Origin of the sequence: Gallibacterium genomosp. 3 (genome assembly GCF_001678475.1) — a bacterium.
Classification (GTDB): Bacteria; Pseudomonadota; Gammaproteobacteria; order Enterobacterales; family Pasteurellaceae; genus Gallibacterium; species Gallibacterium faecale.
In genome coordinates, this window is record NZ_JTJR01000035.1 from 1 (window position 1) to 57,671 (window position 57,671).

Annotated in this window: 54 protein-coding genes (1 of these 54 running past the window's edge); 27 read left to right on the plus strand and 27 right to left on the minus strand. The window is 37.1% G+C overall.

From position 1 onward, the window contains the following. Positions 1-623 precede the first annotated feature (623 nt). The 3 genes from glmS to QV06_RS08370 all read right to left on the minus strand — a co-directional run bounded on the left by glmS (position 624) and on the right by QV06_RS08370 (position 4,398). Positions 624-2,456 (minus strand): glutamine--fructose-6-phosphate transaminase (isomerizing), encoded by a 1,833-nt coding sequence (gene glmS / locus QV06_RS08360; protein ID WP_065237749.1) that lies wholly within the window; start codon positions 2,454-2,456, stop codon positions 624-626. Between the two features lie 18 nt (positions 2,457-2,474). Then, the gene (locus QV06_RS08365) at positions 2,475-3,563 is read right to left on the minus strand and encodes a BspA family leucine-rich repeat surface protein (protein ID WP_065237750.1); all 1,089 of its coding nucleotides are present in this window, start codon (positions 3,561-3,563) and stop codon (positions 2,475-2,477) included. 64 nt (positions 3,564-3,627) lie between these two features. Further along, complete coding sequence (locus tag QV06_RS08370; protein WP_065237751.1) at positions 3,628-4,398, minus strand: DeoR/GlpR family DNA-binding transcription regulator; 771 nt, start codon at positions 4,396-4,398, stop codon at positions 3,628-3,630. Positions 4,399-4,828: 430 nt separating this feature from the next. On the opposite strand from QV06_RS08370, the gene gshAB reads away from it, so the two are divergent. The 3 genes from gshAB (at position 4,829) to QV06_RS08385 (ending at position 7,857) form a co-directional block, all read left to right on the plus strand. Further along, positions 4,829-7,102: a bifunctional glutamate--cysteine ligase GshA/glutathione synthetase GshB gene (gene gshAB, locus QV06_RS08375; protein ID WP_065237752.1), complete on the plus strand. Its 2,274-nt coding sequence runs from the start codon at positions 4,829-4,831 to the stop codon at positions 7,100-7,102. Positions 7,103-7,460: 358 nt separating this feature from the next. Beyond that, positions 7,461-7,676, plus strand: coding sequence for a type II toxin-antitoxin system RelE/ParE family toxin (locus QV06_RS08380; RefSeq protein WP_245174271.1), 216 nt, complete (start codon positions 7,461-7,463; stop codon positions 7,674-7,676). Next, on the plus strand, positions 7,657-7,857 hold the full coding sequence (locus QV06_RS08385; RefSeq protein WP_245174272.1) for a helix-turn-helix domain-containing protein: 201 nt from the start codon (positions 7,657-7,659) through the stop codon (positions 7,855-7,857). Before QV06_RS08380 ends, QV06_RS08385 begins: the two co-directional genes overlap by 20 nt. 278 nt (positions 7,858-8,135) lie before the next feature. Here the strand turns inward: QV06_RS08385 and QV06_RS08390 are convergent, their stop codons facing one another. Next, positions 8,136-8,735, minus strand: a complete 600-nt coding sequence (locus QV06_RS08390) for a protein-methionine-sulfoxide reductase heme-binding subunit MsrQ (protein ID WP_065237753.1) — start codon at positions 8,733-8,735, stop codon at positions 8,136-8,138. A gap of 1 nt (position 8,736) precedes the next feature. Further along, positions 8,737-9,690 carry a protein-methionine-sulfoxide reductase catalytic subunit MsrP gene (msrP, locus tag QV06_RS08395; RefSeq protein WP_065237754.1) on the minus strand — a complete coding sequence of 318 codons (954 nt, stop codon included), beginning with the start codon at positions 9,688-9,690 and terminating at the stop codon, positions 8,737-8,739. 186 nt (positions 9,691-9,876) lie between these two features. Here msrP and QV06_RS08400 point away from each other — a divergent pair, with 186 nt between their 5' ends. From QV06_RS08400 to leuD, 7 genes are all read left to right on the plus strand, one after another. Next, positions 9,877-10,965, plus strand: a complete 1,089-nt coding sequence (locus QV06_RS08400; protein ID WP_065237755.1) for a PhoH family protein — start codon at positions 9,877-9,879, stop codon at positions 10,963-10,965. Next, complete coding sequence (gene ybeY, locus QV06_RS08405; RefSeq protein WP_065237756.1) at positions 10,955-11,431, plus strand: rRNA maturation RNase YbeY; 477 nt, start codon at positions 10,955-10,957, stop codon at positions 11,429-11,431. The genes QV06_RS08400 and ybeY overlap by 11 nt, the downstream gene beginning before the upstream one ends. Before the next feature lie 15 nt (positions 11,432-11,446). Further along, positions 11,447-13,420: a GNAT family N-acetyltransferase gene (locus tag QV06_RS08410; protein ID WP_065237757.1), complete on the plus strand. Its 1,974-nt coding sequence runs from the start codon at positions 11,447-11,449 to the stop codon at positions 13,418-13,420. 390 nt (positions 13,421-13,810) lie between these two features. Beyond that, entirely contained in the window at positions 13,811-15,361 is a 1,551-nt protein-coding gene (gene leuA, locus QV06_RS08415) for a 2-isopropylmalate synthase (RefSeq protein WP_065237758.1), read from the plus strand. Continuing rightward, a complete protein-coding gene (gene leuB, locus QV06_RS08420) occupies positions 15,361-16,437 on the plus strand; it encodes a 3-isopropylmalate dehydrogenase (RefSeq protein ID WP_065235031.1) in 1,077 nt (358 codons plus the stop codon). Before leuA ends, leuB begins: the two co-directional genes overlap by 1 nt. 48 nt (positions 16,438-16,485) lie before the next feature. After that, a complete protein-coding gene (gene leuC / locus QV06_RS08425) occupies positions 16,486-17,898 on the plus strand; it encodes a 3-isopropylmalate dehydratase large subunit (protein ID WP_065237759.1) in 1,413 nt (470 codons plus the stop codon). Between the two features lies 1 nt (position 17,899). Further along, positions 17,900-18,502, plus strand: a complete 603-nt coding sequence (gene leuD / locus QV06_RS08430) for a 3-isopropylmalate dehydratase small subunit (RefSeq protein ID WP_065237760.1) — start codon at positions 17,900-17,902, stop codon at positions 18,500-18,502. A 361-nt stretch (positions 18,503-18,863) separates the two neighbouring features. On the opposite strand, the gene tpiA is transcribed toward leuD, so the two are convergent. Beyond that, complete coding sequence (gene tpiA, locus QV06_RS08435; protein ID WP_065237761.1) at positions 18,864-19,631, minus strand: triose-phosphate isomerase; 768 nt, start codon at positions 19,629-19,631, stop codon at positions 18,864-18,866. 143 nt (positions 19,632-19,774) lie between these two features. On the opposite strand from tpiA, the gene rsmE reads away from it, so the two are divergent. The 3 genes from rsmE to ruvX are packed head-to-tail and all read left to right on the plus strand — an operon-like array spanning position 19,775 to position 21,505. Next, positions 19,775-20,506, plus strand: coding sequence for a 16S rRNA (uracil(1498)-N(3))-methyltransferase (gene rsmE, locus QV06_RS08440; protein ID WP_065237762.1), 732 nt, complete (start codon positions 19,775-19,777; stop codon positions 20,504-20,506). 19 nt (positions 20,507-20,525) lie between these two features. Next, positions 20,526-21,086, plus strand: a complete 561-nt coding sequence (locus QV06_RS08445) for a YqgE/AlgH family protein (RefSeq protein ID WP_065237763.1) — start codon at positions 20,526-20,528, stop codon at positions 21,084-21,086. After that, entirely contained in the window at positions 21,086-21,505 is a 420-nt protein-coding gene (gene ruvX / locus QV06_RS08450; RefSeq protein WP_065235210.1) for a Holliday junction resolvase RuvX, read from the plus strand. Before QV06_RS08445 ends, ruvX begins: the two co-directional genes overlap by 1 nt. A 27-nt stretch (positions 21,506-21,532) precedes the next feature. Here the strand turns inward: ruvX and artM are convergent, their stop codons facing one another. The 9 genes from artM to purH all read right to left on the minus strand — a co-directional run bounded on the left by artM (position 21,533) and on the right by purH (position 30,832). Next, the gene (gene artM / locus QV06_RS08455; RefSeq protein WP_065237764.1) at positions 21,533-22,213 is read right to left on the minus strand and encodes an arginine ABC transporter permease ArtM; all 681 of its coding nucleotides are present in this window, start codon (positions 22,211-22,213) and stop codon (positions 21,533-21,535) included. Next, positions 22,213-22,884, minus strand: coding sequence for an arginine ABC transporter permease ArtQ (artQ, locus tag QV06_RS08460; protein WP_065237765.1), 672 nt, complete (start codon positions 22,882-22,884; stop codon positions 22,213-22,215). Before artQ ends, artM begins: the two co-directional genes overlap by 1 nt. A gap of 5 nt (positions 22,885-22,889) precedes the next feature. Continuing rightward, the gene (locus QV06_RS08465) at positions 22,890-23,612 is read right to left on the minus strand and encodes an arginine ABC transporter substrate-binding protein (RefSeq protein WP_065235207.1); all 723 of its coding nucleotides are present in this window, start codon (positions 23,610-23,612) and stop codon (positions 22,890-22,892) included. A gap of 22 nt (positions 23,613-23,634) precedes the next feature. Next, the gene (gene artP, locus QV06_RS08470) at positions 23,635-24,363 is read right to left on the minus strand and encodes an arginine ABC transporter ATP-binding protein ArtP (RefSeq protein WP_065237766.1); all 729 of its coding nucleotides are present in this window, start codon (positions 24,361-24,363) and stop codon (positions 23,635-23,637) included. Positions 24,364-24,612: 249 nt separating this feature from the next. Then, a complete protein-coding gene (glyA, locus tag QV06_RS08475) occupies positions 24,613-25,866 on the minus strand; it encodes a serine hydroxymethyltransferase (protein ID WP_065237767.1) in 1,254 nt (417 codons plus the stop codon). Positions 25,867-25,999: 133 nt separating this feature from the next. Then, complete coding sequence (locus QV06_RS08480; RefSeq protein WP_065237768.1) at positions 26,000-27,214, minus strand: DUF711 family protein; 1,215 nt, start codon at positions 27,212-27,214, stop codon at positions 26,000-26,002. A 10-nt stretch (positions 27,215-27,224) separates the two neighbouring features. Further along, positions 27,225-28,517, minus strand: coding sequence for a phosphoribosylamine--glycine ligase (gene purD, locus QV06_RS08485; RefSeq protein WP_065237769.1), 1,293 nt, complete (start codon positions 28,515-28,517; stop codon positions 27,225-27,227). A gap of 11 nt (positions 28,518-28,528) precedes the next feature. Then, positions 28,529-29,209 (minus strand): hypothetical protein, encoded by a 681-nt coding sequence (locus QV06_RS08490; protein ID WP_065237770.1) that lies wholly within the window; start codon positions 29,207-29,209, stop codon positions 28,529-28,531. 21 nt (positions 29,210-29,230) lie between these two features. Then, a complete protein-coding gene (gene purH, locus QV06_RS08495; protein ID WP_065237771.1) occupies positions 29,231-30,832 on the minus strand; it encodes a bifunctional phosphoribosylaminoimidazolecarboxamide formyltransferase/IMP cyclohydrolase in 1,602 nt (533 codons plus the stop codon). A gap of 225 nt (positions 30,833-31,057) precedes the next feature. On the opposite strand from purH, the gene QV06_RS08500 reads away from it, so the two are divergent. Continuing rightward, positions 31,058-31,456 carry a YhcB family protein gene (locus QV06_RS08500; protein ID WP_065237772.1) on the plus strand — a complete coding sequence of 133 codons (399 nt, stop codon included), beginning with the start codon at positions 31,058-31,060 and terminating at the stop codon, positions 31,454-31,456. 73 nt (positions 31,457-31,529) lie between these two features. On the opposite strand, the gene ndk is transcribed toward QV06_RS08500, so the two are convergent. From ndk to QV06_RS08520, 4 genes are all read right to left on the minus strand, one after another. Beyond that, positions 31,530-31,949 carry a nucleoside-diphosphate kinase gene (ndk, locus tag QV06_RS08505; RefSeq protein WP_065237773.1) on the minus strand — a complete coding sequence of 140 codons (420 nt, stop codon included), beginning with the start codon at positions 31,947-31,949 and terminating at the stop codon, positions 31,530-31,532. 12 nt (positions 31,950-31,961) lie between these two features. Then, entirely contained in the window at positions 31,962-33,260 is a 1,299-nt protein-coding gene (gene pepB / locus QV06_RS08510; protein WP_065237774.1) for an aminopeptidase PepB, read from the minus strand. A 69-nt stretch (positions 33,261-33,329) separates the two neighbouring features. Next, complete coding sequence (locus QV06_RS08515; protein WP_065237775.1) at positions 33,330-33,800, minus strand: glycine zipper 2TM domain-containing protein; 471 nt, start codon at positions 33,798-33,800, stop codon at positions 33,330-33,332. Between the two features lie 20 nt (positions 33,801-33,820). Then, positions 33,821-34,396, minus strand: a complete 576-nt coding sequence (locus tag QV06_RS08520; RefSeq protein WP_065237776.1) for a VOC family protein — start codon at positions 34,394-34,396, stop codon at positions 33,821-33,823. Between the two features lie 98 nt (positions 34,397-34,494). Between QV06_RS08520 and argS the strand changes: the two genes are divergently transcribed. Continuing rightward, positions 34,495-36,222, plus strand: coding sequence for an arginine--tRNA ligase (gene argS / locus QV06_RS08525; protein WP_065237777.1), 1,728 nt, complete (start codon positions 34,495-34,497; stop codon positions 36,220-36,222). Positions 36,223-36,325: 103 nt separating this feature from the next. Continuing rightward, positions 36,326-36,910 carry a primosomal replication protein PriC gene (gene priC, locus QV06_RS08530; protein ID WP_065237778.1) on the plus strand — a complete coding sequence of 195 codons (585 nt, stop codon included), beginning with the start codon at positions 36,326-36,328 and terminating at the stop codon, positions 36,908-36,910. Between the two features lie 54 nt (positions 36,911-36,964). Here the strand turns inward: priC and QV06_RS08535 are convergent, their stop codons facing one another. The 5 genes from QV06_RS08535 to argG all read right to left on the minus strand — a co-directional run bounded on the left by QV06_RS08535 (position 36,965) and on the right by argG (position 44,191). After that, positions 36,965-38,287, minus strand: coding sequence for a Fic family protein (locus QV06_RS08535; protein ID WP_065237779.1), 1,323 nt, complete (start codon positions 38,285-38,287; stop codon positions 36,965-36,967). Between the two features lie 147 nt (positions 38,288-38,434). Continuing rightward, positions 38,435-40,081, minus strand: coding sequence for a glucose-6-phosphate isomerase (gene pgi, locus QV06_RS08540; protein WP_065237780.1), 1,647 nt, complete (start codon positions 40,079-40,081; stop codon positions 38,435-38,437). 24 nt (positions 40,082-40,105) lie between these two features. Then, positions 40,106-41,179 carry an alanine racemase gene (gene alr, locus QV06_RS08545; protein WP_065237781.1) on the minus strand — a complete coding sequence of 358 codons (1,074 nt, stop codon included), beginning with the start codon at positions 41,177-41,179 and terminating at the stop codon, positions 40,106-40,108. A 17-nt stretch (positions 41,180-41,196) separates the two neighbouring features. After that, positions 41,197-42,645, minus strand: coding sequence for a replicative DNA helicase (gene dnaB / locus QV06_RS08550; RefSeq protein ID WP_065237782.1), 1,449 nt, complete (start codon positions 42,643-42,645; stop codon positions 41,197-41,199). A gap of 214 nt (positions 42,646-42,859) precedes the next feature. Beyond that, entirely contained in the window at positions 42,860-44,191 is a 1,332-nt protein-coding gene (gene argG, locus QV06_RS08555) for an argininosuccinate synthase (RefSeq protein WP_065237783.1), read from the minus strand. Between the two features lie 584 nt (positions 44,192-44,775). On the opposite strand from argG, the gene QV06_RS08560 reads away from it, so the two are divergent. The 6 genes from QV06_RS08560 to QV06_RS08585 all read left to right on the plus strand — a co-directional run bounded on the left by QV06_RS08560 (position 44,776) and on the right by QV06_RS08585 (position 50,978). Continuing rightward, positions 44,776-45,651 carry a transcriptional regulator GcvA gene (locus QV06_RS08560; protein ID WP_065237784.1) on the plus strand — a complete coding sequence of 292 codons (876 nt, stop codon included), beginning with the start codon at positions 44,776-44,778 and terminating at the stop codon, positions 45,649-45,651. Positions 45,652-45,662: 11 nt separating this feature from the next. After that, a complete protein-coding gene (locus QV06_RS08565) occupies positions 45,663-46,070 on the plus strand; it encodes a DUF423 domain-containing protein (protein ID WP_065237785.1) in 408 nt (135 codons plus the stop codon). Positions 46,071-46,079: 9 nt separating this feature from the next. Then, positions 46,080-47,177, plus strand: a complete 1,098-nt coding sequence (rlmM, locus tag QV06_RS08570) for a 23S rRNA (cytidine(2498)-2'-O)-methyltransferase RlmM (protein WP_065237786.1) — start codon at positions 46,080-46,082, stop codon at positions 47,175-47,177. Between the two features lie 9 nt (positions 47,178-47,186). Next, the gene (gene dapB, locus QV06_RS08575; RefSeq protein WP_065237787.1) at positions 47,187-47,999 is read left to right on the plus strand and encodes a 4-hydroxy-tetrahydrodipicolinate reductase; all 813 of its coding nucleotides are present in this window, start codon (positions 47,187-47,189) and stop codon (positions 47,997-47,999) included. 144 nt (positions 48,000-48,143) lie between these two features. Beyond that, on the plus strand, positions 48,144-48,932 hold the full coding sequence (gene fabI / locus QV06_RS08580; RefSeq protein WP_065237788.1) for an enoyl-ACP reductase FabI: 789 nt from the start codon (positions 48,144-48,146) through the stop codon (positions 48,930-48,932). 63 nt (positions 48,933-48,995) lie between these two features. Continuing rightward, the gene (locus QV06_RS08585) at positions 48,996-50,978 is read left to right on the plus strand and encodes an exoribonuclease II (protein WP_065237789.1); all 1,983 of its coding nucleotides are present in this window, start codon (positions 48,996-48,998) and stop codon (positions 50,976-50,978) included. Between the two features lie 218 nt (positions 50,979-51,196). Here the strand turns inward: QV06_RS08585 and QV06_RS08590 are convergent, their stop codons facing one another. Both QV06_RS08590 and QV06_RS08595 read right to left on the minus strand, forming a co-directional pair. Next, positions 51,197-52,153: a gluconeogenesis factor YvcK family protein gene (locus QV06_RS08590; protein ID WP_065237790.1), complete on the minus strand. Its 957-nt coding sequence runs from the start codon at positions 52,151-52,153 to the stop codon at positions 51,197-51,199. 36 nt (positions 52,154-52,189) lie between these two features. Continuing rightward, complete coding sequence (locus QV06_RS08595; RefSeq protein WP_065233885.1) at positions 52,190-52,768, minus strand: thymidine kinase; 579 nt, start codon at positions 52,766-52,768, stop codon at positions 52,190-52,192. A 140-nt stretch (positions 52,769-52,908) separates the two neighbouring features. On the opposite strand from QV06_RS08595, the gene dapF reads away from it, so the two are divergent. The 5 genes from dapF to QV06_RS08620 all read left to right on the plus strand — a co-directional run bounded on the left by dapF (position 52,909) and on the right by QV06_RS08620 (position 57,516). Continuing rightward, entirely contained in the window at positions 52,909-53,733 is an 825-nt protein-coding gene (dapF, locus tag QV06_RS08600) for a diaminopimelate epimerase (protein WP_065233886.1), read from the plus strand. A 9-nt stretch (positions 53,734-53,742) separates the two neighbouring features. Next, complete coding sequence (locus QV06_RS08605; RefSeq protein ID WP_065237791.1) at positions 53,743-54,438, plus strand: DUF484 family protein; 696 nt, start codon at positions 53,743-53,745, stop codon at positions 54,436-54,438. Positions 54,439-54,441: 3 nt separating this feature from the next. Further along, positions 54,442-55,332, plus strand: coding sequence for a tyrosine recombinase XerC (gene xerC / locus QV06_RS08610; RefSeq protein WP_065237792.1), 891 nt, complete (start codon positions 54,442-54,444; stop codon positions 55,330-55,332). Positions 55,333-55,343: 11 nt separating this feature from the next. Beyond that, a complete protein-coding gene (locus tag QV06_RS08615; RefSeq protein ID WP_065237793.1) occupies positions 55,344-56,054 on the plus strand; it encodes an HAD-IA family hydrolase in 711 nt (236 codons plus the stop codon). Positions 56,055-56,124: 70 nt separating this feature from the next. Then, positions 56,125-57,516 carry an anaerobic C4-dicarboxylate transporter gene (locus QV06_RS08620; protein ID WP_348536873.1) on the plus strand — a complete coding sequence of 464 codons (1,392 nt, stop codon included), beginning with the start codon at positions 56,125-56,127 and terminating at the stop codon, positions 57,514-57,516. A gap of 71 nt (positions 57,517-57,587) precedes the next feature. Here QV06_RS08620 and QV06_RS08625 read toward each other — a convergent pair whose 3' ends face one another. After that, on the minus strand, positions 57,588-57,671 hold the final stretch of the coding sequence (locus QV06_RS08625) for a YciI family protein (protein WP_065237795.1). It continues 213 nt past the right edge of the window; the window shows 84 of its 297 coding nt (coding positions 214-297); its start codon lies off the right edge, out of view; the stop codon is at positions 57,588-57,590.

The following is a 57,671-nucleotide window of genomic DNA, read 5'->3' on the forward strand; positions in this document are numbered from 1 at the left end:
AGAAATTAACTTAAATTCCATTTAGATTATTTTTTATACTTTTTTTGGGAGGGGGGGGGGGGGAATTTAAAGAAAGCTAAATTTTTAGCTATATTTTATTATTAATTAAGATAAAAAATAATTATATAGTTAAAAAAATAAATGATAGACAACATACTTCTTTTTGGTTATTACAATAAAAAATTATAAAAATCAATACATTAAAAAAAATATATTTATTAATATATTATAGGATATATTTTTATCTGACGAGTGATAACATATCTACTTATACCTTTGAAAGAGATGTTGGGCATTTTGTAAAGAGATAACTTGATACAAGGTGAATCAATATAGAATTATCCCACCCCATTTTGGAAAAATTATTATGAATCATCTCTGACACCTCCGCATCTCCTCTAGCTCATCTTCGAACTTGAAGATAGGAACCATTTTGTGAACTGGTAAGGTCAGCGATTTTTGGTGAGCTTTTATTGATTAGTCAATATTTATTATCATTTTAGTCAATTAAGATTAGCTATTTTTGAACTATTCTTTCTCGCTAAAACCTACTGAATACTAGTTAAGTGCAGAATGATCGCTCCTCTTCATTATATAAAGAGGAGCGATAGGGAGATGTTAAATTATTCTACAGTAACCGCTTTCGCTAAGTTTCTTGGTTGGTCAACGTCAGTACCCTTAATAATTGCCACATAATAAGACAATAATTGCATTGGTACCGTGTAGAAAATTGGTGCGATTAACGCATTCACTTTCGGCATAGTGATAATCTTCATATTATCGCTATCTTTAAAGCCCGCTTCCGCATCAGCAAAGACATATAATTGACCGCCACGAGCGCGTACTTCCTCGATATTCGATTTTACTTTTTCCAATAATTCATTATTTGGTGCAACTACAATCACAGGCATATCTGCATCAATTAACGCAAGAGGTCCATGTTTTAATTCACCTGCGGCATAAGCCTCAGCATGAATATAAGAAATCTCTTTTAATTTCAATGCTGCTTCCATTGCGATTGGATAAAATTCTCCACGACCTAAGAATAACGCATTATGTTTTTCAGCAAAGTCTTCCGCTAATTTTTCAATTTGCTTATCGAAAACAAGGGCTTTTTCAATATCAGTTGGAATACTATTTAACGCGTGAACAATTTCACGTTCTTTTTCTGCTGAAATACTGCCATTTAATTTACCAATCGCCACAACAAGCATTAACATAGAAACTAATTGAGTAGTAAAGGCTTTGGTTGAGGCAACCCCAATTTCCACACCAGCACGAGTCATAAAGGCTAAATCAGATTCACGCACTAAAGATGAACCAGCAACATTACAAATGGTCATTGCTGCCATATAACCTTTTTCTTTAGCTAAACGTAAAGCGGCTAATGTATCAGCAGTTTCGCCTGATTGTGATAACGTGAGCAATAAGCTATTTGGACGAGTAACAAATTTACGATAACGGAATTCAGAAGCAATTTCCACATCACAACTTACTCCAGCTAAAGCTTCAAACCAATAACGTGCGACCATACCTGAATTATAAGAAGTACCACAAGCTACGATTTGCACGTGTTTTACATTTTCTAAAATGCTTTTTGCTTTGCTACCAATACTTTCCACAATCACACTATCATGAGCGATACGTCCTTCTAATGTATTGATAATTGCGGTTGGTTGTTCAAAAATTTCTTTTTGCATAAAGTGACGGAATTGTCCTTTATCCGCAGCATCTTGTTCTAAGTTAGATTCAGAAATTGTGCGTTCAACTTGTTCACCAAGACGGTTATAAATCGTAACTTGACGGCGGGTAATTTCAGCAACATCACCTTCTTCTAAGAAACTAAAACGGCGAGTAACGCTTAATAACGCAAGTTGGTCAGAGGCTAAAAAGTTTTCACCTACGCCATAACCAATCACTAACGGGCTACCAGAACGTGCTGCAATTAAATGTTCTGGTTGTTGACAGTGCATCACCACCATACCATACGCACCAGTTAATTGTTTAACTGCTTGTTGTACGGCACGTAATAAATCTTGGCAAGATTGGAATTCCCAATGTACTAAATGGGCGATAACTTCGGTATCAGTTTGAGAAACAAATTGATAACCGCGTTGTTGTAACTCCACTTTCAATTCTTGATAGTTTTCGATAATTCCATTATGCACAACAGCAATATCGCCTGACATATGTGGGTGTGCATTGGTTTCTGATGGTTCGCCGTGGGTTGCCCAACGAGTATGTGCAATCCCTGTACCACCGATTAGCGGTTGTTTTTCTACCGCTTCATCTAAGGCTTTTACCTTACCAACGCGGCGAACACGTTGTAAATTGTGTTGGCTATCAACGACTGCCACACCAGCAGAGTCATAACCACGATACTCTAAACGATGTAAACCTTGAATTAAGATTTCAGCGACATCACGTTGTGCGACTGCACCAACAATTCCACACATAATTTTTTCCTTTAGTTTCTAATCAAATATACTATCTCTATTTTTTGCGTTTGATGTATCCCATTTTGAAATATCACCCTTAAAATGGCTATTCCAAAACATTGAGTGCATAGTTTTTACATTTGATACATCCCAGTTTGAAATATCCTGATTGAAGCAACTAGTCCCAAACATACATGACATATCTTTTACATTAGATACATCCCATTTTGATATATCACCATTAAAATCACTACTAAAAAACATTGAATGCATATTTTCTACTTTTGAAACATCCCATTTTGATATATCGCCTTGAAAGCTACTACCACAAAACATCCATGTCATATATTTTACATTGGATACATTCCATTTAGAAATATCGCCATTAAATTTAGAGCATGAAAATAATCCTGACATATCTGTAATCTCAGAAACATCAATAAAGTTTAGATCACAATTATCACCAAGATTAAGAACAGCTCTTTCTATTATATCTATTAGATCTTTTGTAGTTTTTGGTTTTATATTTGTTATTTTATTTCTTTTACTTTTTTCTTTATTATTTTTATAAAAAATATTTTCTGGATAGAAGGTATTTTCAACACTCCAATTGGATATATACTCTTTATCACTACTGAGATTAAATAGCTTACAAACATCCTCATAAGACAATCCCCAATCTGATATATCACCTTTAAATTTACTTCGATATAGCATATATCTCATATTTTTTACATTTGAGATATTCCATTTTGAAATATCACCATTAAATGGGCTTCCTTGAAACATACTTCGCATATTTTTTACATTTGAGATATTCCATTTTGAAATATCATTATTAAATTTGCTACCAGCAAACATATATAACATATTTGTAACCTTTGATACGTCCCAGTTTGAAATATCTCCATTAAAAACACTACCGCAAAACATATAGCTCATATTTGTTACTTTTGAAACATTCCATTTTGAAATATCTCCATTGAAATTACTGTCATAAAATAATTTCGACATATTTCTAATATTTGAAACATCTATAAAATTGAGATCACACTCTTCACCTTTTTCATCGATTGTTCTTAAAATAAGTTCTTTTAATTCATTGTATGTTTTGACTTTTACCATTGTGATCCCCTTTAATATAATATTTTCAGTAAGCATTATATTCTTTAATATAATAAAGAATTAATTATTCAGCAGAAGCAATTAATACTTCCACACCCAGTTTTTCAATTTGTTGCTTAATGTGAGGATCAATCCGATCATCTGTAATCAAATAATGAATTTGTTGCCAAGTGAGTTCTAAATTCGGCATTTTGCGACCAATTTTTTGTGATTCAACCATCACAATTACTTCACGCGAAACCTCTGCCATCACTCGGCTTAAACCAACTAACTCATTAAACGTTGTGGTGCCACGTTGTAAATCGATACCATCTGCACCAATAAATAGCTGATCAAAATCGTAAGAACGTAAAACTTGTTCCGCAACTTTACCTTGAAATGAATCTGAAAAAGAATCCCAAGTGCCACCAGTCATTAATAAAGTTGGTTCATTTTCTAATTGACGTAATTCTGCTGCGACGGTGAGTGAATTAGTCATCACAACCAATCCTTGCTTTTTATTTAATTGACTGATTAACGCAGAGGTAGTGCTACCCGTATCAATAATAATTCGATTATGATCTTGAATTTGTGCCGCAGCGAGTTTTGCAATTTCTAATTTTTGTGGAGAAAGCGCTTCATTATCTTCCTCATCCAATACTTCGGTAGGAATTAAAATCGCTCCACCATAACGGCGAAGTAATAAACCATTTTGTTCTAATGCGGACAAATCCTTACGAATCGTAACTTCTGAGGTTTCAAATTGGGTAACTAACTGTTCTACAGTAACTTCACCTTGTTCTTCTAGGCATTTTAAGATGGCATGACGGCGTTGTTTGGTGTTTCTTTTATTCATTATATTTCGATTTCACCCCTTTAAACTTCGAAACGAAATATAGCAAAGATGAAACGAAATTGCAATTATCGTTTTACGGCATCTCTGGCATCTACTCTAGCCCCTCTTCAAATCTGAATAGGGGAACCTCTCGGTGAAAAAGCTTCATCAGTAATTTTTGGTTAGCCTGTATTAAACATTTTGGTTAATCAGTATTTATTATTTTAGCTAATCAAAATTACGTATTCTTAACGCATTTACTCTTACAAAAATGTACTAAATACTAGTCAAGTGCTGGATGATTGCCCTTCTTCATTATATGAAGAGATACGAGGAGGAGATGCAAAGATAATAGCCAATGTATATAACTTATAGTAAAAAGCTATTTGCCTTATCAACAAATTTCTCCTATTAATATCCGGTTGAAATAAATTTAATAAAGGCAAAAACTATGAATATTCAACAAGTGATTAAACAAAATCATCTTGAACTATTGTTCCAACAAGGTGTATTTGGGATTGAAAAAGAGAGTCAACGTATTACTGCCGATGGAAAAATTGTAACAACACCGCACCCTGCGGTGTTTGGTAACCGTTCTTATCATCCTTATATTCAAACCGATTTTGCAGAAAGCCAGCTAGAGTTAATTACGCCGCCACAAAAAAGTGTGAAAGAGAGCTATCGTTGGTTATCAGCGATTCACGAAGTGGTATTACGGGCATTACCAGAAAATGAATATATCTCCCCGTTTAGTATGCCTTTGATTTTACCAGCGGAAAGTGAAATCAAAGTCGCTCAATTAGATAATCGTGAAGATGTGGCTTATCGTGAACACTTGGTTGAAAGCTATGGCAAATATAAGCAGATGATCAGCGGTATCCACTATAATTTCCAACTAGCTGATGAATTTATTGCGAAGGTATTTAGCTTACAAACAAATTACCAAGATCCAATTGCTTTTCGTAATGATCTCTATTTAAAACTAGGGAAAAACTTCTTACGTTATCAATGGATTTTAGTTTATCTGTTTTCAGCTTCACCAAGTGTAGAACCGGCATTTTTTAATCGTGGACAAACACAACCTACCGATTTTGTACGGAGTTTGCGTTCTAGTCATTATGGCTATGTCAATCATAGCGAGATTAAGGTGTCGTATGAGAGCTTACAAGATTACGTAGATACCTTAGAACACTGGGTGAATAATGGGAAACTGATCGCTGAAAAAGAATTCTATTCAAATATCCGTTTCCGTGGTGCGAAAAAGCATGTACGGGAATTACTCACCAAAGGGATTCGTTACTTAGAATTTAGATTGTTTGATCTGAACCCATTTGCTGAATATGGCATTACCTTAGAAGACGCCGAGTTTATACACTACTTTGTGTTATTAATGGTGTGGCTAGAAAACACAGCAGACCAAGCAGAAATTGAGCTAGGTAAACAACGATTAGCAGATATTGCAATGGAACACCCATTAACGATTACAGCTTACCAACAAGAAGGCAGCGCTATTTTGGCAGAACTTGAAAAAATGGCAGTGGCGTTAAATGCGCCAGCTGAGATCGTTGCTGTAATCAAGGCAAAACAGCGTCAAATGTTAGCCCCAGAAACCACAATTTGTGGACGTTTAGTGCAACAAATGCAGCAAGCAACAGATTATCACCAATTAGGTGCAGCGTGGGCAAAACAGTATAAAGCGCACGCCACAGAACGTTATTATGCATTGAGTGCCTTTGATAATATGGAGCTATCAACTCAAGCATTAATGGTGGATTTAATCCAACAAGGGATCAAGGTTGAAATTCTAGATGAAAATGATCAATTCCTCTGTTTGCAACATGGCGATCATATTGAATATGTGAAAAATGGGAATATGACCGCAAAAGACAGCTATATTTCTCCTTTAATTATGGAAAATAAAGTTGTCACTAAAAAAGTATTAGCAAAAGGTGGCTTTAATGTGCCGCAAAGCCTTGAGTTTAGAAAAGTGGAAGATGCTGTTGCAGCCTATCCACTATTTGAACATCGTGCAGTAGTAATTAAACCAAAATCAACCAATTTTGGATTGGGCATTACGATTTTTAAACAAGGTGTTGAAAATATTGATGATTTCCACCAAGCGATTGAGATTGCTTTCCGTGAAGATAAGGAAGTAATGGTTGAAGATTATTTAGTTGGGACTGAATACCGTTTCTTTGTATTGAACGATCAAACCTTAGCGGTGTTGTTACGCGAACCAGCTAATGTGATTGGCGATGGTGAACATTCAGTAGCTGAATTAGTTGCGGCGAAAAATCAACACCCATTACGTGGCGATGGTAGCCGTACCCCATTAAAGAAAATTGCCTTAGGTGATATTGAAAAATTGCAGTTAAAAGAACAAGGCTTAACCATAGATTCAATTCCAGAACAAGGACGCAAGGTGCAATTACGTGCTAACTCAAATATTAGTACGGGTGGCGATTCAATTGATATGACTGATCTAATGCATCCTAGTTATAAAGAAGTGGCTGTACAGATCACTAAAGCAATGGGGGCTGCGGTATGTGGCGTGGATCTGATTGTGCCAGATTACACAAAACCAGCAGAACCTAAATTAAGTTCATGGGGTGTGATCGAAGCTAATTTTAATCCAATGATGATGATGCACATTTTCCCCTATCAAGGGACTTCAAGACGCGTCACAAAAAATGTGATTAAGATGTTATTTCCAGAGTTGTTTTAAGCGAGCATTAGGAATTGGGCATCAAGGCAAGATTGCAGCTTGGTCTTAATTTAGTGATAAATTTAATAAATGCTAATTAGAACAACAATAGCTACATAATATTAAATAGACTTTATTATCAAGCTGAAAGCCCACAATTAAGTGGGCTTTGTTATAAGTGATATACACGAAATAAAATATTTTATATAACCCTTAAGTTATAATTATATGCTATGATTTATCAATTAAAGGTTATAATTTTTTCATGTTTGAGTTACTTTTTCACCTTAAAGCGATGGAAGAAATTAAAGCGCTATCGCCAGTAATGCAAGTTAAAACATTGAATGCACTTGATAAACTTGAAGAAAGGGGAAATTAATTGCGTTATCCACATACTCGCATTATTAAAGATGGTTTATTTGAATTGCGAGCAAGAAGTAAAGATATATCAAGGACATTTTTTGCTTTTGCTATGGAGAAGAAAATTTATATCTTGCGTACTTTTGTGAAGAAATCACAAAAAACACCAGTAGCAGAGATTGAACTCGCTTTTAAACGATTGGGAGAAATGACTGATGAAAGTACAAGCCGTTAGTTATAAAACTGTAAAAGAGACTTTGTTAAAAAACAAAGAAACTAAAGCACTTTATATTCAAGAGAAACGTATTGAAGAGTTACAAACTTTACTTGTAGAGTTACGCCAAAAAGCAGGTTTGACTGTATCAGAAGTTGCGGCAAGAATGGGAGTAAGCCAACCGGCAGTAAGTAAATTATAAAAAAATGCTAGCCGTGCATCTTTTATAACATTGCAACGTTACGCACAGGCTTGTGGCGCTGAGTTACATATAGGGGCAAAATTATAATATTTCATATTCTGCGAACTGTGATAACAATCATCATTGTTGCCCTCTCACACTTGCAAAAAATCTTATTAGAATGAGGATTAGTAAGTATGTGAGGGATGAATAAAATGGAGTCGCCCTTTAGGGCGAAACCTAAATAACCTTTAACAGAAAAATGCGCTAACAAAATCTAAAATTAGACTCACTTAATATTAACGGTAACACCAAGCCAAAACCCGCCTTGCAAAGGCTTTCCATAACACAAATACTCCACAAAGCGCTAAAAATAGTAATGAATCAATGTTATAGGCTTTTAGCGACAGGTAATAATGAATTGCTGCTAAGATAACGACCAATAAGGCTAATTGATGTAGCGAAAACCAACGTTTACCTAATCTTCTTTTGATATAAGGAGTTGAAGATAAGGCAATCGAAACCAATAGAATCACTGCAATAAAGCCAATTTGTAGATAAGTTCTACTCACGATTTCGCTAATAAAAAGTTGGAAATCAAAACCTAGTTCTAACGCAAGGTAACCAATAATGTGCAACGATAACCAAAATAATGCCCATAGCCCTAAACTGCGGTGTAGTGGGAGTAATATTGGTTGTCGTAAGCTCTGCGTAATAATCCTAAAACTAAATAAGATTAATAAAAATAATAGAGCGGTATAGCCTAGAAAATGAATAATCTCTTTAATTGGATCAGTACCAAAGCTACTTACCAAGTCAAAATTGATCGCATAGATAAGCCAAAGGAGAGGAATAACCCCTCCCAAATGAATAAGATAACGCAAAATTTTAAATAACATCTTAGTAATTCTTGCTTAAATCCAGGTGAGAATATAAGTGAGCAACTTGTTCTTCATAACCATTAAACATTAATGTTGGCTGTCTTTTAATATCAAATAATCCACCAGCTCCAATTACACGTTCAGAGGCTTGCGACCAACGAGGATGATCTACTTTTGGATTCACATTGGCATAAAAACCATATTCATGTGGAGCAAGTTTTACCCAAGTGGTTAATGGGCGAGTTTCACTTAAGGTAATCTTGACAATGGATTTAATACTCTTAAACCCGTATTTCCAAGGCACAACTAAGCGAATCGGTGCGCCACTTTGTGGTGCTAAAGTTTTACCATATAGCCCGACAGACATCAGTGTTAGTGGATTCATTGCTTCTTCAATCGTCAATCCCTCGATATAAGGGTAATCAATATTACCACCGAAGAAAGGATTTTTTTGCCCTGGCATCTGCTCTGGATCATACAGTGTTTCAAAGACAACATATTTTGCTTTACTAGTAGGAGCAACAGTTTTTAATAAAGAGGAAAGTGGAAAACCAATCCAAGGAATAACCATTGACCAAGCCTCGACACAACGGAAACGGTAGATTCGCTCTTCTAATGGAAATTTAGTGAGTAGATCTTGGTGATCTAAGATAAGTGGTTTCTCAACTTCACCGCCAATTTCTAATTGCCAAGGATTGTTTTTAAAATCTTTTGCGTAGTGTGCAGGCGAGCCTTTTTCAACACCAAATTCATAAAAATTATTATAACCAATCACTTTTTCTTCAGGTGTTAATGGCAATGTATTTTCTGCTTGGGCGGAAAAATCTAATGCGATACGGCGATCGATTTTCTCTTCTGCATAACTTAGTTTAGGCAGTAATGGCGTAATACTTGCCGACCCTAATAAAGCAATCAACTGTCGGCGTTTTTTAAAAATATGTTCAGGGGTAACATCGTGTTCAGTGAGTTTCATATACTATCCTTAATAATAAATAAAAGTAATTAATGAACCGATATTCAGATTGGCATTTTTAATAGAAGTTCCTGATGAATTGGAAAAGTTTATAGATTGCTGTAATAGGTAAGATAAAAGGGAATTTATTGCTCATCAGAAAAACGCTATACTACCAACACTTTTATGTAACCACTGAGGTGGAACTTGACCACAACAATTTCAGAAGTTTTTACGTTAGAACCACAAGATAATGCACGATTGCAATCACTTTGTGGACCATTTGATGAACATATCTCATTAATTGAAAAGCAGTTTAACCTGATTATCTCTCGCCGTAATTTTACGTTTACCTTAGAGTCAGCCGATGAAGAAAGTAAACCTCATCACGCACAGTTGTTGAAAAATGTGGCAAAGCTCATTCAACGTTTATATGTCGAAACGGCAATGGTGAAAGGCAAAGTGAATGAACTTGATCTTGAGCAAATTCATTTAGCAATCCAAGAAAGCCGAATGTTGCTGCAACAGGTTGATACCGTTGAGGATGATGAAGCTAAAGTCTTTAGTACCACGATCAAAACTAAGCGTGGTGTGATCAAACCACGTGGCAAAAATCAGATCCAATATTTACATAATATTTTACGTCATGATATTAGTTTTGGGATTGGACCTGCGGGAACTGGGAAAACCTTTTTAGCGGTGGCTGCGGCAGTTGAAGCACTAGAAAAACAGCAAGTACGCCGTTTATTATTAACTCGTCCAGCGGTGGAAGCAGGGGAAAAATTAGGTTTCTTACCTGGTGATTTAGCCCAAAAAATCGATCCTTATTTACGTCCATTATATGATGCACTGTTTGAAATGTTGGGCTTTGAAAAAGTACAAAAACTGATGGAGCGTAATGTGATTGAGATTGCACCTCTAGCCTATATGCGTGGGCGTACATTAAATGATGCCTTTATTATTTTAGACGAAAGCCAAAATACCACTATTGAACAAATGAAAATGTTTTTAACACGGATTGGCTTTAATTCTAAGGCAGTGATTACGGGGGATATTACGCAAGTTGATTTACCTCGTGGGCAAAAATCTGGATTACGCCATGCGATTGATGTTTTAGGGGATGTTGAAGAATTAAGTTTTAACTATTTTAAGAGCGAAGATATTGTTCGGCATCCAGTGGTGGCGAAAGTGGTGCAAGCCTATGAAAAATGGGAAGCAGAAGATGAAATTCGCCGTAAAGAAGCTGCTGAACAACGCCGTTTAGCCAAATTAGAGGGACAAAAAGATGACGCATAAACCAGATGTCATTGTTGATTTACAAATTGTGTCAGAGGATCAATCCAATTTACCTTCATTAGAGAAGTTTATCTATTGGGCGACTCAAGCGGTACGCCCTGAACAAGAGAATGTCGAATTGACTATTCGGATCGTTGATGAAGCGGAAAGTCACCATCTTAACTTTACTTATCGCGGAAAAGATCGCCCAACCAATGTGTTATCGTTTCCTTTTGAAGTGCCAGAGGGAATTGAGTTGCCTTTATTGGGGGATTTAGTCATTTGTCGTCAAGTGGTAGAGAAAGAAGCAGCAGAACAGCAAATTTCACTAGAAGCCCATTATGCACATTTAACTGTACACGGCTGCTTACATTTATTGGGGTATGATCATATTGAAGATGATGAAGCAGAAGAAATGGAGAGCCTAGAAACAGAGATTATGCTAGGAATGGGTTATCAAGATCCTTATTTGAGCGAAAAGATCTAGGCTATTGCTAATTTTATGCACGACACCTCCTCTAATTTCTCTCGTCAAGTGGTGATCTTAACTGGCAATCAAGCTTGGCGAGAGCAGCAATATCAACAAATTATTCAACATTATCCTACACAATCAATTCTGTGTTGTGCTTCTCGTCCCCCAGCAATATTGCATCAGCAGTTACAATTTTTTCCCTTTAACAATAGTCGTAATGTATTGGGGCAGGAGTTTTCATTAGCGATTTTTGATGCCACAGAGGGCGAACATTTAGCATTTCATCTTGATACCCTCACCATTCTTGCTGCGACTTTAAAAGCGGGCGGATGTCTTTTTCTGTTGTTACCAAACTGGCAAACCTTAACAACGACGCCAGATCAAGATTCATTACGTTGGAATAGTGCAGATACAGCAACAACCACACCACAGTTTATCGCGTGGTTAAAGCAGAAAATCGATCAATATGATTTAAAGATTTATTCTGCGGAGCAGCCGTTAATTGATTATCCTAAAATCCAAACTGATGAATGGCAATTACCCAGATTGGCACTGCAAGAACAGCAACAATGCCTACACCAACTGTTACAACCGCAAGTAGATATCTATTTGCTGATGGCAGGGAGAGGGCGAGGAAAATCGGCATTAGCGGGACAATTTATTCAACAGCTTATCACTCGACAGCAGCGAGTATTAGTAACAGCTGCAAATCAGCAAGCTATCACAACGTTAAAACATTTTGCTGCACCACAACACATTGAATTTATTGCGCCAGATGCATTAAACCAACAATTAGCCCAAGCCACGATTAAAGAGTATGATTGGCTGATTGTCGATGAAGCAGCAATGTTGCCTTTATCTTTATTACAGCGTTTTTGTAAGGTATTCCCGAAAGTATTATTGGCAACAACCAGTGAGGGGTATGAGGGAACAGGGCAAGGATTTCGCTTGAAATTAGAACAGCAACTTGATCGTTGTTACCATTATTTAACCTTAACGATTCCATTGCGTTGGCCAATGGGTGATAGATTAGAATGTTGGGTGAATGATATTGCGTTATTAGTGCCACAGCTGCAATCAAAGATCCCCTATCAACCGACCAATGATTATCAATTTCTCGTCACTGATTATCTTCCTATCAGTGAACAGTTAATTGCCTTGTATCAACTATTATCTTTAGCGCACTATCGGACTTCTCCCACAGACTTTCGCCGTTTACTAGACGGAAATCAGCAACGTTTTATTTGGTGTGAAGTCGCACAGCAGCCAGTTGGCGTAGTTTGGGGATTAATTGAAGGCGGGATTGAAAATATTGAATTAATAGAAGGTATTTGCCAAGGGTACCGTCGTCCTAAAGGTAATCTGGTGGCTCAAGCCTTAGCTTTTCAATTAAATCAGCGAGCGGCAGTGCAGTTACGTTCATTACGTATTTCAAGAATTGCGGTTGCACCGCAATGGCAACATCATGGTATTGGTACTGCATTAATCCAGCAGTTACAGCAACGTTATCGCCATCAACAAGATTTTTTGTCAGTGAGCTTTGGTTATAGCAAAGAATTATTGGCATTTTGGCAACGGGTTGGTTTCCAAGTCGTAGGATTAAGCCAAGGCACAGAAGCGAGTAGTGGTAATTATAGCGTGATGATGGTTTATCCATTGTCGGAAGCTGGTGATCTGTTCTGTCAACAAGCGATGCGGAAATTTGGGCGAGATCTTCCACTTATGGTACATCCGTTGTGTGTTGAATTAAGCGGACAATTAGGTTTATCTCTCGATATTGATTGGCAATTAACGGCAGATGATAGGCAGAGTTTATCTGATTTTGTTACGCATCAACGCACAGTGGTGGTAAGTTATCCTGCTTTACGCCGTTTGTTATATCACTACCCAGATTCGAATTTACAACAACAGCTTAAGTTTTTGATTCAACCTTTTCAACGCAATCAGAAACAGCGTTTGATAGCGTTTAAGCAGCAGCTTGCTAATTTTTTACAAAAAAATTAGAAAAAAATTAACTGTTAGATTAAACTCAAAACCTAGTTAATAAATTTATCTTTGAAATTTATTAAAAAATTAAAATCTATAATTTCATTAAATTTTAGAATTTAATCTTTATATTGTTTTGTAATAAAGCAAAATAAACGAATTTTTAGCATAAAATTCTATTGACTAGTTTTGGGCTTTTCGGCAAAATCAAACTCGTTTTTGATTTACAAGGTTTTAAATAGATGATTCATTCAATTTCTTTATCTCTGCTTCTCCTCCTCGCAAATAGATAATTTGTGCGGTAGGTCGTGGATAAAGAAAAGTTAATCAAAGCAAACACACACATCAGCCCGCACACAAGCGGGCTTTTTTTTTAATTAACAAATAATCGTAATAGCGGAGTGGCGTATGAGTAATCGCGTAATTATTTTTGATACAACATTAAGAGATGGTGAACAGGCATTAAGAGCAAGTTTAACGGTAAAAGAGAAATTACAAATTGCACTTGCGCTAGAACGTTTAGGTGTTGATGTAATGGAAGTAGGATTCCCTGTTTCTTCTGAAGGCGATTTTAATTCCGTACAAACAATTGCAAAAGCGATTAAAAATAGCCGTGTTTGTGCGTTATCACGTGCAGTAGCAAAAGATATTGATGCGGCTTATGAAGCATTAAAAGTTGCGGAAGCCTATCGTATTCATACTTTTATTGCGACCTCTGCATTACACGTAGAAGCAAAATTAAAACGTTCTTTTGATGATGTGGTGGAAATGGCAGTTGCTGCAGTGAAACGTGCAAGAGGTTATACCGATGATGTAGAGTTCTCTTGTGAAGATGCGGGGCGTACTGGAGTAGATAATATTTGCCGTATTGTGGAAGCAGCAATTAATGCAGGAGCAACCACAATTAACATTCCTGATACTGTGGGTTACACCTTACCAATGCAATTCGGTAGCATTATTGAAAATGTGATGAATCGTGTACCTAATATCGACAAAGCAGTGGTTTCTGTACACTGTCATAATGACTTGGGTATGGCAACAGCGAACTCATTAACCGCAGTACAGTATGGTGCAAGACAAATTGAATGTACGATTAATGGTATCGGTGAACGAGCAGGAAATACTGCGTTAGAAGAAGTCGTGATGGCAATTCATACTCGTAAAGATTTAATGGATGTAACAACTAACATTAATACTCAAGAGATCTATCGTGTTAGCCAAATGGTTAGCCAACTTTGCAATATGCCAATTCAACCAAATAAAGCGATTGTTGGCTCGAATGCCTTTGCTCACTCATCAGGTATTCACCAAGATGGCGTGTTAAAAAATGCTAATACTTATGAAATTTTGTCGCCAGAAAGTATTGGCTTGAAGAAAGAAAAATTAAATCTTACTGCCCGTTCTGGTCGTGCAGCAGTCAAAAATCATATGGCGGATATGGGCTATACTGAACAAGATTATGATCTTGATAAATTATATGAAGCATTTTTGAAATTAGCCGATAAAAAAGGGCAAGTTTTCGATTATGATTTAGAATCGTTGGCATTTATCGATATGCAGCAAGGTGAGGAAGATCGTTTAAGTTTAACTAAGATTTCTGCTCACTCAGTCAGTGATTTCCCAGCAACTTCGTTTGTCGAATTAATGTTAGATGGTAAGAAATTAAGCACTGTTTCTACTGGCGGAAATGGACCAGTTGATGCAACGTATAATGCGATTTTATCGTTAACTGGTATGGAAATTACTATGTTACATTATAACTTAGCAGCGAAAGGCGAAGGTGCGGAAGCACTAGGACAAGTGGATATCGTGGTTGAATATCAAGGACGTAAATTCCACGGCGTTGGTTTAGCAACCGATATTATTGAAGCCTCAGCATTAGCATTAATTCATGCGATTAATGCCATTTATCGTTCACAAAAAGTTTCAGAAATTAAAAAACATACGGAGAAACACTAATGCAAACTCACAACATTGCCGTATTGGCAGGAGATGGAATCGGGCCTGAAGTAATGGCAGAAGCGTTAAAAGTATTAAACGCAGTAGAGAAAAAATTTAACTTCAAATTGAATTATCAACATTATGATGTTGGTGGAATTGGTATTGATAACCACGGTAAGGCTTTACCAGAAGTTACCTTAAAAGGCTGTGAAGCAGCGGAAGCGATTTTATTTGGTTCAGTAGGCGGCCCAAAATGGGAACATTTACCCGCCAATGAACAACCAGAACGTGGTGCATTATTACCATTACGTAAACACTTTGCGCTATTTTGTAATTTACGACCAGCAACTTTATACAAAGGATTAGAAAAATTCTGTCCATTGCGTGCTGATATTGCTGCGAAAGGCTTTGATATTGTTGTTGTACGTGAATTGACTGGCGGAATTTATTTTGGTCAACCAAAAGGGCGCGAAGGCGAAGGAAAAATGGAAAAAGCGTTTGATACAGAAGTGTATCACCGTTTTGAAATTGAACGTATTGCACGTATTGCCTTTGAAGCGGCACGTAAACGCCGTAAAAAAGTTACTTCTGTGGATAAAGCGAATGTGTTAATTAGCTCTGTATTATGGCGTGAAGTTGTCGTTGAAGTTGCTAAAGAGTATCCAGATGTCACCTTAGAACATATCTATATTGATAATGCGACTATGCAATTAATTAAACAGCCAGAACATTATGATGTGTTGCTTTGTTCAAATATCTTTGGCGATATTATTTCTGATGAATGTGCAATGATTACTGGCTCAATGGGAATGTTGCCATCAGCAAGTATGAATGAACAAGGCTTCGGACTTTATGAACCAGCTGGCGGTTCAGCACCAGATATTGCAGGAAAAGGAATTGCTAACCCAATTGCCCAAATTCTTTCTGCAGCAATGATGTTACGTTATAGCTTCCAGTTAGAAGAGGCAGCACAAGCGATTGAAAATGCAGTAAAACAAGTGTTGGCAGAAGGCTATCGCACTGCGGATTTAGCTGATCAATCAGCACCAGTTTCTACCTCTGAAATGGGTGATTTAATTGCTGCACGGATTTAATCCATCGCAGTAGTGTAGTAAATAATAAAAGATAAACGAGTGATTATTATGGGCAAAACATTATACGAAAAATTATTTGACGCTCATGTCGTGTATGAAGCGGAAGGTGAAACGCCAATTCTTTATATTAATCGTCATTTAATGCATGAAGTAACCTCACCACAAGCCTTTGATGGCTTGCGTGTTGCAGGGAGAAAAGTACGTCAGCCGAGTAAAACATTTGCGACTATGGATCATAGTATTTCTACCCAGAGTCGTGATCCTGCTGCTTGTGGGGAGCAAGCAAGAATCCAAGTGTTAGAGTTAGATAAAAACTGCCATGCAAACAATATTTCGCTTTATGACCTCAATAATAAAAAACAAGGAATTGTTCATGTTGTTGGGCCAGAACAGGGATTAACTTTACCGGGAATGACAATCGTATGTGGTGATTCACATACTGCAACACACGGTGCTTTCGGGGCATTAGCGTTCGGCATTGGTACATCTGAAGTTGAACACGTTTTAGCTACACAAACCTTAAAACAAGCTCGTGCGAAGAAAATGAAGATCGAAGTACGAGGCAAAGTTGCGGAAGGGATTACCGCAAAAGATATTATCTTAGCCATTATTGGAAAAACTACTATGGCGGGCGGAACTGGTCATGTGGTGGAATTTTGTGGTCAAGCGATTGAAGATCTTTCGATGGAAGGTCGAATGACAGTATGTAATATGGCGATTGAATTAGGCGCAAAAGCAGGATTGGTTGCACCAGATCAAACCACATTTGACTATTTGAAAGGTCGTCCGTATGCACCAAAAGGTGAAGAGTGGGATAAAGCCGTTGAATATTGGAAAACCTTAAAAAGTGATCCGGATGCGGAATTTGATACTGTGGTGGTATTAGAAGCAAAAGATATTGCACCGCAAGTCACTTGGGGAACTAACCCAGGTCAAGTAATCGCAGTCGATCAAACTGTGCCAAAAGTAGAGGAAATTGCAGATCCGATAGAGAAACAATCTGCGGAAAAAGCCTTAGCTTATATGGGATTACAAGGCGGTGAACACTTAACTGATATTAAAGTGGATAAAGTTTTTATTGGTTCTTGTACTAATTCGCGCATTGAAGATTTACGTGCAGCCGCTGCTGTTGCTAAAGGCCGTAAAGTGGCTGCGGGTGTGCAAGCATTGGTTGTGCCGGGCTCAGGATTAGTAAAAGAACAAGCAGAAAAAGAAGGCTTAGATAAAATCTTTATTGAAGCTGGGTTTGAATGGCGTTTACCGGGTTGTTCAATGTGTTTAGCGATGAATGATGACCGTCTTGGGGAATGGGAACGTTGTGCCTCAACAAGTAACCGTAACTTTGAAAGCCGTCAAGGACGTAATGGTCGTACTCATTTAGTGAGTCCAGCAATGGCAGCAGCTGCGGCAGTATTTGGTAAATTCACCGATATTCGTGCAGTCGAATTATTAGGAGCATAATATGGCAGGATTTAAACAACATCGTGGCTTAGTCATTCCATTAGATATGGCAAATGTGGATACTGATGCCATTATTCCAAAACAATTTTTACAAGCAGTAACACGAGTTGGTTTTGGTAAACACTTATTTCATGAGTGGCGTTATCTTGACCCAGCAGGTACACAATTAAATCCAAAATTTGTATTAAATTTCCCACAATATCAAGGTGCAACAATTTTATTAGCTAGAGAAAATTTAGGTTGTGGTTCATCAAGAGAACACGCACCGTGGGCGTTAGCAGATTATGGTATTAAAGTGATGATAGCCCCAAGCTTTGCGGATATTTTTTACAGCAATAGCTTAAATAATCATCTATTACCAGTGAAATTAACTGAACAAGAGGTTGATGAGATCTTTACTTGGGTGAAAGCCAATGAGGGTAAACCGATTGATGTTGATCTTGAACAACAAACTGTCAAAGTTGGGGAAAAAATCTATCACTTTACGTTGGATCCATTCCGCCGTCATTGTTTATTAAATGGTTTAGATAATATTGGTTTAACCTTACAACATGAAGATGCAATTGCGGAATATGAGAAAAATATTCCGAGTTTCTTACGTTAATGGCATCTTTGCATCTCCCCTAGCCCCTCTTCAGGACTGAAGAGTGAAATCGTTTTGCAAAGAGGTAAGGTCTGTAATTTTTGGTGAGCTTTTATTAAACGTTTTGGTTAATCAATATTTATCATTTTAGATAGTTTAATTTGACTATTTTGACTAATCAATATTTATCATTTTGACCAATCGAGATTAGCTATTTTTGAGCTATTTCTTCTCGCCAAAATGTGCTGAATACTAGTCAAATACTCGATGATCGTTCCTCTTCATTAAATGAAAAGGAGTGAGGAGGAGATGCGAAGATACAAAAAAACCTGCTAGTAATAACTAGCAGGTCTTCTAAAAATCACCTAATTAAGCAATGAAATTAGTTTTTTGCTTTTGCAGCTGCTTTCACGATAGTTGCAAATGCTGGTGCTTTTAATGATGCACCACCGACTAACGCACCATCAATATCTGGCATTGCGAATAATTCTGCTGCATTCGCATCATTTACAGAACCACCGTATTGAAGAATAACTTGTTCTGCCACTTTTACGTCTTTCTTCGCAATATGGCTACGAATAAATGCGTGAACAGCTTGTGCTTGTGCTGGGGTTGCTGATTTACCAGTACCGATTGCCCAAATTGGCTCATATGCAATCACTGCACCAAGGAACGCTTCTGCGCCTAATGTATTTAATACTGCATCAATTTGTCTTGCGCACACTTCTTCAGTTTTACCAGCTTCATTTTCAGCTTCACTTTCACCAATACAAAGCACTGGCACTAAACCTTGCTCTTTTAATACTGCAAATTTTTGTGCGATAAATTCATCACTTTCGTGGTGATAAGCACGACGTTCTGAGTGACCGATAATGATATATTTTGCACCAAAATCTTTTAACATTGTGGCAGAAATATCACCAGTAAACGCACCTGATTGTTTAAGATCTACGTTTTGTGAACCTAATGCAATTTTACTGCCTACTAATGCAGCTTCTGCTTCTGCTAAATACATAACTGGTGGTGCAATCGCAACATCACAACCTTCCACGCCAGCTAATTCTGCTTTTAAACCATTAATTAATTCTTTGGTAAACGCTTTGCTACCATTTAATTTCCAGTTGCCCATTACTAAAGGACGGCGAGCCATAATTTTCTCCTTGATCATATTCAAAAAAATAACGGCGCTTACTATAACAAAAATCCCCAAAAATCCTTAGAGATATATCAAAAAAAGCGAGAATTTTTTACAATAGCTGATAACAACCTAAATAACTTATTAGAAAATAACTTATGAGAGTACCACGCATTTATCATCCCGAACCTTTAACACAGCAAACACAATGCCAATTAAGTGAAGACGCCGCACACCATGTTGGACGTGTATTACGTATGCAAATTGGCGATCGACTTGAATTATTTGATGGTAGCAATCATATTTATCCCGCGGTGATAACTGAAGCAACTAAAAAACAGATTTCAGTATCACTTGAACCCGCCATCTTTGATGATCGTGAATCTCCATTAATTATTCATTTAGGGCAAGTCATCTCGCGTGGCGAGCGCATGGAGTTCACCATCCAGAAATCGGTTGAATTAGGGGTAAAGATCATTACCCCATTATGGTCGGAACGTTGTGGTGTCAAATTAGATGCCGAACGTATGGAAAAGAAAATTCAACAATGGCAAAAAATTGCGATTGCCGCTTGTGAACAGTGTGGACGCAACAGTATCCCTGAAATTCGCCCACTGATGAAATTACAAGATTGGTGTGCAGAAGATGACGGAATGTTAAAACTGAATTTACACCCAAGAGCCACTCATTCGATTAAACAACTTGCACCGCCCCCAAAAGCAGGCGTACGTTTATTAATTGGTGCAGAAGGTGGGCTATCCGCTCAGGAGATCGAACATACTGTGCAACAAGGCTTTACCGAAGTTTTACTAGGCAAACGGGTGTTACGCACCGAAACAGCATCTTTGGTTGCTATTAGTGCCTTACAAGTCTGTTTTGGTGATTTGTAGTTTAGCTTGAAGGAAAATTATGATATTACAAAATCAATTTCTTGTGGCAATGCCCGATCTTGCTGATCCTTTTTTTCAACGCACTGTCGTTTATATTTGTGAAGATAATGAACAAGGTAGTATGGGATTGGTGATTAACCAACCTACTGATTTAACTTTGGCAGAAATGATGGCAAAAATGAATCACTTTATGCCAACAGAACAACATTACCCAGAAAAACTGATCTTTGCTGGTGGGCCGGTTAATATTGAACAAGGGTTTGTGCTACATAGTGCAACACCACAAAAATACCGTTACTCTTTTTCAATCACCGATGATTTAGTTCTCACAACCTCTTCAGATATTTTATATTCACTTGGCAAAGAGTCGGGGCCTAAGGATTATTTGATTGCCTTAGGCTGTGCTTTATGGGAACCCAATCAACTGGCCGATGAAATTAAACAAAACTCATGGTTAACCGTGCCTGCAACACGCGAGATCCTGTTTACCTTACCATTTGATCAGCGTTGGGATGCTGCCAATCATTTATTAGGTATCCAACAAAGTTATTTACTTAGCCACGAAATGGGAAATGCCTAATGGAAAATTTAACTATCATTGCGTTTGACTTCGGTACACAAAGTATTGGCTGTGCCGTAGGACAAAGTATTACCCAAACTGCTCAAGCCTTGCCGGCGTTTAAAGCTCAAGATGGGATTCCTAATTGGGACGCTATTAAAAAATGTTTAGATGAATGGCGACCTGATTATGTTGTTGTAGGCTTGCCATTAAATATGGACGGTACGGAACAAGAAATTACTCAGCGCGCCAGAAAATTTGCCAATCGTTTAAATGGACGTTTCGGAGTAAAAGTGGAATTACAAGATGAACGACTAACCACTACCGAAGCACGGGCAGAAATTTTTGCACGTGGCGGGTTTAAAGCACTATCTAAAGGCAAAATAGATTCTATCTCGGCGTGTTTAATTCTTGAAAGCTGGTTTGAAAATCGGGGATAACGCTTTATCCCCGATTTGATTTTAGATTTATTGAGAAACCTCAAGACATTCAAAGACTAACACACGTTTTTCTAATTTACGTAATAAATAGGTAGCAACACCAGTAATCACTAGGTAAAGTGCGCCTGCAAGACCATAAATCAGTAACGCATTATACTCTGTACCATAGAGCTGTCTTGCGTATCCCATAATATCCATTATTGTAATCGTTGATGCTAAAGATGTGCCTTTAAAAACTAAAATGATTTCATTGGTATAAGACGGTAATGCACGTTTTAGCGCATACGGAATTAAAATTTTTAATGTTTGTGCTCTTGATAATCCCAAAGACATACAGCTTTCCCATTGTCCTTTTGAGATTGCTTTAACTGCACCATAGAATAATTGCGTTGAGTAAGCAGCACTATTCAACGCTAATGCTAACATAGCGCAGAACCAAGCATTCGATAATAAGCTCCACAATGGACTATTTACAATCCATTCAAATTGACCCGGTCCACTATAAATTAAAAATAATTGAACTAATAATGGTGTACCAGTAAAGAGCGTAATATATAAATTAACAATTTTACTGATGACTTTATTATTTAATGCTAATAAAAATGTCAGGATTAAAGCTAATAAAAATGCAATTACTAACGAAACCACTGTCAGTAATAAGCTCGTTGGAATACCTTGCGCAATCGTCAAAAAATAGTCGTAAGTCATTATCTTTTCTCCCTTTCAAAGCGAGTAAAGTAGAGATCGAGTTTACGAATACCCACTTGACTAACCAGTGTAATCACCAAATACAACAATGCAGCAATCCCATACCAAGTGAATGGCTGATGAGTACTTGCATTCACTAACTCAGCTTGACGCATTAAATCATCAACACCGATTAATGACACTAATGCAGTATCTTTTAATAACACCAACCATTGATTGCTTAATCCCGGTAAAGCATGACGCCACACTTGCGGCATCACAATACGCACAAATGTTTGTGGACGACTTAACCCAAGTGCAGCACCTGATTCCCATTGTCCCAATGGAATAGCTTGAATTGCCCCCCGCAATGACTGTGAGGCATAGGCGGCAAAAATAATCGCTAACGCTACTGTGCCACACCAAAATGCACTGAATTCAATATATTCATCCGTCAACAGAAAAAGCACTTGAGTAGAACCAAAGAAAATTAGCAAGACCACTAAAATCTCAGGTAAACCACGCAATAGCGTTACGATTATTGATGTCGTTTGACGGATACAACGAATTTTGTTGGTTTCTAAGACCACAAAAACGATTGATAAAATCAAACCGAGAATCAATGAAGAAACCGCTAACCCTAGCGTCACTAGGGTAGCGGAAAACATTAAATTAATAAAATCTGCAAACATTTTAATTATTTACCAGACATCCATTTATCATAGATCGCTTGATATTGGCCATTTGCTTTAATTGCAGCAAGACCTTTATTAAGTTGTTGTAATAATTCAGTATTCTTTTTATTTACTGCAATACCTAATCCATTACCAAAGTATTGTTTATCTGTCACTTTATCACCAACAAAGTGAACAGCTTTATCACTCTTAATCCATTCTGCTAATACTGCTGTATCTCCGAAAATAATATCAATACGACCGTTTTTAAGATCTAGAATTGCATTTTGTAAAGTTGAATATGGTTTGCTGTTATATTGTTTTGCTTTTGCTGCAACATATTGTTGGAAAGTTGTTCCGTTTTGCACACCAACATTTTTTGCATTTTCCAATGTCACGCCTTCTTTTGCAGCCACAAAGCTTGCAGAACTGTCATAGTATGGATCAGAGAAACTTACTTGTTTTGCACGTTCTTCAGTAATATCCATTGCTGAAATCGCTGCATCAAAACGTTTAAATTTAAGCCCCGCAATTAAACTATCAAAAGATTGACTAGTAAACTTACAGTCCGCCTTGATTTCCTTACAGATAGCATTTGCTACATCCACATCGAAACCAATAATTTCACCTTTTTCATTGGTATTTTCAAAAGGCGGATAAGTTGGTTCCATTGCAAACGTGATAGTTTGTGCATTCGCTGCCACTGCAGCACCAAATAATAAACTTGCTAATAGTACTTTTTTCATTGTGTTTTCTCCTGTAAGGATTTTAGTGTGATAGATATTGTTTAAATTGTTCAGTTTGAGGATTTTCAAAGCATGAGGCATCACCAACCTCAATAATACGTCCTTGTTCCATATACACCACTTTGGTCGCTGTTTTACGAGCAACATTAACTTCGTGGGTAACAATAAATTGCGTAATTCCTGTTTGTTGCAATTCTTGAATAATCGAAACCACTTGTGCCGTAATTTCAGGATCTAGTGCTGCTGTTGGCTCATCAAATAACAATACTTGTGGCTTCATCATTAAAGCACGTGCAATCGCAACACGTTGTTGTTGTCCACCTGATAAATGTAATGGGAAACGATCGGCGTGTGCTTCAAGACGTAAGCGTTTCAATAAATTTAATGCTTGCTGTTTAGCCGCATCTTCATTTAATCCTAAAACTTTCATCGGTGCTTCAATCAAATTCTGGATTACGGTCATATGTGGCCATAAATGATATTGTTGGAATACCATTCCTACATCCTGACGTAATTGACGAATCTTTTTCGGATCATTATTCGTAGAAAGATCGAAACGGTTATTAGCGATCACTAATTCGCCACTTTTTGGTACTTCAAGTAAGTTTAAAGTACGAATTAGTGTACTTTTTCCTGCTCCACTCGGCCCCAATAACACCACAATGTCGCCTTGTTCTGCAATTAAATTAATGTCAAATAAAGCCTGTGTGGAACCATAGAAAAAGTTCACATTTTTGATACTAATAGTCATTGAAATTAGCTCGAATTGAATACTGACGATAATGCAAACATATTAATGTTTTTTGCATACCTATTCAACTAAATAATATTTAACCATCAACAAAAACCAATAAAGTTTAACAAATTAAGAACAAAAATACTGCATAAAAATTCATTTTAGAACAAAGGGAAAGACCATAATTAGAAATAATTTGGTAAAAATTTTTTACAAAAAAACCCTTTCTAGTCAGAAAGGGCTTTAGCTCAATAATTACGCAGATTACGCATATACTGGTAAACGACGGCAGATCTCTAGCACTTTTTGTTTTGTTGCTTCAATAACTGCTTCGTTTTCAATATCATCTAATACATCACACATCCAACCTGCAAGCTCACGTGCTTCGTTTTCTTTAAAGCCACGGCGAGTGATTGATGGTGTACCAACACGAATACCAGAGGTAACGAAAGGACTTTTCGGATCATTTGGTACTGCATTTTTATTCACTGTGATATTAGCACGACCTAATGCCGCATCCGCTGCTTTACCAGTTAAGCCTTTGCTAACTAAATTAACCAGGAATAAGTGGTTTTCTGTACCATTAGATACAATGTCATATCCACGTTGTTTAAATACTTCTACCATCGCCTGAGCATTTTTCACAACTTGTTGTTGATATGCTTTAAACTCTGGTTCCATAGCTTCTTTAAAACATACCGCTTTTGCTGCGATTACGTGCATTAATGGTCCACCTTGTCCCGCAGGGAACACTGCACTATTTAATTTTTTATACAGCTCTTCTGAACCACCTTTCGCTAAAATTAGACCGCCACGAGGACCAGCCAAGGTTTTATGGGTTGTTGTTGTTACAATATGTGCATATTCTAATGGGTTTGGATAAACGCCAGCCGCAATTAAACCTGCGACATGAGCCATATCCACAAATAAATAGGCACCAACTTCATCCGCAATTTCACGCATTTTCTTCCAATCAACAACTTGAGAATACGCTGAGAAACCACCAACGATCATTTTCGGTTTAACAGCTAATGCTTGCTGACGCAACGCATCATAATCAATTAAACCTTCATCAGTAATACCATATTGTTCTGCATGATAAATTTTTCCAGAGAAACTTACTGATGCACCGTGGGTTAAGTGACCACCGTGAGCCAAGCTCATACCTAAAATCGTATCACCTGGTTCCAATAACGCCATATACACAGCGGCATTGGCTTGTGAGCCTGAATGTGGTTGCACATTCGCATAATCCGCACCAAACAACGCCTTCGCACGATCAATCGCGAGTTGCTCAATAATATCTACATATTCACAACCACCGTAATAACGTTTACCCGGATAACCTTCCGCATATTTATTGGTTAATTGTGATCCCTGTGCTTGCATTACACGTGGGCTGGCATAGTTTTCAGAAGCAATTAATTCAATATGTTCTTCTTGACGACGATCTTCATCTTGGATTGCTTGCCATAAAATTGGATCATAATCGGCAATATTCATACTTCTTTTTAACATCAGGATTTCCTCTTTAATTGAAATAAAACAATGATCGAATGGTTAATAAAGTGTAACGATTTCTCTATAAAGTAGTCATTAAAATCTTATCTCTATTTTTTCATACTTATAATGAAAGTTATTCATATACTCACTATGGCACAGCCAAGATAGCACAATTACATAAGTCATCACTCTCAAATTGAGTTAATTCTCCTGCCCATCCATCAGGAATAGGGAATAAACGAACAGTTAATGGTTTATTTAGACGAAACGCCATTGTACCTGTATCTCGCATTAAGGCTGCGATTTGTTCTGTGGTAGTATGTCCCGCAATAGGTACTGTATCTAAGCCAATACCACAAACTGCACTATAGGTTAATAATGCTCTAATATCAAATTGTGATTGCTGCGTACCTTGTGCTAGCCCTAAATCTTCTGTTACTGCTAACATTAGACCTGAGAAACCAACGACACTAACACCTTGTATTGATTTAAATACTTTTGTTAATAAAGCTGAAGCTTCAATTGTACCCGCTGCACCAAAATAAGGGACACCCAATAACTCATAGATAGTAGCCATTGATGTGCAATTTTTTGATGGTGCTGCCGAAGTATCCACTCCCGCAAACTGAAACTGATTAGACAGACAATTCTTCACACTTTGTTGTATTTTATCAATATGATATTGCAATGCTTGTGACATAGCTATATAAGCACTTTGATAAAAATCTTGGTGTTTTTCTTTATTCATTGATGATAATACATCTGCTAATAAATCTGGCGTTTCTAGTCCAATCACAATACTGTTAGGTTGATGGCTTTGATGGTATCCTGCTGGAAAATAAGGAATAAGTGGTTGGCAATTAAAATTTACAGTGAAATTAAAATTTCCTTCTCCTCTTGGCGTTATCTCAGCAATTTTTTTCACTGTATTTGCAGCAGATAAAATAAGTTCATTATCTAAGAAGCCATTCTTATCCTGCTTGATATTCACACATGCATTACATAAATCACCAAAATCAGCAATTAATTCTGGCAATAAAGTAAGTTCCTCTGATGACCTTGCCTCACCAATTGCAAAACGAATACGTAATCCGCTGTCATTTAATTGATTCAATAATTTTTTAAGATAAGCAAGATCAGCCTTAGCTGTATTAATATCAGTAAGATCCAAAAATTCAGCAAAAGGATTAGTTACAATACGAATTGACTGTATTTGATAGCCCTGATTCATAATACTAGGAATCAGTCGATCAAATTCTAATTTCGCTAATTGTAAAGTAGATAACCACTGAGATTTATCTTTAGTTAAAGAAAGGAATGCTGTAACAGTGCGTACTCGGCACAAGTTCTTATCACAGTACATATTTATTTCCCTAATTGGCTAATTTTTCTCGAGCAATTGCACGATAGCCAATATCACGGCGGTAGAAACGCCCTTGCCAAGTAATAGTTTCTGCTAATTGCAATGCTTTTTGTTGTGCTGCTTTCACACTGTCACCTAATGCCGTAACGCAAAGAACACGCCCACCATTCGTTACAATGTGATCGCCTTGTTGATCAACACCCGCAAAGAAAACTTTACCTTCCAGTTTCGCCGCTTTCTCTAATCCTTCAATGATATTGCCTTTACGTGGTGTATCTGGATAGCCTTCTGCTGCAAGCACAATACCTAAAGCCACTTGTTCACACCATTGTGATTGCACTTGATCTAATTTGCCATCACACGCAGCTAGGCAAAGTTCGACTAAATCAGACTGCAAACGTAACATAATCGGTTGTGTTTCAGGATCACCAAAGCGACAATTAAATTCAATTACTTTCGGTTGTCCATTTGGCATAATCATTAATCCGGCATACAAGAAACCCGTATAAATATTGTTTTCTGCTGCCATTCCATTCACCGTTGGGTAAATCACTTCTTGCATAATACGCTGATGGATTTCTGGCGTCACTACTGGTGCAGGTGAATATGCTCCCATTCCACCTGTATTTAGCCCAGTATCCCCCTCACCAACTCGCTTATGATCTTGGCTCGTTGCCATTGGTTCAACGTTTTTACCGTCCACCATCACGATAAAACTGGCTTCTTCACCATCTAAAAACTCTTCGATCACCACGCGACTACCCGCTTCACCAAACGCATTACCAGATAACATATCTTTTACTGCGGCTTCAGCTTCCGCCAAGGTCATTGCAACAATCACCCCTTTTCCCGCTGCTAAACCGTCTGCTTTAATGACGATCGGAGCACCTTTTTTCTGCAAATACGCTAATGCAGGCTCAACTTGGGTAAAGGTTTGATATTCTGCTGTTGGAATATTGTGGCGAGCTAAAAAATCTTTAGTGAATGCCTTTGAACCTTCTAATTGTGCTGCTGCTTTGGTTGGTCCAAAAATTTTCAATCCTGCCTGACGAAATGCATCCACAACTCCAATCACTAATGGTGCTTCAGGTCCGACTATCGTTAAATCAATTTGTTGTTGTTTCGCAAAATCAACCAATGCAGGAATATCTGTTGCGCTAATCGCAACATTTTCGACTTTAGGTTCTTGAGAAGTGCCTACATTACCAGGTGCAACATACACTTTTTCTGCTAACGGAGATTGTGCTACTTTCCATGTTAAAGCGTGTTCACGTCCACCATTACCGATAATCAAAATTTTCACTCATCACCCCTTTATTTAACTCTATATTGATATTTACAAGCTATCCCTTTCTCTGGATTACAAATTTTTATATCCTTAGGCATCATATCCTGTAATTTAAAAATAATTTCCCCTGGTTTGGAATAAGCTTTTTCTGGCCTCCATGCAACCCAATATTTAAAATGAAACTCTTTTCCTTCAGTAAAAACGACATACCCACCCTCACCATAAGGAGCATGAGGTAATGGTTTATTACAAAAATAGAAATAAGTAGAATTATTATAATTCGGCTGCAAATTTTGACTTTTCTGATCCTTATCCATTGATATGGTGAATGAATCTACTAGTAAATTATCACAAGCCTTATGGATACCATCTAAAGTAGATTGAACTAATAATACAAGGGGAGATTTCATTCTCATCTGAGCAAAATAATACCCTTTCCAACTTTCAATCTTATCTTTATCTTCAATATATTCTGCCACATAAGAATATTGAGGATCCCCATATAAATACCGCATTGCTAATGCTTTATTCTTAGGAGGAGAAAAGTCAATTTGCTCACCAATAATTGGGCGTGGCGTGGTTGGCTGACTAACAAACATTGCCTCTTTGTAAAATAGTTCTACGATACTTTGCAATGTTATTTGTTGTTCTGCAACGGCATGCAAACTGAAAAATATAGGTAAACTATATACAGCCCATTTTTTCATAACTATTTTCTCATATTAATATTAATGGCGGAAATGACGCATACCAGTTAAAACCATCACCATATTATGTTCATCAGCTGCGTCAATTACTTCTTGATCACGAATTGAACCACCTGGATGAATCACACAAGTTACGCCGACTTTAGCAGCAGCATCAATCCCATCACGGAATGGGAAGAACGCATCGGACGCCATTACAGTACCTTTAACTTCTAAGCCCTCATCTTCTGCTTTAATGCCAGCTATTTTTGCAGAATAAACACGGCTCATTTGTCCTGCTCCAATCCCAATTGTTTGATTATTTTTTGCATAAACAACTGCATTAGATTTTACATACTTAGCCACTTTCCAGCAGAATAAAAGATCTTGCAACTCTTGTTGTGTTGGCTGACGTTTACTTACCACTTTCAAATCAGCTAACTCAACCATACCAAGATCAGCTTCTTGCACTAATAAACCACCGTTTACACGTTTAAAATCTAAACGTGGCTGACGTTGTTGCCATTCTCCACATTCTAAAACACGAACATTTTTCTTCGCTTTAAGTACTTCTTTCGCTGTAGTAGAAACAATCGGCGCAATAATAACTTCTACAAATTGACGATCAATAATCGCTTTCGCAGTTTCCGCATCTAACTCACGATTAAATGCAATAATGCCACCAAAAGCAGAAGTTGGATCGGTCTGATACGCATGATTATAGGCTTCTAATAAATCTTTGCCCAAAGCCACGCCACAAGGATTAGCATGTTTCACAATCACACAAGCTGGTTGGGTAAACTCTTTCACACATTCTAATGCTGCATCAGTATCCGCAATATTGTTATAAGAAAGGGCTTTTCCTTGTAATTGAGTTGCAGTCGAAACACTCGCTTCTTTCAACTCTTTTTCCACATAAAAAGCAGCATTTTGGTGTGAGTTTTCACCATAACGCATCGTTTGCTTACGAATAAAATTAAGATTTAATGTACGTGGGAATTGACCACATGGGTTTGCTAATTCTTCTTCCTCTGCACCTTGATATGGTTTAACTAGGCGACCAAAATAGTTAGCAATCATCGCATCATATTGTGCTGTATGTTCAAATGCTTTTATCGCCAAATCAAAACGTGTTGCAAAAGTTAACGAATTTTCATTTTGATCCATCTCTGCCAAAATCGTATTAAAATCAGCATTATTCACCACAATTGCTACATCTTTATGATTTTTTGCGGCAGATCGCACCATTGTTGGACCGCCAATATCAATATTTTCTACTGCATCTTCTAATGTACAATCTGGCTTCGCCACAGTTTGTGCAAATGGATACAGATTTACCACCACCATATCAATTGGGGCAATTTGATGTTGTGTCATCACTTCATCATCAATACCACGACGCCCTAAAATCCCGCCATGTACTTTTGGATGTAATGTTTTTACTCGACCATCCATCATTTCTGGAAACTGCGTATAATCAGACACTTCCGTCACAGCTAACCCATTTTCTAGTAATAATTTGGCTGTACCACCGGTGGAAAGAATTTGGACTCCACGTTGCATTAAACCTTGTGCAAACTCGACAATACCAGTTTTATCGGAAACGCTAATTAAAGCACGTTGGATAGGACGTTGTTCCTGCATTATTTTATTCCTTTATTGATTAAAAAATAGATGGGAAAATTTGCGGGCATAAGTATAAAGCAATCGTTTGCGTTTATATAGTCTTTTCTCAAAATATCTTACTAGCAATATTTTAAATTTTTTCTGTGAGCTACAACAAAGAAATTAAGTTTGCTACAAGACAAGATTGTCAGAAGTGATTATGATTAATTTAATGTTCTCATCTAGTCTGTTAAGGAGTTTTATATGCAAAATTGGAGTGAAGAAATGTGGCAAATTCTATTGATCGGTTTGATTATAGGATTCTTTATTGGTTATCTTGTTGCTCGTTTTACTAATGGTAGCGTGAAAGCACAAAAACAAGTACAACAAGAGTTAAAACAAGCCAATAAAACGATTGCTGAACAAAAAGAACAGTTAGAGCAGCATTTCACCGAAGCATCTGATTTAATGAAAAACCTTGCGCAAGATTATCAAAAGTTATACCAGCATTTTGCCAAAACTTCGACTGCATTATTGCCTGATAATCACAAAGAGATGTTTGCTTTAACCCAAGAAAATCCAACACCTCAATTACGAGCTAAAGAAGAACAACCGAAAGACTATTCTGAAGGTTCTTCCGGATTATTTAAACCTGAAAGTTAATTTTTAGATAAAAAATCCACCTTATGTCAATAATGATAGGCATAAGGTGGAGTTTGGACAATATTCTTTTTACCTAAAACACTTCACTATCCGCAAAGAAATAGGCGATTTCTCGTTGTGCAGAAGTCAGTGAATCTGAACCATGAACGCTATTTTTACTTCCATCCAACGCAAAATCATGACGCAACGTACCAATATATGCTTCTTGTGGATTCGTTTTCCCCATTAATGCACGGTAGTCTAAAATGGCATTCTCTTTTTCTAGCACCAATACCACAATCGGTATTGATGTCATAAAATTAACTAACTTTTCAAAAAATGGTTTACCCTGATGTTCGGCATAAAACCCTGCTGCTTGTTCATAAGTTAGCTGTACCATTTTCATTGCCACAATCCGAAATTTTGCTTGTTCTAAACGAGCAATAATCGTACCGATCATATTTCGTTCAACAACATCTGGTTTAATAATTGATAAAGTACGTTCTAATGCCATTTTTCATCCTCATTATTTTACGGAAAGTAATAAGTTAGCTAAGGTTTTCATACCAATACCAGTTGCACCTACTGCCCAATGTGGAGAACCTGCTTTACGGAAGGTTGCAGAACAGTCAATATGCAGCCAATTTTGTTGATAATTTTGCACAAAATAAGATAAAAATGCAGCTGCGGTACTTGCTCCTGCTGGTGTATTGACACTTGCTGTATTTGCAATATCAGCAAATGATGAACTAATTTGTTCACGATGAAACTCTGCTAATGGTAAACGCCAGAATGGTTCGTTTTCCTCCTTAGCTGCGGCAAATAATGCGGCAACCAGTTTATCATCCATTGATAATACTGAATGGTAGTCATTACCCACAGCCACTTTTGCTGCGCCAGTCAAAGTCGCACAATCAATAATCATCTCCGCATTTTGTGCTGAGGCATCAATTAATCCATCAGCTAATACTAAACGTCCTTCTGCATCAGTATTTAACACTTCAACACTTACGCCATTACGATATTTGATAATATCACCCAGTTTAAAGGCTTTACTGCTCACTAAGTTTTCTGCACAACATAAGTAAAGTTTCACACGTTTTTTCAAGCCACGAGCAATCGCAAAACCAAGCGCCCCGGTTAATAAGGCAGCACCGCCCATATCTGAGCGCATAGAATCCATACTATTACTTGGTTTAATGCTATAACCACCAGAATCAAACGTAATTCCTTTACCAACTAAACAAGCGAATACTGGCGCATCTGGATTACCCGTTGGATTAAAATCTAATTGCAACATCGCTGGAGAATTGTATGATCCTTTGCCCACTTCCCAGATACCAACGTAACCACGTTCTTTTAATTGTTCACGGCTGATAATGTGGTAACTGACTGTACCTTGACCTGCATAATTTTCTGCTTGTTCAGTGATAAAGGTTGCGGCTCTACTTGCCAATTCTACTGGTGTAATCACTTCAGAAGGTAAGTTAATAATTTCTCTTACAAAATCACTGCAACGGATTCGTTCATATAATTCTGCTTCATCATCTTCTTCAATCGAGGTAAATTCAATCGCAAAATTTTGTTTCGCAGTATAAAACCCTTGATAAAACGCCCAAGAATTTTCTAAATCCCATTCATCACCAACTAATTCAACATCATCAATACCTTGAGTACGTAATTTTTTTGCCGCTTTTTGCACATCATTTAATGTACGTTGTTCTGTCAGATGAATAACAACGTGATCATTTTGGAAAGATAATAATGCTTTCTCACCCCATACAGCAGACGCTGGTTGAGATGAAAGTTGAATTTTCATTGTCATATTATTGTTTGCCTTAAATAATAGAGAAAAAAGCGAATTACGCTGTATCAGGTAATTCGCTTAGTATGATTAGAGTACAGAAACGTTGAGTGAGCTACCACTACCCACCAGTTGAACACGGGCACCTGGTACAAAACTTGGATCTGCTTTTTGTACAACTACAATACGTTGACCATCTTCTTTTTGAATAACTAGCTCAACGCCAGCAGTTTGATCCACTTTTTGTTCTACTTTATTACCCACTACTGCACCAGCAACCGCACCAATCGCTGTGGCTACCGCTTTACCACTACCACCGCCAATTGTTGAACCTAAGACACCACCTAATACACCGCCACCAATAGTACCAATAGCGCCTTGTGAATTACTTTCACCTTGGATAGTTACTGGACGAACTGAAACAATACGACCATATGTTACAGCCCTTGCTTCTTTTGCTTGACTACCAGAATAGACACTACCACTGTATAAATCTGAATTTGAACAGCCAACTAAAGTCATGCTCGCTAATAGACTTGCTGCGAATACGATCTTTTTCATATTTATCTCCTTAATGAAGTTTATTTTACTGACATCACTATCTGTTTAATTGAATAGGGATGTAACTTTATTGTCACAAAATGATTATTTTCCACTAATTTTATGGCAACCGCAGGATTTGGTAAACCTTCTCCATCCGTTTTATGACAGCTTTTTTTCAAAATAATTCTTTCATGCACATTTTTTAATAGCTGTTCTACACGTTCAAACCACTGTTCTACTGATTCATCTTTTACGAAAGGAAATACCATTTCGATATGTTCCCACCCTTCTTGCGGATATTGTTTCTCTGTTGGGAAAGGCAACTCTACCACAGATACTGGTTGTCCTAACACAGTTAATGGTTGATTTAATTCATATAAATAAATCGGTCTACCATTAATCAAATTATCACTTAATAAAGTGGCATCACTCGCTAAACACTGCTGCCACTGTTGTGCTGTCGCTAATGTATTAACACGCAATGCAATATGATCAATAGTTAATGATTGCACTACCGTTCCTAGTACCTCAATAAGCTGTTTAAATAAGGTTTCCGTTGTAATAAGTTGATTGGCTAAGGTTGGATATTGTTGGAATATTTTTAAATTTGTCATAACTACGTTATTTCACTTTTTAACACTTTTCTGATGGTTGAAACCCTAGTATCATTACGGGTTTAAATTTATTGGTTCAATTTAAAAGGCATACATTCGTGAATATTCAAACCATTCTATCCGAAAAAATAAAACACGCAATGATCGCAGCAGGTGCAGATCAACAAAGTGAAGCCTTAGTTCGCCCATCAAATAAAGTTCAATTTGGCGACTATCAAGCTAATGGCATTATGGCAGCAGCAAAAAAATTAGGTGTTCCACCTCGTGATCTTGCTCAACAAGTAGTAAATCAACTTGAGCTCGGCGATTTAATTGAAAAAGTAGAAATTGCTGGTCCTGGTTTTATCAATATCTTCTTAAATCCTGCTTGGTTAGCGGCACAAAGTGATAATATGCTAGCTGATGAGAAATTCCTATTTTTACCAGTACAACCACAAACTATTATTGCCGATTATTCCGCACCTAATGTAGCTAAAGAAATGCACGTAGGGCATCTCCGTTCAACCATTATCGGTGATGCAGTTGTTCGTACTTTAGAGTTTATTGGTCACAAAGTTATTCGTGCCAACCATGTTGGTGACTGGGGAACTCAATTCGGTATGTTAATCGCTTACTTAGAAAAAATGCAAAATGAACAAGCCTCTGATATGGAGCTAAGTGATCTTGAAGCATTTTATCGTGAAGCCAAAAAACATTATGACGAAGATGAAACTTTTGCTGAAAAAGCCCGTGGCTATGTGGTGAAATTGCAAGGTGGTGATGAATATTGCCGTACGATGTGGCGTAAACTCGTTGATATTACGATGCAACAAAACCAACGCAATTACGATCGTTTAAATGTGACCCTAACTGAAAAAGATGTGATGGGAGAAAGTTTGTATAACCCAATGCTACCAGGGATTGTTGCCGATCTAGAAGCCAAAGGTTTAGCGGTAAAAGATGATGGTGCGGTTGTAGTTTTCCTCAATGAATTTAAAAATAAAGAAAGTGATCCACTTGGTGTGATTATCCAGAAAAAAGATGGTGGTTACCTTTACGCGACTACGGATATTGCTTGTGCTAAATACCGTTATGAAACCTTACACGCTAACCGTATTCTCTACTTTACTGACTCGCGTCAAAGCCAACACTTACAACAAGTATGGATTATTGTGCGTAAAGCTGGTTATGTCCCTGAAAGCGTTTCTTTAGAACACTTCAATTTTGGCATGATGTTAGGTAAAGATAATAAGCCATTTAAAACACGTACCGGTGGTACTGTTAAATTAGCCGATCTATTAGATGAAGGGGTTGAACGTGCTCAAGCGCTTATCAGCCAAAAATCAACCCATTTAACCAGTGCAGAACAACAACAAGTAGCAGAAGTTGTTGGTATTGGTGCAGTAAAATATGCAGATTTATCAAAAAATCGTACTACGGATTATGTGTTCGATTGGGATAATATGCTAACGTTTGAAGGAAATACCGCACCTTATATTCAATATGCTTATACCCGTATTCGTTCTATTTTTGCTAATAGTGGTATTAACCCTGATACCTTATCTGGACACATTCAAATTAATGATGAGAAAGAGCGTCAATTAGCGCTTACATTATTGAAATTTGAAGAAGCGGTAACAACTGTTGCCCGTGATGGTACACCTCATATTCTTTGTGGCTACCTATATGATTTAGCGGGGGCATTTTCTTCTTTCTATGAACACTGCCCTATTCTTAACCAAGAAGAAAACATTAAGCAAAGTCGCTTGAAATTGGCAGCATTAACTGCACGTGTCCTCAAACAAGGATTAGATTTATTAGGTATTAAAACAGTTGAGAAGATGTAATTTACTCAAATGTCTATAATACTTTTGATCTCACTTTAACATCACTATAATGGGCAAACCTAAACTGGCTTGCCCATTTTTTATTATTCTGCAAGGAATTAGAATGACGCTATCATCGCAGCAATCTCTCCAACAACAATATATTGCACAACTTACTAAACAATTAGAATATTTCACTCAATATGATGATAGCCAACTGATTACGATTGCATTTGATCAAACTATTTTTCTCGAATCATTTCAGCCATTACGCTTTTATCTAGAACAAATTAAACAAAATATTAATCGTTTAGCTGAGTTAGATAATATCCAAGTCATTAGTTATCTTGCAGAAAAAATTACCGCACAATTTAGAGTATTAGTTGATGCATTAAATCAAATGCAATTAGCTAAGCAAACTACAAAAAGTAACACAAATACCACTAATACCTCCAATCCAGATAAGTATGCAGTATTCCAGTTGCCGCCAGAGCAACGTATTCATAAATATTATGAATTTTTAACTAGATTTAATGATCAACTTGCCTATTTAGAACAAAAACAGCAACAAACCTCAGATCTACAACAGAAAACTAGCTATCAACAACAGATTCTCCATTACCAACAACGCCGCGAACGCTGCCTCGCTGCAATAGAACAGTTGGAAGAGTATTTAGAATTTAAACATCGAGAAAATACCCATTCTTAACCTTAAGTTGTTAGATAAAGAAAAGCACTCAAAATATGTTTGCAAAAGCCATTATTATTTTAGTCTATCTAATAAATTATTCGGGGCAATATAATAGATAGAATTACCATTACGTATTTGGCCTAATAATTGCAGCTCATATAAACGATTAAGATCTCTTCTAGCTGTATTTTCTGCAATACCATACTGATTACTAATTTCTTTTGCGGTAAAAATTGCTCCTGATTCTTTGACCGCTCTTTCTAAAATCTGAATTTGACGATGATTTAATTTAGGGGAAACCTGGCTCATATAAGAAACAATAGCAGCACTAAACTTCTTAAATTGATTCTGTTTATCGCTAATATATTTTTCCAAATCCAAAATAGCCCGTTTAATAATTTCAGCTTGGTAATACAAAAAGTAAGTCATATCTAAATCATCTGTTTCCGTATAAATATACGCTTTAGCATATTTAGCAGGAGCTTCTTTTAATAACCGACTAATTGAGATGTATTCAAATAACCAATATCCATGTTTTAACATAAACCAATAGAATAACGCTCTTGCTGTTCTCCCATTTCCATCACCAAAAGGATGAATGTATCCTACTAAAAAATGCAAAATAATTGCTTTAATTACAGGATGAATAAAAATACCATCTTCACCATTATGACTAGTATTTGCAAAATCACAAAAAGCCTGCATTAAAGTAGGTAACTTCTGATATTCTGGTGGTTGATGAAGCTGGTTACCATCATAATCCACAATACAAATCTGATCATCCTGTCTAAACTCACCTGAAATTGCATTATTTTCAATCGCATTGTTAGTAGCTAAACGATGTAATTTTAAGATCATCTCTAATGATAGTGGTTTATCTTTTAATTTAATTGCCTCTTTCATTAAATAGAAATTATTCAAAATCATCATTTCATCTTTTGTTTTTGGCTTACGCTCACTTTCCAACATTTCTTTTGCAACTTTGCGTGTCGTTGCTGCTCCTTCCAACTGAGCTGAAGTAATTGCTTCCTCCATAATCAACGACTTTAATAAAAAACGTTGCTGTTCCACGTTACTCAAACCTTCAAAATTTGTGGTGCCAACATTGCCACCACTCATCTTATCAATAAAGTGAAGTAATGCTTGTAATGAAGTCGGTACTGCATAAGAAAATACAATGCCAGCAATATCAATTTCTGTTAATAATGCAGAACGATTAATTTTCGTAGCTAACCATGCTGCTTCTGTATTCTCAGGATAAATACGTTTAAATTTATCCCAATGTAAATAGCGTCCTTGCTCATCAATGGCCTTAAATTTTTCCATTAACTTCCATTGATTAGCTATATTATTTTGGATTAATTCATCAAATGGTTTAGGTTTAGAAACTCTCATAACAAAATTAAACTCAATTTTTAAAAATTGAGTTTAGTTAAACATTTTTTTTAAATTGCGTCTATTTCTTTTTGTAAAACAAAAAGAAATAGCGAGGAAAATCCTCGCTATTTTCTAATAATAAGTAGGTTATTTAAAAAATGATTTTTAACGCCATGCTTTGTATTGATTGATTAAACCATTGGTTGAGCTATCGTGAGAAGAAACTTCTTCATTGCCAACCAATTCAGGTAAAATACGATTTGCAAGTTGTTTACCTAATTCCACACCCCATTGGTCAAAAGTGAAGATATTAAAGATCACACCTTGAACAAAAATCTTATGTTCATACATCGCAATTAATGCCCCTAATGTAAATGGGGTGATTTCACTGAGTAAAATAGAGTTGGTTGGTTTATTACCTGTGAATACTTTAAATGGCACAATATGTTGAACATCAGCTAACGCTTTGCCAGCTTTCACAAATTCAGCTTCCACTTCTTCCTTAGTTTTACCAAATGCTAATGCTTCAGTTTGTGCAAAGAAGTTTGATAACAATTTAGTATGATGATCACCTAATGGATTATGTGTTTTCGCTGGTGCAATAAAATCACATGGTATTAAGGTTGTTCCTTGGTGAATCAGTTGATAGAAAGCGTGTTGACCATTTGTACCTGGTTCACCCCAAATAATTGGTCCAGTTTGATAATCTACTGGATTACCATTACGATCCACATATTTTCCGTTGGATTCCATATTTCCTTGTTGGAAATACGCCGCAAAACGGTGCATATATTGGTCATAAGGTAAAATTGCCTCAGTTTGTGCACCTAAGAAGTTTGTGTTCCATAGACCAACTAACGCTAATGTTAATGGAATATTTTGTTCTGCTGGGGTAGTGCGGAAATGTTTATCCATTTCGTGAGCGCCACTTAATAAGGCTTCAAAATTATCAAAACCAATTGAAAGTGCGATAGAAAGCCCAATGGCAGACCAAAGTGAATAACGTCCACCAACCCAATCCCAGAATTCAAACATATTGTCAGTATCAATACCAAACTCAGCGACCGCTTTAGCATTCGTTGATAAGGCAGCAAAATGTTTTGCAATATGTGCTTCATCTTTTGCTTTGGCTAAGAACCATTCACGAGCAGAATGAGCATTGGTCATTGTTTCTTGTGTGGTAAAGGTTTTTGATGCCACCAAAACTAATGTTGTTTCTGGATCAACTTTCTTTAAAGTTTCAGCAATGTGTGTTCCATCTACATTAGAAACAAAATGCATTGTTAAGTGATTTTTATAAGGGAGTAATGCTTCTGTCACCATATAAGGTCCTAAATCAGAACCACCAATACCAATATTAATCACATCAGTAATTGCTTTACCTGTATATCCTTTCCACTCTCCTGAAATCACACGTTCGCAGAATCTTTTCATTTTTGCCAATACTGCATTAACTTCTGGCATCACATCTTTGCCATCAACATAAACTGGTTTATTGCTACGGTTACGCAATGCAGTATGTAATACAGCTCGATTTTCAGTACGATTAATTTTCTCCCCATTAAACATACTTTCAATCGCTTCACTTACTGCGGTTTCCTCTGCTAATTGACGCAATAATGCTAATGTTTCAGTGGTTAAACGGTTTTTAGAAAAATCTACCAAAATATCTTGGTTAAATTTTAATGAATAGTGATCAAAGCGGTTCGCTTCTTTAGCAAAAAGTTGTTGAATGGTCACATCTTTTACTGCTTGTTGATGTTGCAGTAATGCTTGCCATGCTTTGGTTGAGGTTGGATTAATATTTTTCATACTGTTTTCCCTTTATATTTAAAATTAATCAATATATTCCACTAAAACTCGTGGAGTGAGTTTAGTTACTAATTCATAACTGATTACGCCAATAATTTCTGCTATTTCTTCTATAGGCAGCTCTTTGCCCCATAAAATAACTTCATCACCGACTTTATCTTCAGCATCAATCCCTAAATCGACAGTCAGCATATCCATAGACACTTTCCCAACAATCGGCACACATCGCCCATTAACATACACAGGCGTTCCCGTTGGTACATCTCGCGGATAGCCATCACCATAGCCAATTGCTACCACACCAATTTTAGTATCTTTATCACTTACCCAGCGTCCGCCATAACCAACTGGCTCACCTTTTTTATGTTCTCGTACCGCAATTAATGATGAAGTTAAGGTCATCACTGGAGTTAAATCATATTCACTGCTAGGCGTATTATTGACAGATATCCCATACATAATAATGCCCGGTCGAATCCATTCTAAATGTGACTCAGGCCAGAATAGAATTCCCCCTGAAGCAGCGATACTTCTCTCCCCTTCTTTATCTTGGCAAGCGGTTAAGAAACGATCGAGCTGCTTTTCCGTATAGCCACAAGTTAATTCATCCGCACGACTAAAATGGCTAATAAAGCGAATCCGATTAATATTACTCGATTGAGATAGCATTTGATAATAGTGATCAACTTCTTCTAATTGCACGCCTAAACGGTGCATACCTGTGTCAATTTTGATCCAAACATTAATTGGATTCGGTAATTTAGCTTGTAATAGATCTTCTAACTGTTCTGCACAATGCACGACTGTTTCTATATTATTGACAGCTAAAATCGGTAAATCACTGGCAGAAAAAAAGCCCTCTAATAATAAGATAGGCTTTGTAATTCCATTAGAACGTAAACGAAGTGCTTCACCTAAACGAGCCACGCCAAAACAATCCACATTATCTTGTACAGTTTGTGAAACAAATTCCACGCCATGTCCATATGCATTTGCTTTAACGACAGCAATAATTTTACTATTTGGTGCTAATGATTTTATCTTCTGAATATTATGTTTAAGGGCAAGAGAGCTTATCTTTGCCGTTGCTGCTTTCATGATACTGCCTTTGTTAATTAATAATTGTCGTTGTAATCGGAACCATACTGTAAATTATCAAATCGAGAATATCCTCCCATAAAGGCTAAACGCACGCTACCAATTGGTCCATTACGTTGTTTCCCGATAATAATTTCAGCCGTTCCTTTAAATTCTGAATTAGGGTTATATACTTCGTCCCGATAGATAAACATAATTAAATCCGCATCTTGCTCAATCGCACCGGACTCACGTAAGTCTGAGTTTACGGGGCGTTTATCCGCACGTTGTTCCAAACTACGATTTAACTGCGAAAGTGCAATTACTGGTACTTTCAATTCTTTCGCTAATGCCTTTAAAGAACGTGATATTTCAGCGATCTCTAAGGTACGATTTTCTGCATAGCCAGGCACACGCATTAATTGTAAATAATCGACCATAATCATCGCTAATCCATTCGGACTTTCACGATGAATTCGTCTGGCACGAGAACGTAACTCCGTTGGTGTTAACCCAGAGGTATCATCAATATAAATATTGCTTTTCTCTTTTAACAATGAAATACAACTGGATAATCTTGCCCCCTCATCATTAGCAAAATCAATTTGTCCTGTACGTAATTTCGTTTGGTCAACTCGAGAAAGCGACGCTAACATTCTCGTCATTAATTGTTCCGCAGGCATTTCTAAACTAAAAATTAACACTGCTTTATCCTGATCGGGCGGTAATGCTGCATTTTCACACAAGTTCATCGCAAAAGTGGTTTTACCCATTGAGGGACGAGCTGCAATAATAATTAAATCACCAGGCTGTAATCCTGCTGTTTTTTTATCTAAATCCGTAAATCCAGTAGAAACCCCCGTAATCCCTCCCAAACTTGGGTTTTGCGCTAAAGTTTCTATTTTAGTAATCGTATCAAATAAAATTTTAGAAATATTTTGTGGACCAGTGTCTGAACCTGCCATTCGTTGCTCCGAGATCTGTAAAATTTTACTCTCGGCATTATCAAGAATATCTTTTACATCTTGTCCATTTGGCGAGTAACAGTTTTCAGAAATCGTATTACTGGTTGCAATTAACTCACGTAAAATCGCCTTTTCCCGAATAATATTGGCATAAGCTAATGCGTTAGCGCTGTTTGGTGTTTTCTGTGAAAGTTCTACTAAATAAGAAAAGCCACCAACAGTATCGGTTAAATCTTTGCTACTTAACGCTTGTTCTAGTGTAATAAGATCGGCAGGTTTGCCATGACTTAATAAATTTTCTATCTCTTGGAAAATGACTCGATGAGCATAGGTATAAAAATCTTGTGCAATCACCGCTTCAACAACGCGATCCCATAAACCATTATCTAACAACAATGCACCTAACACCGATTGCTCCGCTTCAATCGAATGAGGAGGGGTAAATTGTTCTATCTCTTTGGATTTTGTTGTGTTTATTGAGGTTGTTTTCGATTGTGAAGTACGAGTAGGTGTCCAAGCCATAAAGTTTGCCATCTAGTCAATTATTGAAACGAAAGTATAGCAAAATTTATCTCAATAGGGGCATTATTGTTGTGTTGATTGTGTTAATTATATCGTGTTAAGTGTGTTAATCCGTGTTTATTGTATTGATCGTGTAATTTACCGCTTAATTTCTGACAAAAAATAAACCGCTAAAGATGAACACATCTTTAGCGGTTGTAGAATAAAGAATGGATTACTCTTTTTTACCAAGTTGTGGGAAAGCAGAGTTATTTAATAATAAACCAGTTTGTGTATAGATACCGAGTTTGTCGCGTGTATCAGTAATATCTAAGTTACGCATTGTTAATTGACCAATACGATCTTTTGGATCAAATGGGGCATTTTCCACTTTTTCCATACTCAAACGTTCTGGCTGATAAGTTAAGTTTGGTGACTCAGTATTTAAAATTGAGTAGTCATTACCACGGCGTAATTCAAGTGTTACTTCACCAGTTACAGCACGAGCAACCCAACGTTGTGCTGTTTCTCTTAACATTAATGCTTGCGGATCAAACCAACGTCCTTGATATAGTAAACGACCTAAACGTAAACCATTAATACGATATTGTTCGATAGTATCTTCGTTATGAATTCCGGTTACTAAGCGTTCATACGCAATATGTAATAGAGCCATTCCTGGGGCTTCATAAATACCACGACTTTTCGCTTCGATAATACGGTTTTCAATTTGGTCTGACATACCTAAACCATGGCGTCCACCAATACGATTCGCTTCTAAGAACAGATCAACTGCATTTGTAAATGTTTTGCCATTCAATGCAACTGGAATCCCTTCTTCAAAACGTACTGTGACTTCTTCCGCTTTAATCGCAACATCTTCTTTCCAGAAAGCAACGCCCATAATTGGATTAACAATACGGATACCGCTATTTAAAAACTCAAGATCTTTTGCTTCGTGTGTTGCACCAAGCATATTAGAGTCTGTTGAATAGGCTTTTTCTACTGACATTTTGTAGTTAAAGCCATTTGCGATTAAGAATTCTGACATTTCATGGCGACCACCAAGTTCATTAATAAATTGTTGATCTAACCAAGGTTTATAGATTTTTAATCTTGGATTTGTCAATAATCCATAACGGTAGAAACGTTCAATATCATTCCCTTTGAATGTACTACCATCTCCCCAGATATTGACATCATCTTCCTTCATTGCTGTAACCAACATCGTACCAGTAACCGCACGACCGAGAGGTGTGGTATTAAAATAAGTAACACCGCCAGTACTAATATGGAATGCGCCACATTGAATGGCTGCAATACCTTCATTTGCAAGCTGACTACGACAATCAATTAAACGGGCATTTTCTGCACCATACTCTTTCGCTTTACGTGGGATTTCATCGTAATCATCTTCATCTGGCTGACCTAAATTTGCGGTATATGCATAAGGTACTGCCCCTTTTTGACGCATCCAAAGTAATGCCGCACTTGTATCTAGACCACCTGAAAACGCAATACCAACCTTTTGACCGACTGGGAGAGATTCGAGAATTGTTGTTGACATATTAATTCCTATTCATGAGATGTGTTTGATTCTGTGATAAAACGAACGTTTACCGAGTGCGTATTATTCCCTAAAATCCTATTGGTGTCCACCTTCTTTAGCAAACAAATTGCATAAAAATTCATTTTTTATAAATAAAAATTCAATTTTTAAGCATTGTAGCGTTTAGTATAAGTAAATATACTCAATCTGGCTAAATCATCGACAACTTCTGCAAAATAGGTCAAAAAATAACGTTAGAGAATGCAGGAGGGCTATGCTAGAATCAGTCGCAAAAAAAATGCCACCTAAATCGTTAGGTGGCAGATAAACAATTCTGTTTATAAATAATATACAGGAAGTGAAATGAGTAACTTCTCAGTTACTCAGTCTAGAAAGTCTAGACTAATATGCAAACACAACATCATACTTAAGAATCTGAAACTCATTAACTAGTAAGGAATGACCAATCATTAAGTATGGCACACATTCTATGGAGCAGCTCACAAAGAAACAAACAATTTTTTTTTATCTTTTACATAAAAAAAACTAATAACAAGCTATAATAACTACTAACATAAAGTTTTTATATTGGATACTAAATTATGGTTAAACGTTTGCCTCCCTTAAATGCTCTGAAAGCTTTTGATTCTGCCGCCAGACATTTAAGCTTCACAAAAGCGGCTGAAGAGCTTTTTGTTACTCAAGCAGCGGTCAGTCATCAAATAAAAATTTTAGAAGATTTTTTAGGTACTGAGCTTTTTTTGCGCAAAAATCGTACACTGGAACTCACCGAAGCCGGAAAAACTTATTTTTTTGATATAAACAATATTCTAAAAAAATTGATGGAAGCTACCGATAAATTAACTAAAAATAAAGCAGAAAAAGTGCTTTCCATTAATATTCCTCAAACTTTTGGTATGCAATGGTTAGTTCCGCAACTTAGTGAATTTAACCAACGTTATCCCGATATTGATGTCCGCATTAATGGGGTTGATCACGACGAAGGGTTATTAACTCGCGAGGTTGATATAGCAGTCTATTATGGTAAAGGTGATTGGCAAGGGCTTACAGTTGAACGCCTAAAAGAGTCACGTTTATTAGTGTTAGCAGCTCCCTCTTTACTTAGTAAATTACCGATTCATCAACCTGATGATTTACGACAACACACTTTACTGCACGTACATAATCGCGATAATTGGCAAAGGGCTTTAAAAGCACTTGAAATTGAAGGAATTGATTTACAACATAATCCTGTTTTTAGTCATACCTTTATGGCATTACAAGCAGCTATTCACGGTCAAGGTATTGTATTAGCCAACGAATTACTGGCACAAAAAGAAATTAAGCAAGGTAATTTACAAGAAGTGTTGAATTTACAACTCAAAGATCCAAAAGCATTTTATGTTGTTTATCACCCAGATCGTGAAAATGATGAAAAGATTAAAGCCTTTTATGATTGGTTAATCTCTTTAGTATAAGGAAAAAATTTGTGTTTAAACGTTTTCTCATCTTTACCGCATTAAGCGGTTTTTTTTGTGTCGCCTTTGGTGCTTTCGCATCTCATGCTTTAAGTAAACAACTTTCGGCAGAAGCAATAAATTGGATAGAAATTGGCTGGCGTTACCAAGTATTTCATACCTTAGCCTTGTTCGGTCTTACATTGTTATCTCAATTCACTACTATTGACATCAGTTGGCGTAAAAAAACGGCTGTTAGTGGTTATTGTTGGCTGGCTGGTATCTTACTCTTTAGTTTTAGCCTATACTGTTTGGCTTTGACAGGAAATAAAACCTTTGCTCATATGACGCCAATAGGTGGTGTGTTTTTCTTGTTGGGCTGGGGTCACTTAGCTTATCTTGGCATACGTTATCACCACTCCTCTAATTTAAATAAGTAAGAGATAATTATGACAAACCAATTAATTTTATATTGTCGTGCTGGCTTTGAAAAAGAAATGGCAGCGGAAATCAACGATAAAGCGATTAATTTAGGTGTATATGGTTTTGCGCGTACTGAACCTGATACTGCCTTTGTTATCTTTGAATGTAGTAATGCTGAGGATATTAAATTATTAATCCAAGATATTGCATTTAATACGCTTATTTTTTGTCGCCAATGGTTTGCCGTAATTCAACAACTAACATTTGCCTCAACCACAGATCGTATTTCACCAATTATGGATCTCCTTTCCCAGACCGATCTTGATTTAAAGGCAATGACAGAAGTTTGGGTTGAAACAGCAGATACCAATCAAGCTAAAGAGTTATTACCATTTTGTCGCAAATTTACCGTACCTTTGCGCCAGCGTTTAAAACAAGCTGGTTATTTAGCGGGGCGTACCATAAGCAAAAGTAAGACATTTACTCTACATCTCTTTTTTACCAGTTCTGATAGCTGTTTTATTGGTTATTCATTTAATCATAATCACTCCCCTGATTTTATGGGAATTAAGCGATTACGCTTTCCAGCGGCAGCACCAAGTCGTTCTACATTGAAATTAGAAGAAGCGATTAAAACATTCTTAACTGAAACCGAAGAGAAACAACGTTTAACTGAACATCGTTATGCTGTTGATTTAGGGGCGTGCCCAGGCGGTTGGACATATCAGCTCGTTAGACGCGGATTATTTGTCTATGCGGTCGATCACGGCAAAGTAGCTGAATCTCTACAAGAAACTGGACGTGTTGAACACTGTCCAGAAGATGGTTTTAAATTTCAACCACCTAAAAAACGGAATATTGATTGGCTCGTTTGCGATATGGTAGAACAGCCAATCCGTGTCGCAGAGTTAATCGCAAAATGGTTAGTGAATGGTTGGTGTCGCGAAACGATTTTTAACCTAAAATTACCCATGAAAAAACGCTATATTGAAGTACAAAAATGTATCTTCTTGATTGAAGAAAAATTAATAGATGCAGGACTGCATTATCAGATCCAAGCAAAACATCTGTATCACGATCGAGAAGAGATCACTGTACATATCTGTTTAAAATCAACGAAATAAGGAAAGTATATGACATTAAGAATTGCTGTTGTTGGTGCTGGTGGACGTATGGGACGCCAGTTAATTCAAGCAGTTAATAAAGCTGAAGGCGTACAATTAACTGCAGCGTTTGAACGTGTTGGTTCAACCTTACTTGGCAGCGATGCCGGAGAATTAGCTGGTATTGGACACAATGGTGTAACCGTTACTGATAACCTTATCGCAAGTATTGATCAATTTGATCTAGTAATTGATTTTACTCGCCCAGAAGGTACATTAGAGCATTTGGCAATCTGTCGCCAATATCAAAAGAAAATGGTCATTGGTACAACTGGGTTTGATGAGCAAGGCAAACAAGCTATTCAACAAGCTGCTAAACAGATTGGGATTGTCTTTGCCTCTAATTACAGTGTAGGGGTGAATCTCGTCTTTAAATTACTTGAAAAGGCTGCCAAAGTGATGGGAGATTATTGTGATATCGAAATTATCGAAGCACACCATCGCCATAAAGTTGATGCGCCATCAGGAACAGCTTTATCTATGGGTGAACATATTGCTAAAGCTATGGGGAAAGATCTGAAACAACACGCTGTATATGCCCGCGAAGGCATTACCGGTGAACGCAAACAAGATCAAATTGGTTTTGCTACAATCCGTGCCGGTGATGTCGTTGGTGAACACACAGTATGGTTCGCTGATGAGGGTGAACGTGTAGAAATTGCTCATAAAGCGTCTAGTCGAATGACATTTGCTCATGGCGCTGTACGTGCGGCAAAATGGTTAGCTAATCATGACACTGGGTTATTTGATATGACTGACGTTTTAGATTTGAATTCTTTATAACGTTATTTCTGTTTATTTTAGGTTTCTCACATTAAGGAGAAACCTAAAACTACTCCACTAGCCAATTTTATCGGTCTGATTTGTTCCACTTCCGATTTCTGCTATAATTCGCCCCGTTTAACTGCAACTAACATAGGATAAATTATGGGATTTTTAACTAATAAACGTATTTTAATTGCTGGTGTAGCAAGTAATCGTTCTATCGCTTACGGTATTGCACAAGCAATGCATCGTGAAGGTGCAGAACTTGCATTTACTTATCAAAATGACAAATTAAAAGGTCGTGTTGAAGAATTCGCTCAAGAACTTGGTTCTTCCATTGTCATCCCTTGTGATGTAGGTACTGACGAAAGTATTGAAAATTGTTTTGCTGAATTACATAAACATTGGGATAAATTTGATGGCTTTGTACACGCTATTGCATTTGCACCAGGTGATCAACTTGATGGTGATTACGTAAATGCGGTTAATCGTGAAGGTTTCCGTATCGCACACGATATTAGTGCTTATAGTTTTGTAGCAATGGCAAAAGCTGCTCGCCCAAATCTTAATCCAGGTGCAGCATTATTAACACTTTCTTATTTAGGCGCTGAACGTGCTATTCCTAACTATAATGTTATGGGTCTAGCAAAAGCTTCTCTCGAAGCCAATACTCGCTATATGGCATCGGCAATGGGTAAAGAAAATATCCGTGTTAATGCAATTTCTGCTGGTCCAATTCGTACCTTAGCAGCTTCAGGTATCAAAAACTTTAAGAAAATGCTAGGTCATTTTGAAAATACAGCGCCGCTTCGCCGTACTGTAACTATTGAAGATGTGGGTAATACCGCAGCATTTTTATGTTCAGATCTTGCTGCTGGTATCACAGGTGAAGTTGTTCACGTTGATGCAGGTTTCAGTACTGTAGCTATGAGTGAGTTAGAACTCGCTTAAGATTTTCTTTTTATTTCGCTCCGTTAATCGGAGCGAATTTTTTTGTTTTTAATCGGATAAAGTATGTTCCAAGATAATCCTCTCCTCAGCCAACTCAAACAACAAATTCGTGATAGTAAACCTCATGTAGAAGGTATTGTGAAAGCCACTGATAAAGCTTACGGTTTTTTAGAATGTGAGAAAAAAAATTACTTCATTCCACCGCAAGCAATGAAAAAAGTGATGCATGGGGATAAGATTAAAGCCGTTATCGAAACCGTTGGCGATAAAGAGCAAGCTGAGCCAGATAGTTTAATTGAGCCAATGCTTACTCGTTTCATTGCTCGAGTACGTTTCAACAAAGACAACAAATTACAATTACTTGTCGATCACCCGAATATTAATCAACCCATCAGTGCGAATGTGCATAAAAAAGTCACTGATACCTTATCAAATGGTGATTGGGTGGTCGCTGAATTGAAAACACATCCATTACGCGATGATCGCTTCTTTTTTGCTCAAGTTACGCAATTTATTTGTCATCACGATGATCCTAAATCTGCTTGGTGGGTAACCTTAGCTCGTCACCAACAACCACGTACTGCAGTGGCTGGATTGGAACACTACACTTTTGATGAAACAACTATTCGAGAAGATTTAACTGGAATTGATTTTGTCACGATTGACTCAGAAACTACTAAGGATATGGATGATGCGTTATCCATTACACCGATTCTCCAACAAGAAAAACAAATCGGATGGAAACTCGCTGTCGCTGTTGCTGACCCAACTGCTTATATTCCTGTTGATTCTCAAATTGAAGTTGATGCGAAACAACGCAGCTTTACCAATTATCTGCCGGGCTTTAATATTCCAATGCTACCACGTGAGCTGTCTGATGATCTCTGTTCCTTGGTGGAAGGTGAAAATCGCCCTGCATTAGTTTGTTTTATTGAAACTGATTTAACGGGTGCTTTAATTAGCGAACCTACTTTTACATTGGCGTGGATTCGTTCAAAAGCAAAATTAGCTTATGATGCCGTGTCTGATTATTTAGAACAACAACCTAACGCATGGCAACCTGCGAATGATGTGATTAAAAATCAAATAGACGCATTACATCAATTCTGTTTAGTAAGAATCACGTGGCGTCAACAGCATGCAATTCTATTTAAAGATCGCCCTGACTATAATTTTATTCTGAATGAAAATGGTGAGATTAGCGAAATCCGTGCTGATTATCGTAGAATTGCAAATCGTATTGTTGAAGAGTGTATGATTATTGCCAATACTTGTGCAGCACAATTTTTAACTACACATCAAGCCCCAGCAATTTTTAATACACATAGTGGCTTCGATAAAAAATTCTTACCCGCAGCTAGCCAATTCTTGTTAAATCATCTGGCAACGGATGAAACTCAACCAGAATTAGCGCAACGTTATACAACAGAAACCTTATCCACGTTAGAGGGTTACTGTAATATGCAGCATGATTTAGACCAACATGCTGAATATTTTGAAACACGTTTACGACGTTACCTTACGTTTGCTGAATTTAAAGCGGAAGCAGCACCGCATTTTGGTTTAGGCTTATCTGCTTATGCCACTTGGACTTCACCTATTCGTAAATACTGTGATATGGTGAATCATCGCATTATTAAAGCGATTTTAAGCCAACAACCATTACCACCAGTAGAAGAAAGCGTTTTATTACGTTTACAAGAAGCACGCAAACAAAATCGCTTAGTCGAACGTGATATTGCAGATTGGTTGTATTGTTTGTACTTAGCCAACAAAGTAGCAGATAAAACCGTCTATTCAGCACAAATTATGGATATTACCCGAGGTGGATTACGCGTCCAATTAGCTGAGAATGGTGCAAGTATCTTTATTCCTATGTCATTAATTCATAATAATAAAGATGAAATTGAAGTAAATAGTGATGATATTGCGCTATATATCCAAGGTAAACGTCAATATCAATTAGCTGATATGCTCTCTATTCGTTTAATCGAGGTCAATACCAACACTCGCAGTATTATTGGCGAATTGGTAACTAATCAATAAATTAATTTCTTATTATAAAGAAAAGAAAAAATAGAGGAAAAAGTGTTGCGTCATTAGGCACAACACTTTTCAATCTACCCATAAGTTAAATTTCTTATGAAATGAGAAAAATATATTTCTTCACTTACCAGAAAATACAATCATATTTCTCACAAGTTAAAATCTAAGCATAGAGAACTAAAAAAAATAAATTCAGCAACAACACTCTACTCATTTTATTAGTTATCAAACTTAAAGCACTTTTTCTTGATTTTGACCTCATCAATCAGGTCTTCTAGTGCATGACTTAATAAAGCGCGATCATGACGATAGCTCACATCATCGGCATTTAATTGACGTGCAATCACACAATAGTTTTGTCTGAAATCTTGTGGTAATACCGTGTTGCTATCTGTGATCACGCCATCAATAATTGGCTTCCCTATGTAGTGGTTAAGCCAATCTACTCGTGCAGCTAAATCTAATTGTGCTGAGGGGCTATGTTCTACCCCTAAATTATCAATAAAAATCTTAATTGCAGAGCTAGTTGCTAAAGCATCTTGTACTTCAGTCAGTAACAAAGGTGGCAAAATACTAGTTAAAAAACTGCCCGGACCAAATAGAATAATATCTGCTTGATTAATCGCAACAACGGCTTCTGGGGTTGCGGAAACAGCAGGTGCTAAACTTAACTGTTTTGGAATATCTGCTAATTTATCAATACTCACTTCACCGATAATCATCTCACCACTATTTAACTCAGCAGTAAGATGAGCTGGCTTTTCAGACATCGGAATAATAAAAGGTTCAACGTGTAATAACTCTCGAATTAAATTCACACCATCCAATGGACGCACTTTAATATTTTCTAATGCTTTAAGCATTAGATTCCCTAAGTTATGTCCTGCTAACTCGCCTTCACCATCGAAACGATACTCAAATAATTCAGAGGCAGTGGTTGGAGTCGTAATAATTTGGTTTAAACAGTTACGCAAATCCCCCCAAGCAATACCACCAAATTGACTACGAATTCGACCTGTTGAACCGCCATTATCGGTAGTAGTGACAATACCTGTTAAGCGAGATCGCATAAAGCCAAGTGCAGACATCACACGTCCAAGCCCATGCCCGCCACCAATCGCAACAATACGTTTCGCCGCATTTAAATTTGGAGTTACCACTGAAGAAACCGTCATAAATAATACCTTGTTTATTGTTTAGTTAAGGAAGGGTTAGCAGCCCATTTTCTCTTTATAATGCTGACGACACACCGACAAATAGTGATCATTACCACCAATTTGGATCTGATCGCCTTCCTTAATCACTTCACCTTGTTCATTTAAACGCAATACAAAATTCGCTTTACGTCCGCAATAACAGATCGTTTTTAACTCCTCTAACTGATCTGCCCAAGCTAACAAATAACGACTTCCTTCAAATAATTCTGCTTGGAAATCTGTGCGTAATCCATAACACAATACGGGAATATTGAGCTTATCTACCACTTCCGTAAGTTGATACACTTGGTCTTTAGTTAAGAATTGTGCCTCATCGACTAGAATACAGTTTAATTTTTGTTGTTGATGATGTTGTTGAATTTCATCAAATAGATCTGTTTTTGTATCAAATAATTTGGCTTGTTCTTCAATACCAATTCTTGAGGTTACTTTGCCTACGCCATAACGATTATCAATAGCTGCGGTATAAACTAACGTCTGCATACCACGTTCACGATAGTTATAAGAAGATTGTAATAGAGTTGTCGATTTGCCTGCATTCATTGAGGAGTAATAAAAGTAAAGTTTCGCCATAGTAACCCAATCCTTGATAAAAAACGGCGCTAGTATAACGATATTCCACTTTAATTAACATCTTTGATTCAACTTCAGTCTTTAGACTTTAGCAGGAACTCTCTATAATAGCCCTATTATGATTTATACAAGAGGTATATATGCAGTTTTCAAAAATGCACGGTCTAGGCAATGATTTTATGGTAGTAGATGGTGTAACACAGAGTGTCTTTTTTTCTGAAGACATTATTCGCCGTTTAGCTGACCGTCATCGTGGTATTGGCTTTGATCAACTGTTATTAGTTGAAGCACCTTATGATCCCGAATTAGATTTCCATTATCGTATTTTCAATGCAGATGGCAGTGAAGTCGAGCAGTGTGGTAATGGTGCCAGATGTTTTGCCCGCTTTGTTCGTTTAAAAGGGTTAACCAATAAAAATGAAATCAAAGTAAGTACCGCCAAGGGCAAAATTGTGTTGATTGTCAATGATGATGAAACTGTGCGAGTAAATATGGGAGAACCAATTTGGGAACCAGCTAAAGTTCCATTTATCGCCAATAAATTTGAAAAAAACTATATCCTACGAACTGACATTCAAACTGTATTATGTGGTGTCGTTTCTATGGGCAATCCGCATTGTGTGTTGCAAGTAGAAGATGTCGCTACGGCTAATGTAGAACAATTAGGTCCACTATTAGAAAATCACGAACGTTTCCCAGCAAGAGCCAATATTGGCTTTATGCAGGTAATTAATCGACAACATATTCGTTTAAGAGTATTTGAACGTGGTGCTGGAGAAACACAAGCGTGTGGAACTGGAGCTTGTGCAGCCGTAGCTGTTGGCATTATGCAAGGTTTATTAGATAACAGTGTGAAAGTTAGCTTACCCGGCGGAGAATTAAAAATTGAATGGCAAGGACAAGGACATCCTCTCTATATGACTGGCGATGCTACCTTTGTTTATGATGGCGTGATTCAATTATAAGGAGTAAATATGAGCGAGATTGATGTTGATTTTGAGCAGCAGATAGACCAATATTTGCAAGCCCATCCAGATTATTTTTCCCGTCATCAAGCCTTATTGGATCAACTTGTTATTCATCATCAACGCAAAGGTATGATTTCTTTAGTAGAAGCCCAATTAGGTCGCCAGCGAGAGAAAATTGCCACATTAGAAAATGCGCTAAATCAGGTTAGCTCCACTGTACAACAAAATGAAACGCTCTTTTTTAGCTTATTACCCTTACAAAAACAACTCTATCAAGCCAAAGATATTATTGAGGCAAGCCGCGATTTAGATCAATGGGCAAAAACATTAGGTTTAAAACAAGGTAAAATCTTACTACTCAAAGACGCATGGCAATCCGAATCAGTTACCTCACAATATTGGCTGGATCGTAAAGCTTTTGAGATTATTCGCTTAGAACGTTTTGGCTTACAATCTTTTTATCTAGGAAAATTAACTAATCGAGAAAAATCATTGCTATTTTTACCTGAAGAACTGCCAATTGGATCGGTTGCTATTTGCTTATTAAATAATAAGCAAAATCATAAACCTTATCATGCGGTGTTAGTGTTTACCGCATTACATGAAGGGCATTTTTATCGTGGTCAAAACACAGATTTTCTTGAAACACTCATCGAACTAATTGAGCCACTATTTCACCAATGGCTAACTTATAAGAAATAAATTATGTTACAAGAATGGTTAGAACAATATTGGAATTATCTTCGTATTGAACGTCAACTTAGCCCTAAGACATTAGAAAGTTATCAGCAGCAAATAGAGGCGTGTCTTGAATTATTGATTACAGAGGGAATTAACGATTGGCGACAAGTTGATGGTAGTGTTATTCGCTTTATCCTCACTCAAGGAAAAAAGGCTGGATTGCATGAACATAGCTTAGCGTTACGCCTTTCTAGTTTACGTGGATTTTTCCAATTTTTATTACGTAAAAAGATTATTACTGTTAATCCAACCGATGGCATTTCAGCACCAAAGGCAGGCAAAAGATTACCGAAAAGTATTGATGTTGAATCTATTTCCCAATTACTTGACATTAAAAGCAAAGAACCTTTAGCCCTACGCGATAAAGCAATTATGGAATTAATGTATAGTTCTGGATTACGCTTATCTGAATTACGCGGTTTGAATTTAGAGGATATTAATTTTAAGGCAAAAGAACTTAGGGTATTGGGGAAAGGAAATAAAGAACGGATTTTACCTTTTGGGCGTTATGCCGCTGGTGCTTTACATGAATGGCTCAATGTTCGTCTGCAATTTCATCCAAAAGACAATGCACTTTTTATTAGTCATCAGGGTAATCGCTTAACAAGCACCGCCATTCAACAACGTTTAGAACAGTGGGGTATTAAGCAAGGATTAAATGCTCACCTTAATCCGCATAAACTCCGCCACTCTTTTGCTACCCATATGCTTGAAGCTACCTCTGACTTACGTGCTGTACAAGAACTATTAGGGCATGAAAATTTATCTACCACACAAGTTTATACACATTTAAATTTCCAACATTTAGCACAGGTATATGATTCAGCACACCCTCGTGCCAGACGTAAAAAATAAGGAATCGCAGTATGTTACATTTTTATCGTTCATTTACGTTACCCAAAGTTATCAGCTTTGATCTTGATGATACTTTATATGATAACTACACTGTGATTCGGAATGCAGAACAAGCTTTCCTTGATTGTTTACAACAGCTTGCACAAGTCAGCGTAGAAAACTGGGCACTCTATAAACAACAGCTTTTCCTGGAAGATCCTATTCACTATGAAGATGTGATTGAGTGGCGAAAAGCAGCAGCAGTAAAGCTTCTGCAACAACAAGGGAAAAGCAACACTGAAATCCCTGCCATTGTAAAACAATGTATGCAACTGTTTGTGGAATGGCGGCATAAAATTGATGTTCCACAACAGAATCAACAGTTCCTCAACCAATTAGCTGAACATTATCCTTTAGTCACTATCAGTAATGGAAATGTCTATCCGCCTCATATTGGCTTAGACCAATTTAAGTTGATGTTACGGGGAGGTGAACATGGCAGAGCTAAACCACACGCAGACTTATTCTTGCAAACTGCACAATATTTTGGTTGTCCTCCTAACGAAATACTTCACGTTGGTGATAATCTTGTTACTGATGTACAAGGTGCTATTTTAAGCGGTTGTCAGGCAGTTTGGATTAATCCTCATAATCAACCTATGTCAATTTTTCCTGAGGTCACACATTTACCAACATTATCTGTTTTTGATGTTACCGAGCTTTCCTTTTTGTATAAAAACTAGCCAAAATTTGATGTAAATAAACTTTTTTTTAAATTTTATTCTCTTTTTTTAAATTAAGATTGCGATCTTTTTGGCTTACTTTATCATTACCTCCATCGAGTTATTGTTAAACAATCTTATTGAGGTCTTTATGCTATACGCTGAATTTATTCTACTACTCTTTTTCCTGTATGTTGGTAGCCGCTACGGCGGTGTCGGGCTGGGTGTTGTGTCCGGTATTGGATTAATTGTTGAAGTCTTTATCCTCCGTATGCCTCCATCCTCCCCACCTATTGACGTAATGTTAATCATCTTAGCCGTTGTAACCTGTGCATCTGTACTTGAAGCAGCTGGCGGTCTAAAATATATGTTACAAATCGCAGAACGTATCCTACGTAGTAATCCAAAACGTGTCACGATTCTCGGACCAATGGTTACTTACTTTATGACAATTATTCTTGGTACAGGTCATGCGGTTTATACTATTATGCCAATTATTGGTGATATTGCCTTAAAAAATGGTATTCGCCCTGAACGTCCAATGGCAGCTGCCTCTGTATCATCTCAATTAGCAATTACAGGAAGTCCTATCTCAGCAGCAGTAGTCTATTATCTTAGCCAAATTTCTGAATTACCTGGTTTTTCTCATGTTAGCCTATTAACTATCGTATCTATTTCTATTCCTGCTACATTTTGTGGCATGTTAGCCCTTTCGCTATATAGTTTACGCCGGGGAAAAGAATTAAAAGATGACCCTGAATATCAGCGCCGTTTAAACGATCCAGAGTGGAGTAATTTAATTAAAAATACGACTAGCACTAGTTTAAATGAAACCTTACCACCATCTGCTCGTAATTCAGTATTCTTATTCCTCTTTGCTTTAGTATTAATTGTCATTATTGCTATGGTTCCAGAAATAAGAACTATTGGTGATGCAAAAAAACCAATCTCCATGGGGGTTATCATTCAAATGATGATGTTAGCTTTCGGAGGAATCATTCTATTAGCAACTAAAACGGATGTAAAAAAAGTTCCTAATGGCGTAGTGTTTAAATCAGGTATGGTTGCAACTATCGCTATCTTCGGTATTGCTTGGATGAGTGATACTTATTTTAAATATGCAATGCCTTCATTCAAAGCTGGCATCACTGAAATGGTTCAAAGTTATCCTTGGACATTTGCACTCGCTCTCTTTGCAGTATCTGTGGTAATCAACAGCCAAGCAGCAACCGGAAGAATGTTGCTTCCAGTAGGTATTGCAATGGGCTTACCTGCACCATTACTTGTTGGTTTATTACCTGCAACTTATGGTTACTTCTTTATTCCTAACTATCCATCTGATATTGCAACTGTAAACTTCGATGTTTCAGGTACAACAAAAATTGGTAAATACTACTTCAACCACAGTTTCATGGTACCAGGTTTAATCGGGGTTGTTGTAGGATGTATTGTTGGTATTAGTATTGCAAATGTATTGATGTAATATTGATATTGACTTGAGATAAAAATACCTCGCCAATCGGCGAGGTATTTTTTTACTAATTAATTTTAAAATTAAAACACACGCTTAAATGGTTTCACCACAACATCACCATACACGCCAGCTTCAACATAAGGATCTTGAGATGCCCATGTTTT

Bases quoted from the DNA above. Each gene is read 5' to 3' on its own strand.
- QV06_RS08560 (WP_065237784.1), top strand. From the start codon at position 44,776: ATGGTTAAACGTTTGCCTCCCTTAAATGCTCTGAAAGCTTTTGATTCT.
- pepB (WP_065237774.1), bottom strand. From the start codon at position 33,260: ATGACAATGAAAATTCAACTTTCATCTCAACCAGCGTCTGCTGTATGG.
- alr (WP_065237781.1), bottom strand. From the start codon at position 41,179: ATGAAAGCAGCAACGGCAAAGATAAGCTCTCTTGCCCTTAAACATAAT.
- QV06_RS08520 (WP_065237776.1), bottom strand. From the start codon at position 34,396: ATGACAAATTTAAAAATATTCCAACAATATCCAACCTTAGCCAATCAA.
- rlmM (WP_065237786.1), top strand. From the start codon at position 46,080: ATGACAAACCAATTAATTTTATATTGTCGTGCTGGCTTTGAAAAAGAA.
- glmS (WP_065237749.1), bottom strand. From the start codon at position 2,456: ATGTGTGGAATTGTTGGTGCAGTCGCACAACGTGATGTCGCTGAAATC.
- argG (WP_065237783.1), bottom strand. From the start codon at position 44,191: ATGTCAACAACAATTCTCGAATCTCTCCCAGTCGGTCAAAAGGTTGGT.
- QV06_RS08445 (WP_065237763.1), top strand. From the start codon at position 20,526: ATGATATTACAAAATCAATTTCTTGTGGCAATGCCCGATCTTGCTGAT.
- leuC (WP_065237759.1), top strand. From the start codon at position 16,486: ATGGGCAAAACATTATACGAAAAATTATTTGACGCTCATGTCGTGTAT.
- QV06_RS08490 (WP_065237770.1), bottom strand. From the start codon at position 29,209: ATGAAAAAATGGGCTGTATATAGTTTACCTATATTTTTCAGTTTGCAT.
- ruvX (WP_065235210.1), top strand. From the start codon at position 21,086: ATGGAAAATTTAACTATCATTGCGTTTGACTTCGGTACACAAAGTATT.
- QV06_RS08500 (WP_065237772.1), top strand. From the start codon at position 31,058: ATGCAAAATTGGAGTGAAGAAATGTGGCAAATTCTATTGATCGGTTTG.
- artM (WP_065237764.1), bottom strand. From the start codon at position 22,213: ATGACTTACGACTATTTTTTGACGATTGCGCAAGGTATTCCAACGAGC.
- tpiA (WP_065237761.1), bottom strand. From the start codon at position 19,631: ATGGCTCGCCGTCCTTTAGTAATGGGCAACTGGAAATTAAATGGTAGC.
- glyA (WP_065237767.1), bottom strand. From the start codon at position 25,866: ATGTTAAAAAGAAGTATGAATATTGCCGATTATGATCCAATTTTATGG.
- QV06_RS08515 (WP_065237775.1), bottom strand. From the start codon at position 33,800: ATGAAAAAGATCGTATTCGCAGCAAGTCTATTAGCGAGCATGACTTTA.
- QV06_RS08590 (WP_065237790.1), bottom strand. From the start codon at position 52,153: ATGACGGTTTCTTCAGTGGTAACTCCAAATTTAAATGCGGCGAAACGT.
- purH (WP_065237771.1), bottom strand. From the start codon at position 30,832: ATGCAGGAACAACGTCCTATCCAACGTGCTTTAATTAGCGTTTCCGAT.
- ybeY (WP_065237756.1), top strand. From the start codon at position 10,955: ATGACGCATAAACCAGATGTCATTGTTGATTTACAAATTGTGTCAGAG.
- rsmE (WP_065237762.1), top strand. From the start codon at position 19,775: ATGAGAGTACCACGCATTTATCATCCCGAACCTTTAACACAGCAAACA.
- leuB (WP_065235031.1), top strand. From the start codon at position 15,361: ATGCAAACTCACAACATTGCCGTATTGGCAGGAGATGGAATCGGGCCT.
- QV06_RS08465 (WP_065235207.1), bottom strand. From the start codon at position 23,612: ATGAAAAAAGTACTATTAGCAAGTTTATTATTTGGTGCTGCAGTGGCA.
- dnaB (WP_065237782.1), bottom strand. From the start codon at position 42,645: ATGGCTTGGACACCTACTCGTACTTCACAATCGAAAACAACCTCAATA.
- QV06_RS08365 (WP_065237750.1), bottom strand. From the start codon at position 3,563: ATGGTAAAAGTCAAAACATACAATGAATTAAAAGAACTTATTTTAAGA.
- QV06_RS08390 (WP_065237753.1), bottom strand. From the start codon at position 8,735: ATGTTATTTAAAATTTTGCGTTATCTTATTCATTTGGGAGGGGTTATT.
- artP (WP_065237766.1), bottom strand. From the start codon at position 24,363: ATGACTATTAGTATCAAAAATGTGAACTTTTTCTATGGTTCCACACAG.
- msrP (WP_065237754.1), bottom strand. From the start codon at position 9,690: ATGAAACTCACTGAACACGATGTTACCCCTGAACATATTTTTAAAAAA.
- QV06_RS08410 (WP_065237757.1), top strand. From the start codon at position 11,447: ATGCACGACACCTCCTCTAATTTCTCTCGTCAAGTGGTGATCTTAACT.
- leuD (WP_065237760.1), top strand. From the start codon at position 17,900: ATGGCAGGATTTAAACAACATCGTGGCTTAGTCATTCCATTAGATATG.
- artQ (WP_065237765.1), bottom strand. From the start codon at position 22,884: ATGTTTGCAGATTTTATTAATTTAATGTTTTCCGCTACCCTAGTGACG.
- dapB (WP_065237787.1), top strand. From the start codon at position 47,187: ATGACATTAAGAATTGCTGTTGTTGGTGCTGGTGGACGTATGGGACGC.
- QV06_RS08370 (WP_065237751.1), bottom strand. From the start codon at position 4,398: ATGAATAAAAGAAACACCAAACAACGCCGTCATGCCATCTTAAAATGC.
- fabI (WP_065237788.1), top strand. From the start codon at position 48,144: ATGGGATTTTTAACTAATAAACGTATTTTAATTGCTGGTGTAGCAAGT.
- QV06_RS08595 (WP_065233885.1), bottom strand. From the start codon at position 52,768: ATGGCGAAACTTTACTTTTATTACTCCTCAATGAATGCAGGCAAATCG.
- pgi (WP_065237780.1), bottom strand. From the start codon at position 40,081: ATGAAAAATATTAATCCAACCTCAACCAAAGCATGGCAAGCATTACTG.
- QV06_RS08480 (WP_065237768.1), bottom strand. From the start codon at position 27,214: ATGTACTGTGATAAGAACTTGTGCCGAGTACGCACTGTTACAGCATTC.
- QV06_RS08535 (WP_065237779.1), bottom strand. From the start codon at position 38,287: ATGAGAGTTTCTAAACCTAAACCATTTGATGAATTAATCCAAAATAAT.
- xerC (WP_065237792.1), top strand. From the start codon at position 54,442: ATGTTACAAGAATGGTTAGAACAATATTGGAATTATCTTCGTATTGAA.
- QV06_RS08585 (WP_065237789.1), top strand. From the start codon at position 48,996: ATGTTCCAAGATAATCCTCTCCTCAGCCAACTCAAACAACAAATTCGT.
- QV06_RS08615 (WP_065237793.1), top strand. From the start codon at position 55,344: ATGTTACATTTTTATCGTTCATTTACGTTACCCAAAGTTATCAGCTTT.
- leuA (WP_065237758.1), top strand. From the start codon at position 13,811: ATGAGTAATCGCGTAATTATTTTTGATACAACATTAAGAGATGGTGAA.
- QV06_RS08385 (WP_245174272.1), top strand. From the start codon at position 7,657: ATGAAAGTACAAGCCGTTAGTTATAAAACTGTAAAAGAGACTTTGTTA.
- gshAB (WP_065237752.1), top strand. From the start codon at position 4,829: ATGAATATTCAACAAGTGATTAAACAAAATCATCTTGAACTATTGTTC.
- priC (WP_065237778.1), top strand. From the start codon at position 36,326: ATGACGCTATCATCGCAGCAATCTCTCCAACAACAATATATTGCACAA.
- ndk (WP_065237773.1), bottom strand. From the start codon at position 31,949: ATGGCATTAGAACGTACTTTATCAATTATTAAACCAGATGTTGTTGAA.
- QV06_RS08605 (WP_065237791.1), top strand. From the start codon at position 53,743: ATGAGCGAGATTGATGTTGATTTTGAGCAGCAGATAGACCAATATTTG.
- dapF (WP_065233886.1), top strand. From the start codon at position 52,909: ATGCAGTTTTCAAAAATGCACGGTCTAGGCAATGATTTTATGGTAGTA.